This window comes from Mucilaginibacter sp. PPCGB 2223 (genome assembly GCF_001705515.1).
In the GTDB taxonomy this organism is placed as follows: Bacteria; Bacteroidota; Bacteroidia; order Sphingobacteriales; family Sphingobacteriaceae; genus Mucilaginibacter.
Genome location: NZ_MDJS01000005.1, coordinates 346029 through 403699 on the forward strand (window position 1 = coordinate 346029; position 57671 = coordinate 403699).

54 protein-coding genes (2 of these 54 cut by a window edge) are annotated in these 57671 nt (G+C 46.4%); 24 read left to right on the forward strand and 30 right to left on the reverse strand.

The features are described from left to right. Positions 1-221: the start of an NADPH-dependent FMN reductase gene (locus tag BEL04_RS22945; RefSeq protein WP_066007946.1), read on the reverse strand. The gene continues 316 nt to the left of window position 1, outside the view; 221 of the gene's 537 nt are visible here — the first part of the coding sequence; the start codon lies at positions 219-221; the stop codon falls past the left edge of the window. Positions 222-278: 57 nt separating this feature from the next. On the opposite strand from BEL04_RS22945, the gene BEL04_RS22950 reads away from it, so the two are divergent. The 3 genes from BEL04_RS22950 to BEL04_RS22960 all read left to right on the forward strand — a co-directional run bounded on the left by BEL04_RS22950 (position 279) and on the right by BEL04_RS22960 (position 2217). After that, the gene (locus tag BEL04_RS22950) at positions 279-923 is read left to right on the forward strand and encodes a hypothetical protein (RefSeq protein ID WP_066007948.1); all 645 of its coding nucleotides are present in this window, start codon (positions 279-281) and stop codon (positions 921-923) included. Between the two features lie 70 nt (positions 924-993). Further along, positions 994-1938: a Smr/MutS family protein gene (locus tag BEL04_RS22955; protein ID WP_066007950.1), complete on the forward strand. Its 945-nt coding sequence runs from the start codon at positions 994-996 to the stop codon at positions 1936-1938. Between the two features lie 84 nt (positions 1939-2022). Then, complete coding sequence (locus BEL04_RS22960) at positions 2023-2217, forward strand: cold-shock protein (protein ID WP_066008060.1); 195 nt, start codon at positions 2023-2025, stop codon at positions 2215-2217. Between the two features lie 57 nt (positions 2218-2274). Here BEL04_RS22960 and BEL04_RS22965 read toward each other — a convergent pair whose 3' ends face one another. Next, on the reverse strand, positions 2275-3687 hold the full coding sequence (locus tag BEL04_RS22965; RefSeq protein ID WP_066007955.1) for an ATP-binding protein: 1413 nt from the start codon (positions 3685-3687) through the stop codon (positions 2275-2277). Between the two features lie 227 nt (positions 3688-3914). Here BEL04_RS22965 and BEL04_RS22970 point away from each other — a divergent pair, with 227 nt between their 5' ends. Beyond that, positions 3915-5594 carry a glycosyltransferase family 39 protein gene (locus tag BEL04_RS22970; protein ID WP_066007956.1) on the forward strand — a complete coding sequence of 560 codons (1680 nt, stop codon included), beginning with the start codon at positions 3915-3917 and terminating at the stop codon, positions 5592-5594. Between the two features lie 6 nt (positions 5595-5600). Here BEL04_RS22970 and BEL04_RS22975 read toward each other — a convergent pair whose 3' ends face one another. Together BEL04_RS22975 and BEL04_RS22980 are read right to left on the reverse strand one after the other, a co-directional pair. After that, entirely contained in the window at positions 5601-7478 is a 1878-nt protein-coding gene (locus BEL04_RS22975; RefSeq protein ID WP_066007957.1) for an asparagine synthase-related protein, read from the reverse strand. A 33-nt stretch (positions 7479-7511) separates the two neighbouring features. After that, complete coding sequence (locus BEL04_RS22980; RefSeq protein WP_066007959.1) at positions 7512-8144, reverse strand: SET domain-containing protein-lysine N-methyltransferase; 633 nt, start codon at positions 8142-8144, stop codon at positions 7512-7514. Between the two features lie 134 nt (positions 8145-8278). Between BEL04_RS22980 and BEL04_RS22985 the strand changes: the two genes are divergently transcribed. Continuing rightward, positions 8279-8833 (forward strand): hypothetical protein, encoded by a 555-nt coding sequence (locus BEL04_RS22985; protein ID WP_066007961.1) that lies wholly within the window; start codon positions 8279-8281, stop codon positions 8831-8833. 51 nt (positions 8834-8884) lie between these two features. On the opposite strand, the gene BEL04_RS22990 is transcribed toward BEL04_RS22985, so the two are convergent. The 4 genes from BEL04_RS22990 to BEL04_RS23005 all read right to left on the reverse strand — a co-directional run bounded on the left by BEL04_RS22990 (position 8885) and on the right by BEL04_RS23005 (position 12800). After that, the gene (locus BEL04_RS22990; protein ID WP_066007963.1) at positions 8885-9532 is read right to left on the reverse strand and encodes a 2OG-Fe(II) oxygenase; all 648 of its coding nucleotides are present in this window, start codon (positions 9530-9532) and stop codon (positions 8885-8887) included. A gap of 60 nt (positions 9533-9592) precedes the next feature. After that, a complete protein-coding gene (purN, locus tag BEL04_RS22995; protein ID WP_066007965.1) occupies positions 9593-10171 on the reverse strand; it encodes a phosphoribosylglycinamide formyltransferase in 579 nt (192 codons plus the stop codon). Positions 10172-10250: 79 nt separating this feature from the next. Further along, positions 10251-10760, reverse strand: coding sequence for a DUF5004 domain-containing protein (locus BEL04_RS23000; RefSeq protein ID WP_066007966.1), 510 nt, complete (start codon positions 10758-10760; stop codon positions 10251-10253). 258 nt (positions 10761-11018) lie between these two features. Then, on the reverse strand, positions 11019-12800 hold the full coding sequence (locus tag BEL04_RS23005; protein ID WP_066007967.1) for a DUF885 family protein: 1782 nt from the start codon (positions 12798-12800) through the stop codon (positions 11019-11021). 96 nt (positions 12801-12896) lie between these two features. Here BEL04_RS23005 and yiaK point away from each other — a divergent pair, with 96 nt between their 5' ends. Both yiaK and BEL04_RS23015 read left to right on the forward strand, forming a co-directional pair. Further along, positions 12897-13886 (forward strand): 3-dehydro-L-gulonate 2-dehydrogenase, encoded by a 990-nt coding sequence (gene yiaK / locus BEL04_RS23010; protein ID WP_066007968.1) that lies wholly within the window; start codon positions 12897-12899, stop codon positions 13884-13886. A gap of 77 nt (positions 13887-13963) precedes the next feature. Further along, the gene (locus BEL04_RS23015) at positions 13964-15175 is read left to right on the forward strand and encodes a glycosyl hydrolase family 8 (protein WP_175404136.1); all 1212 of its coding nucleotides are present in this window, start codon (positions 13964-13966) and stop codon (positions 15173-15175) included. Between the two features lie 334 nt (positions 15176-15509). Here the strand turns inward: BEL04_RS23015 and BEL04_RS23020 are convergent, their stop codons facing one another. Further along, on the reverse strand, positions 15510-16193 hold the full coding sequence (locus BEL04_RS23020; protein WP_066008062.1) for an RluA family pseudouridine synthase: 684 nt from the start codon (positions 16191-16193) through the stop codon (positions 15510-15512). A gap of 111 nt (positions 16194-16304) precedes the next feature. Next, on the reverse strand, positions 16305-17120 hold the full coding sequence (gene panB / locus BEL04_RS23025) for a 3-methyl-2-oxobutanoate hydroxymethyltransferase (RefSeq protein ID WP_066007970.1): 816 nt from the start codon (positions 17118-17120) through the stop codon (positions 16305-16307). Positions 17121-17354: 234 nt separating this feature from the next. On the opposite strand from panB, the gene carA reads away from it, so the two are divergent. Beyond that, positions 17355-18452, forward strand: coding sequence for a glutamine-hydrolyzing carbamoyl-phosphate synthase small subunit (gene carA / locus BEL04_RS23030; protein ID WP_066007972.1), 1098 nt, complete (start codon positions 17355-17357; stop codon positions 18450-18452). 1 nt (position 18453) lies between these two features. On the opposite strand, the gene BEL04_RS23035 is transcribed toward carA, so the two are convergent. Together BEL04_RS23035 and BEL04_RS23040 are read right to left on the reverse strand one after the other, a co-directional pair. Beyond that, a complete protein-coding gene (locus BEL04_RS23035; RefSeq protein WP_066007973.1) occupies positions 18454-19326 on the reverse strand; it encodes a PAS domain S-box protein in 873 nt (290 codons plus the stop codon). Between the two features lie 196 nt (positions 19327-19522). Next, entirely contained in the window at positions 19523-20128 is a 606-nt protein-coding gene (locus tag BEL04_RS23040; protein ID WP_066007974.1) for a porin family protein, read from the reverse strand. 260 nt (positions 20129-20388) lie between these two features. On the opposite strand from BEL04_RS23040, the gene BEL04_RS23045 reads away from it, so the two are divergent. Both BEL04_RS23045 and BEL04_RS23050 read left to right on the forward strand, forming a co-directional pair. After that, positions 20389-22122, forward strand: coding sequence for a glycoside hydrolase family 3 protein (locus BEL04_RS23045; protein WP_066007975.1), 1734 nt, complete (start codon positions 20389-20391; stop codon positions 22120-22122). A 49-nt stretch (positions 22123-22171) separates the two neighbouring features. Further along, positions 22172-22648: a hypothetical protein gene (locus BEL04_RS23050; RefSeq protein WP_066007976.1), complete on the forward strand. Its 477-nt coding sequence runs from the start codon at positions 22172-22174 to the stop codon at positions 22646-22648. Between the two features lie 110 nt (positions 22649-22758). Here BEL04_RS23050 and BEL04_RS23055 read toward each other — a convergent pair whose 3' ends face one another. Next, on the reverse strand, positions 22759-24594 hold the full coding sequence (locus BEL04_RS23055; RefSeq protein ID WP_066007977.1) for an FAD-dependent oxidoreductase: 1836 nt from the start codon (positions 24592-24594) through the stop codon (positions 22759-22761). 57 nt (positions 24595-24651) lie between these two features. Here BEL04_RS23055 and BEL04_RS23060 point away from each other — a divergent pair, with 57 nt between their 5' ends. The 6 genes from BEL04_RS23060 (at position 24652) to BEL04_RS23085 (ending at position 31061) form a co-directional block, all read left to right on the forward strand. Further along, positions 24652-26328, forward strand: coding sequence for an amidase (locus BEL04_RS23060; protein WP_066007979.1), 1677 nt, complete (start codon positions 24652-24654; stop codon positions 26326-26328). Positions 26329-26342: 14 nt separating this feature from the next. After that, on the forward strand, positions 26343-26870 hold the full coding sequence (locus BEL04_RS23065) for a YfiT family bacillithiol transferase (RefSeq protein ID WP_066007981.1): 528 nt from the start codon (positions 26343-26345) through the stop codon (positions 26868-26870). 66 nt (positions 26871-26936) lie between these two features. Next, positions 26937-28826 (forward strand): YARHG domain-containing protein, encoded by a 1890-nt coding sequence (locus tag BEL04_RS23070; protein ID WP_066007983.1) that lies wholly within the window; start codon positions 26937-26939, stop codon positions 28824-28826. Further along, positions 28823-29449: a DUF2306 domain-containing protein gene (locus BEL04_RS23075; protein ID WP_066007985.1), complete on the forward strand. Its 627-nt coding sequence runs from the start codon at positions 28823-28825 to the stop codon at positions 29447-29449. The genes BEL04_RS23070 and BEL04_RS23075 overlap by 4 nt, the downstream gene beginning before the upstream one ends. After that, the gene (locus BEL04_RS23080) at positions 29427-30245 is read left to right on the forward strand and encodes a hypothetical protein (protein WP_066007987.1); all 819 of its coding nucleotides are present in this window, start codon (positions 29427-29429) and stop codon (positions 30243-30245) included. Before BEL04_RS23075 ends, BEL04_RS23080 begins: the two co-directional genes overlap by 23 nt. A 3-nt stretch (positions 30246-30248) precedes the next feature. Next, a complete protein-coding gene (locus tag BEL04_RS23085; RefSeq protein WP_066007988.1) occupies positions 30249-31061 on the forward strand; it encodes a hypothetical protein in 813 nt (270 codons plus the stop codon). Positions 31062-31121: 60 nt separating this feature from the next. On the opposite strand, the gene BEL04_RS23090 is transcribed toward BEL04_RS23085, so the two are convergent. Next, on the reverse strand, positions 31122-33614 hold the full coding sequence (locus BEL04_RS23090; RefSeq protein WP_066007989.1) for an alpha/beta fold hydrolase: 2493 nt from the start codon (positions 33612-33614) through the stop codon (positions 31122-31124). A 102-nt stretch (positions 33615-33716) separates the two neighbouring features. Between BEL04_RS23090 and BEL04_RS23095 the strand changes: the two genes are divergently transcribed. Then, on the forward strand, positions 33717-34229 hold the full coding sequence (locus tag BEL04_RS23095; protein ID WP_066007996.1) for a GNAT family N-acetyltransferase: 513 nt from the start codon (positions 33717-33719) through the stop codon (positions 34227-34229). Between the two features lie 649 nt (positions 34230-34878). After that, positions 34879-35187: a hypothetical protein gene (locus BEL04_RS23100; RefSeq protein WP_066007998.1), complete on the forward strand. Its 309-nt coding sequence runs from the start codon at positions 34879-34881 to the stop codon at positions 35185-35187. A gap of 201 nt (positions 35188-35388) precedes the next feature. On the opposite strand, the gene BEL04_RS23105 is transcribed toward BEL04_RS23100, so the two are convergent. From BEL04_RS23105 to BEL04_RS23120, 4 genes are read right to left on the reverse strand one after another with little or no spacing between them, the layout of a single operon-like run. Further along, the gene (locus tag BEL04_RS23105) at positions 35389-36054 is read right to left on the reverse strand and encodes a Type 1 glutamine amidotransferase-like domain-containing protein (protein ID WP_066008000.1); all 666 of its coding nucleotides are present in this window, start codon (positions 36052-36054) and stop codon (positions 35389-35391) included. 52 nt (positions 36055-36106) lie between these two features. Beyond that, a complete protein-coding gene (locus BEL04_RS23110) occupies positions 36107-36508 on the reverse strand; it encodes a DUF4348 domain-containing protein (RefSeq protein WP_139113154.1) in 402 nt (133 codons plus the stop codon). Positions 36509-36519: 11 nt separating this feature from the next. Continuing rightward, on the reverse strand, positions 36520-37278 hold the full coding sequence (locus tag BEL04_RS23115; RefSeq protein ID WP_066008002.1) for a glycosyltransferase family 2 protein: 759 nt from the start codon (positions 37276-37278) through the stop codon (positions 36520-36522). Continuing rightward, positions 37275-38540, reverse strand: a complete 1266-nt coding sequence (locus BEL04_RS23120; protein ID WP_066008003.1) for a glycosyltransferase — start codon at positions 38538-38540, stop codon at positions 37275-37277. Before BEL04_RS23120 ends, BEL04_RS23115 begins: the two co-directional genes overlap by 4 nt. Positions 38541-38790: 250 nt before the next feature. Between BEL04_RS23120 and BEL04_RS23125 the strand changes: the two genes are divergently transcribed. The 5 genes from BEL04_RS23125 to BEL04_RS23145 all read left to right on the forward strand — a co-directional run bounded on the left by BEL04_RS23125 (position 38791) and on the right by BEL04_RS23145 (position 44186). Beyond that, a complete protein-coding gene (locus BEL04_RS23125; protein WP_066008004.1) occupies positions 38791-39297 on the forward strand; it encodes a serine acetyltransferase in 507 nt (168 codons plus the stop codon). A gap of 138 nt (positions 39298-39435) precedes the next feature. Beyond that, positions 39436-40188, forward strand: coding sequence for a bifunctional 2-polyprenyl-6-hydroxyphenol methylase/3-demethylubiquinol 3-O-methyltransferase UbiG (locus tag BEL04_RS23130; RefSeq protein WP_066008005.1), 753 nt, complete (start codon positions 39436-39438; stop codon positions 40186-40188). Between the two features lie 74 nt (positions 40189-40262). After that, positions 40263-43442, forward strand: a complete 3180-nt coding sequence (locus tag BEL04_RS23135; protein WP_066008006.1) for a S41 family peptidase — start codon at positions 40263-40265, stop codon at positions 43440-43442. Positions 43443-43524: 82 nt separating this feature from the next. Next, positions 43525-43728: a hypothetical protein gene (locus BEL04_RS23140; RefSeq protein WP_217493666.1), complete on the forward strand. Its 204-nt coding sequence runs from the start codon at positions 43525-43527 to the stop codon at positions 43726-43728. A gap of 125 nt (positions 43729-43853) precedes the next feature. Continuing rightward, positions 43854-44186, forward strand: a complete 333-nt coding sequence (locus BEL04_RS23145) for a hypothetical protein (RefSeq protein ID WP_217493667.1) — start codon at positions 43854-43856, stop codon at positions 44184-44186. Here the strand turns inward: BEL04_RS23145 and BEL04_RS23150 are convergent, their stop codons facing one another. The 10 genes from BEL04_RS23150 to typA form a co-directional block, all read right to left on the reverse strand. Further along, positions 44187-45089, reverse strand: a complete 903-nt coding sequence (locus BEL04_RS23150; protein ID WP_066008009.1) for a glycosyltransferase — start codon at positions 45087-45089, stop codon at positions 44187-44189. A 116-nt stretch (positions 45090-45205) separates the two neighbouring features. Beyond that, a complete protein-coding gene (locus BEL04_RS23155) occupies positions 45206-45964 on the reverse strand; it encodes a class I SAM-dependent methyltransferase (protein ID WP_254659622.1) in 759 nt (252 codons plus the stop codon). 34 nt (positions 45965-45998) lie between these two features. Further along, positions 45999-47489: a polysaccharide biosynthesis C-terminal domain-containing protein gene (locus tag BEL04_RS23160; RefSeq protein WP_066008014.1), complete on the reverse strand. Its 1491-nt coding sequence runs from the start codon at positions 47487-47489 to the stop codon at positions 45999-46001. A 56-nt stretch (positions 47490-47545) separates the two neighbouring features. Then, entirely contained in the window at positions 47546-48310 is a 765-nt protein-coding gene (locus BEL04_RS23165) for a TylF/MycF/NovP-related O-methyltransferase (RefSeq protein ID WP_139113155.1), read from the reverse strand. 3 nt (positions 48311-48313) lie between these two features. Continuing rightward, complete coding sequence (locus BEL04_RS23170) at positions 48314-49438, reverse strand: glycosyltransferase (RefSeq protein ID WP_066008016.1); 1125 nt, start codon at positions 49436-49438, stop codon at positions 48314-48316. A gap of 9 nt (positions 49439-49447) precedes the next feature. Next, positions 49448-50131 (reverse strand): class I SAM-dependent methyltransferase, encoded by a 684-nt coding sequence (locus BEL04_RS23175; protein ID WP_066008018.1) that lies wholly within the window; start codon positions 50129-50131, stop codon positions 49448-49450. A gap of 12 nt (positions 50132-50143) precedes the next feature. After that, positions 50144-50764, reverse strand: coding sequence for a hypothetical protein (locus tag BEL04_RS23180; protein WP_217493668.1), 621 nt, complete (start codon positions 50762-50764; stop codon positions 50144-50146). A gap of 107 nt (positions 50765-50871) precedes the next feature. Next, on the reverse strand, positions 50872-51657 hold the full coding sequence (locus tag BEL04_RS23185) for a LamG domain-containing protein (RefSeq protein ID WP_139113156.1): 786 nt from the start codon (positions 51655-51657) through the stop codon (positions 50872-50874). A 215-nt stretch (positions 51658-51872) separates the two neighbouring features. Next, a complete protein-coding gene (locus BEL04_RS23195) occupies positions 51873-52700 on the reverse strand; it encodes a LamG domain-containing protein (protein WP_066008023.1) in 828 nt (275 codons plus the stop codon). Positions 52701-52789: 89 nt separating this feature from the next. Beyond that, the gene (typA, locus tag BEL04_RS23200; protein WP_066008025.1) at positions 52790-54601 is read right to left on the reverse strand and encodes a translational GTPase TypA; all 1812 of its coding nucleotides are present in this window, start codon (positions 54599-54601) and stop codon (positions 52790-52792) included. Between the two features lie 750 nt (positions 54602-55351). Between typA and BEL04_RS23205 the strand changes: the two genes are divergently transcribed. Next, on the forward strand, positions 55352-55579 hold the full coding sequence (locus BEL04_RS23205; protein WP_066008026.1) for a hypothetical protein: 228 nt from the start codon (positions 55352-55354) through the stop codon (positions 55577-55579). A gap of 99 nt (positions 55580-55678) precedes the next feature. Here BEL04_RS23205 and BEL04_RS23210 read toward each other — a convergent pair whose 3' ends face one another. Beyond that, positions 55679-56380 carry an Eco47II family restriction endonuclease gene (locus BEL04_RS23210; protein ID WP_066008028.1) on the reverse strand — a complete coding sequence of 234 codons (702 nt, stop codon included), beginning with the start codon at positions 56378-56380 and terminating at the stop codon, positions 55679-55681. Between the two features lie 96 nt (positions 56381-56476). Then, a protein-coding gene (vsr, locus tag BEL04_RS23215; protein WP_083228043.1) for a DNA mismatch endonuclease Vsr crosses the window boundary here: on the reverse strand, positions 56477-57671 show its 3' portion. 713 nt of this gene lie beyond the right edge of the window; only the last 1195 of its 1908 coding nucleotides appear in the window; the start codon falls outside the window, past its right edge — the gene reads right to left on this strand; it ends in the stop codon at positions 56477-56479.

The following is a 57671-nucleotide window of genomic DNA, read 5'->3' on the forward strand; positions in this document are numbered from 1 at the left end:
ACGCCATCCGCTTCACTGATCTGCTTCCGCAGATCGGCCACTGCGGCAAGCGGCTCTCCTGTATCCAACCCCGGGTCGAAATGTGGCAGGTTGGCCAAGCCCTCGTAAACTGTAACGGTTACACCTTCCGGAGCCATAGCGGCAAGGGCATTGATAATGGCACCGTTTGAGGAGTTTTTGCGCAGGCTGCCCGATATAGCTAAAATTACTGATATTTTCATTAATCAATACAATATGTGAAGACCAATATATTATCTTGCAACAGCAAATTTACAGCCATGCAAAAATTATACACTACTATTACCTTAACCTTATTTATCACCTTAATAACTGGCAGGGTATTGGCGCAAAATGGTGTCCCGGTTTCCTTACGGCCTGATTTTAACCGTATGATGGCTAACCAATCAATGCAAATGTCGATGAACCGGATGCTTAATCAGCGTTGGTACTTCGGTATGGATTACCTGGTTAACAACGAATACAAGTTTAAGGTAATAATGAAGGATAGTACTGTTAAAGAAATAAAATCGAAAATACATGTAGACACCGTAACGCATAAAAGTTATCTGGTGTTTAACGATAAATCGGTGCCAGAGTCAGACCCGAAACGGTATAAAAAAATATACTGTGATCAGACATTAACCATAACCCGCAGCGAAGGCATTGTAAATTTTACCGGGCTTGCTACCGATAGCTGTTGGTTATTCCGGGTTTTGCGCGGTAAAATAAGTGCTTACTCGCACCTGTCGGAAATTGAAAATATTAACAGTGACTACCTGCAAGCTTTTCAGGTAGGCAACGGGCCGATACAAAAGCTCGACTCTGCGGCTCTTGCACCAGTTTTAAAAGAAGATCCTAAAGCTTTTAAACTTTTTATGAAAAAAGACTTTTACAAAGCAATAACCAGGTACGACGGATTTTAGCATTGCAAACATTTTATATAAACAGCATAAAATAGGCTAATTTTGCCCTCTTATTACATGCAATATAATTATGCGATTTAAATTGGGCGATTTTGTACGTTTTGTAGATGAGCGGCGCGAAGGCTACATTACCCGTATTTTTGATGAGGAGATGATCGGCGTAACCGGCGACGATGATTTTGAGATACCGGTTTTAGCCAGCAAGGTAACCACGGTGCACGGGCATCAGTCATCGGGTATAGCAAGCGAAGCATTTGAAGAAAAGCGTACGCCGGTTGCCGAATTTGTAACCAAAGGCGTTTATCTGGCTGTTACCAGCGATCAGCGCATCGCATCGGTGGTGCATTTTCACCTCGTTAACGAAACATCTTTTCAATTACTGCTCTCGCTCACAACCGAAAGGCAAAACCAGTTTAAAGGCGAATACGCAGGCATCATCGCACCCAAAACAGCCGTAAAAATTTATTCGGCACCGCTGCCCGATATCCAGATCTGGCCCAAATTTCATTTCCAGGCGTTATACTACACTTCGCAAAACATTGCCATAACCGAGCCGTTGGTTTATAAGGAAAACTTTAAGGCGAAGGATTTTTCAGGGGGTAAAAAATCGGTCAACTTGCTTAAAGAACCAGCCTGGCTGATCCGTTTGGACGAGCCCGAAATGATGATAGACGCCCAAAAGCTCAAGGAAAGTTTTTTTAAACCGGCCGAGGAGAAACGCGAAATTGAAAAACCGGCCAGCGAGGTAGACCTGCATATTGAAAAACTCCACGATGATCACCGGTTTTTAGGCAGCGACGAGATCTTACGCATCCAGCTGGATACTTTTAAAAAAGCGCTCGATGCAGCCATCGTACATAAGTTGCCGGCCATTACTTTTATACACGGCGTAGGTAACGGTACCTTAAAAAACGAGCTGCACAAACTGGCGGGCAGGCATCCGCATGTACAAACATTTATGGATGCCCGCAAGGAGAAATTTGGCTATGGCGCCACTAAATTGTTGCTGAAATAGCATCACAGTGTATTTTTACACCGGCGGGTATTGCATATCAAATTATTAACATTACCTTGCGGCAAATTTTTTAAATACACAATAATGCAACAAGGAACAGTAAAATTTTTTAATGTAACCAAAGGCTTCGGATTCATCATCCCCGAAGAAGGCGGTGCCGAAGTTTTTGTACACTCAACAGGTTTAGTTGATCAGATCCGCGAAAACGACAAAGTACAATTTGAAGTTGTTAATGGCAAAAAAGGTCTTAACGCAACAAACGTAACAGTAGTTGGTTAATTCTTAATCATCATAAAAATCGTTGCAGCATCCGCCCTAAAAGCGGATGCTTTTTTATTATAACGGCAGGCTGAACCAAAACGTGGAGCCTTCGCCCGGATGGCTGATCACACCGATCTTCCCCTTGTGTATCTCGACGATCTGGTAACAGATAAAAAGCCCCAGCCCCAATCCTTGAAAAGCTTTCTGGGAGTTCCCTACCCGGTAAAATTTTTCAAAAATACTTTTCTGCTCATCTTCGGGTATGCCGATGCCATAATCCTGCACAGAAACGGTTACATAATCGCCATCAATTTTTGAGCTGATGTTTATTGTGTCGGCCGCGGGCGAGTATTTAACAGCATTCGCTATCAGGTTGTTGATGATCTGACCTATCCGGTCCCTGTCGCCGGGTATGGCATCCAAGGGGGCCAGGTTTACAACAATGCGGTGTTTGCGCATGCTTTGCTGCAGGGCCTGGCTTAACTCGTTTATCAGCTCGTTCAAATCAAACTTACTGATATTAAAATTTAACCCGCCCGCCTGCAACGAACTTACATCGAGCATATCGTTAATCATGCTCACAATACGGTTAACCTGGTAGTCTATCTTGGTGATGATCTCGTGCGATGAGGTATCGGTACTGTTTTTAAACCTGTTTTCGAGCACCTGGGTAAACGCTTTTAAACTGGTTAAAGGTGTTTTCAACTCATGCGATGCCACGCCGATAAAATCCTCACGTTGTTTTTCGAGGTATACACGATCGGTAACATCGGTAAAGTTCGAAATGATGGCGTTAACCATCGGTTCGTGCAGCAGGTTGGTTAGCCGGCTTTCGAGCCATATCCATTTATCGTTTTTGTGCCTTACCCGGTGCAATATGGTGATGGTTTTACCGGGGTGCGATGCCAGGCGGTAAAACTGCTCCTTGGCGTATAACAGCTCGCCCTCGTGGCTGTACGCCCAGGGGTCCTGTTTTAAAAGCTCTTCGGGTGTATAGCCGAGTATTTCCTCAACCGATGGGCTACAGTATATGCGCATCCCATCGGCGTTGTGCATGGTAATGCCTTCGGCACTTTTTTCGACAAGCGCCTTAAAAACCATATCGCGCTGATGCATTTTCTGAACGGTTTTTCGCAAGGCGGCACTTAGGCCCACAATAAAACTGCACTCTAAAACAAATATGCCGGTTTGAACAAGGTGCCCGGTATCAATGGAAAAACTGTCGTAAGGGTATAAAAAAAAGAAGTTGACTACCAGCGCCGCACAAAAAATAATAACCAGCGCCGATATCTCGCCAAAATACCTGGCCGTTATAATAATTACCGCAAAATAAAGTAAGAATGGCGTTGGCTGCCCAATATATTTAAACAGAATGAGCTTCAACAGGGTGACCCATATCAGTAAAAGCAGGGGTATACCATATTTGATGTAAAAAGGGCTGTTGATAAAATTGGTACTACCCGCCAGAAATTTTTTTAACCCCCACATATTTATAAAAATACGGATTATATCTTCCTCAAATAATCAAAATCACTGTAATATAATAGCTTTCATTGCCTGGCAACTAATATAATACCGCTCTTTTTATGAAATGTTTTTAGGTCGATGTTTAAGCCGTATTTTTGAATACCATACTAAGCTACTGATAAATTATTAGAAGCACTTAAGCCGGTAATACAAAATTCTGCATACCTTTAAGCGCCTGATACTTTTGTATGACGAAATTGATGCCCGCGACGAACATACGTTGGCTTTATACTTTGGTTTTTATCGCCGTTTTATTAAATCTTAGCGGGCTATTTGTTACCATTATGGCGCCCGACGGGGCCTTGTATGCAACCATTGCTAAAACAATGGTGCTGCATAACAACTATACCGACCTTTTTGCCGAGGGCCGCAACTGGCTCGATAAACCACATTTCCCGTTCTGGATCATCGCACTATCGTTTAAATGCTTTGGCTTTACTACCTGGGCCTATAAACTGCCTGCCATCTTATTTTTGCTGATGGGCGCACGGTATACCTACCTCTTCGCCAAAAAGCTTTATAACGAACAGGTGGCGCTATGGTCGGTATTGATATTGCTAACTGCCGAGCACATCATCATATCTAACCAGGATGTGCGTGCCGAACCCTACCTTACCGGGCTGATCATCGCCTCGGTGTACCATTTTTACCGGTCGTACACGGCTAAAAACTGGTGGCATTTACTTTTGGGCTGTGCGTTTGCCGCCTGCGCCATCATGACCAAGGGCATGTTTGCCGTTATCCCCATTGGCGGAGCCCTGGCCGGGGATATGATCATCAAAAAACAATGGCGCGGGTTATTTAACCTGCGATGGCTTGTGGCAATTATACTAACCGGCATATTTATCCTGCCCGAAATATATTGCCTTTACCACCAGTTTGATCTGCACCCCGAAAAAGTAGTGTTCGGGCACGATCATGTTTCGGGCGTCAGGTTCTTTTTCTGGGATAGCCAGTTCGGGCGGTTTTTTAATACCGGGCCGATTAAGGGCCACGGCGACCCAACATTTTTTATCCATACCACTTTGTGGGCCTTTTTACCCTGGTCGTTGCTGTTGTTTGCGGCGATATTTCAATTTTTTAAGCAGAAAGGCAAAAACGTTAAGCAGGCCGAGTGGTACTGCATCTGCGGTTCGCTCTTGACATTCCTGCTGTTTTCGGCGTCGAAATTTCAATTGCCTTTTTACCTCAATATCGTATACCCCTTCTTCGCCATCATTACGGCACAATACCTGGCCGGGGTTAAAGGTGTAAAAAGCATCCGGGCTATCCGCGTCACGCAAATTATGATTGCGGTTTTGATGTTATTGCTGATAGTCGCTCTTCAAATCTTCTTCAAACCCGAAAGCATGACTTTGCTTACTGGAATCATATTGTTGTTGTTGCTTTCAGCGATGATCTTCTTTCCCGGAAAGGCAACTACGATTAGCTGGCAAAAAACAGCGATCGTCACATTCCTGGCTGCCTGCATTGTTAATCTTTATCTCAACCTGGCTTTCTATCCATCCTTACTAAAATACCAGAGCGGCAGCGAGGCGGCAATATGGCTCAATCAAAACAACCCGCAAAAGCTGCCGGTAGTGCAATGCCTTCACCCCGGCGATTATGCCTACCCGCTGGAGTTTTACCTCGATAGCCATCTGTTTACCATAGATCAGGACGGTAAGGGCGAAATACCCCCAAAACCTTTTTTGATATACGGCTATCCCGAAAACATTGATGCCTTAAAAAGCAAAGGCTGGCACATTGGGCCGGCGATAAAAACATTTGACAGGTACTGGATAACCAAACTGAAGCCAAAGTTTTTAAACAGCAGTACACGCGCGCAAACGCTTGAACATGTAGAGGTTGTGATAGTAAATCCTTAACCGCGTTTATTTAAACGCATCGGGGTTTTGCTCGAGCCAGCGCAAAAGTGTTGCATCAAAGCCCACGTTTTTAGGCCTTTTACTGTTGAGCAAAGGGTTATTGCCGATGTTTTTAAGCAATTGCTCCAGTGCCTTTTGTTGCTCATCGCGCCGTTGTTTAATCACCGCTTCATCTTTTATGGGCTCGCGGTATGGCGCCATGCCGCCAAATTTATTATCGCGTTCCAGTACCTCCCGGGGTAAAAAATCCTTAAGCGCTTTGCGGTAAGCGGTACGGTTCAGATCGCCTTCGTACTTCAGGTCATTAGGTAACGACAGGTAATATTGCGTCAGCCGGATATCGGCCATGGGGAAACGGGGTTCAAAACCAAAATACAGGCCATAACGGGTTTCACTTTCCATACGGGCGGGCAAATGATTACGCAAAAAGCGATGCTTTTGATAATGGCGATAGCTTTTATACTGCTCTTCTTTGAGGGGGGTGAGCCAATTAGCGTCGCCGGTTTTACGCAGGTACTCGGCAGGGATATCATAAGTTTTAAGCGATTTTTTGACGTGCTTGTTATGCAGGCCCCACCTGGTTTTAAGCAGGTGCATGTTATAACGCACCGAATAGGGTATAAAAGGCTCTATCTTATAAAAACCCGGAAATTTTTTCTTAGCCAGGAAATATTTAAGGTATTGCTTTTTATCCAGGTAATCTAAAAAGTAGTATTTGCCGCGGTAGGTTACCATCTCATCGCCGGGGAAGCCCGAAAACAAAGTCCGGATGCCCTGCTGCTGTGCAACCCTGCGGATGGGAACCTGCCACATCTGGTGCCAGTTTTCGAGTCCGTCGTTCACCTCCAGTAAAAAATCGTTATCGGCAAAAGGCCTGGTATAATCGTCGGCAACGGTATAAATGGCATTTTCGATATGGTTAAAGTTTACCACAGCATCAATCCAGGTACGCTCGCTCTCGGCCAGTATCTTCTCATCAGTAACATCCCTGGGTACCGTATTGGATATGGTGATCAGGTTTTTACCCTCCCGTTGTAAAAAATGCGCTGCCACGCCGGTAATGCCCGACGAGTCCATGCCGCCGCTTAATTCAACACCGATAGGGTAGGCGCTTCGCAAACGGCATTTTACCGCGGCTTTAAAATGATCGAGCAGGCCATCGTAATAATCCTGCCGGTTGGCAAAATGGAGTTCTGTTTCGGCATCCATATCCCAGTATTGCAGCAACCTTAACTCATTTTTCGGCTGATGTACAGTTAAGGTATGGGCAGGCTCAAGGCGCTTTATCTTCTCATAAACAGTGCTATCCAAAGTTTGCTCAGCCGTGCGAATGAGATAATTATATACAAATTGCTTATTGATGCTTTTATCTATCCCCGGCAAGGCAAGCAAGCCCTTCTTCTCTGTCGCAAAGGCAAAAAAGCGTTCATCCTGGTAATAAAAAAAGGGTTTGATGCCCATGTGGTCGCGGGCGCAAAAAAGTCTTTGTTCGTTTTCATCCCAAATGGCAAAGGCAAAATCGCCGATCAGGTGTGTGGCGCAATCCTCGCCGTATTTTTGGTATGCTTTTAATATCAAGGCGCTGTCGGGTACCTCATCAGCATTAGCCTTGCTGGCATCTAATTTACTGAAAAGTTCATCACGGTTATCCAGCCGGGCATCGGCAGTAATGGTTAAATTGCTGCCGGCTTCGTGCAGCGGCATTTTTTCGTGCAGCGATTCGGGCGTATTGTATAACATCAAATGCCCTAAGCCGACAGAACCGCCGACCCACATACCTTTGGCGCCGACATCCCAATGTGCCAATGGCTGTTCCATCACGGCCAGGTCGGCCGTGGTAACCGGTTTTTGATCATAGTGGAGTATTCCGTAAATCGAGCTCATGCTTTAAAAAGGGGAAGGTCAGCAATGTGCTGATTATTTGATCTTGGGTTGAATATTGGCTTTGTGAAATTTAGCAATAGCGTCAGTTTTGCCAACCTGTTTCCAAAAGTCGCGGATGATCCAATACTTGGTGCCATAGGTTACGAATATTTCTTCATCCTTTTCAATGCGCTGCCGGGCGGTAATGGTCGCCACTTCGGTTTTGAAGTTCATTTCCTGACGGGTATTCGGCCCGTCGGAGTGGTTATAGAGCGAGATGTAACCAAACGGGAAATATTGAAATGCGCCATAAGTTTTACATTCCGGGCACTCGCATTGCTGATTGGCCCAAACGTAATCACCCAAAACCGGGTCGTGCGAGATTTTCGATCGGCTACCCAGCTTCAGCAGTTTGCTTTGCTCTATCATTTCGCCCTCTTCGATGGCTTCGCGGGCAAAAACACCGTAACCATGTACGGCCGATTTCCGGGGCTCTATTTTTGACGACAGGCCCCATAAAACTTCGGGGCTCTCTTCTCTGATCTTACAAAGCGGCAGCGCATCATCGTCAGTTTGCTCATCGCTCACCAGTTTAAAATTGTCCTCGTTAAATAATAACCTGCTGTTTTTAAGCTCGGGATGGGCCGCCAATAAGGCCAGGATATCTTTTTCAAGCTCACTTTTCATAATTCGGGTTCGATCAGAGCCTGCAATATACAACAAATAGAGAAACATATTGCCCCGAAAGCAATAGCCAAGTACGGGCTCCGGATTTAATTTTTATATTTATCCCACAAAAACCTTTTAATTCGGCATATAGAGTGAGCGATAACAGCTTTAAAGATAACGGATATAAGTTTGTAAAAGGCCTGGTTGACGACACATCGGCTTACTGGAAGATCATGAACCGCCTGGTAGAGTTGGGCAAGGGTAAACAAGACCCGCAGGTACCCGGTTCGCAGGGGTTTTATAAAGAACCTTTTTTCGAAAAACTGCTCGAGCATTTATTGCCCGACGTAGAGCAGCAATCGGGTTATAAGCTGTATAAAACGTATAGTTACGCCCGCCAGTATCATTTGGGCGAAGAGTTGAAAATACATCGCGACCGCCATGCCTGCGAAGTAACCGTAAGCTTATGTTTGGGTAACGAAGGCCAACCATGGCCCTTATGGCTTAAAGACAGGAGCGGGCAAAACCATGCTTTTGCACTGGAAGCGGGCGACGCTTTTATTTTTAAAGGCATCGAACTGGTACACTGGCGCGAACCCAATACCTTTGGCGCCTGCTCACAGGTTTTTTTACATTATGTAGATCGGGATGGGCCGTATGCCGCCGAAAAGGACGACCTGAACAGAAAAGGGCACCAGGGCTATTAAAAACATCGGATTTTTAATGCCGAATAACGGAGTTAAGCTCAACATCCGATATTATTGCGCTGCCGGCGGGCTTGAGTCTTCAGCCTGTTTTTCTTCTTCAACTTTTCGCCAAAGCCATCCATTTAACGTAAAGCGGCCATCGGCAAACTCCTGGCTGGGGCAGCTTACCGGGTGCACGGCATGCAACAATGACGAATCGAAAAAAACGATCGAGTTATTATCGGGAGGCACGATAAGCGGCTTGGGTTTGTTTCGCAAAAAAAGCAGTTGCCCGCCTTCAAATTTCCTGGGGATAGAATGAAAATAATAAACAAAGGTAATTACGCGGTTTTTTAATGTTCCTTTGCCGTTATCAATATGCGGTTTATAAAATTCGCCGTTATTATGACTGGTAAGGTGCATCTCTACAGCTCCCAATTCAAATGGTTCAATGCCCAGTTTCTCCACTATCTGCTCAAATTCGCTTCTTATTTTTTGGGCCAGTATCTTATAAAACTCTTTAAAATCCTTTGGTGGTAATGATAGCGAGTGGCGGTAGTTTTCGTTAAGAGCGCCCTCGCCATCAAGGCCAACCGTCATGGTATGGGTAAAATCGGCCTGTTTGGCGATGGCATGAGCAAACAGACGGGCATTGGTTTCCAGGTCGAAATAGTCGATATAAATCAGACAGGAGTTATTTTCGATTAAGGTATCCGCCATCAGGAGTATTTTTACAAGATAAATGTAAGGCTTTTACCTGTATTGAAAAACGGGTGCGGCTTACGATTTCATTTTTTTCAGCAAACCTTCGATCACTTTGGCAAAATGGGCATGTTCCAATTGCTGGCCCTTAAATTTCACCATTTCGAGGTCGTCGTCGGGCTCGATCTTAAAGCGCGACTGATGGATGATCTCACCTTCGTCAAAATGTTCGTTCACAAAATGGATGGTGATGCCCGATTCTTCTTCTTTGGCGGCCAGTATTGCATTGTGTACCCTATCGCCATACATGCCCTTACCGCCGTATTTGGGCAGCAGCGCAGGGTGGATGTTGATGATCTTGTTGGGGAAGGCCTGTAAGAGCGATTGCGGAACGAGCCATAAAAAACCGGCCAGTACGATCAGGTCGATCTGCAGGTTTTTCAGCAGGCGGATGATCTCGTCGGTTTCGTAAAACTCGTGCTTGTCAAAAATATGCGATGGGATCTCAAAGTTATCGGCCCGCTGTAAAACGTAAGCTTCGGGGTTATTGGTTAAAATAAGTGATACTTCAGCGATGGTGCTGCGTTTAAAGTGCTCCATTATTTTTTGGGCGTTTGAGCCCGAGCCTGAAGCAAAAATGGCAATGCGTTTTTTCAAGTATTCCGTTTTTTGGTTGAGCTTTCCTCAAATATAAAATATTGTACGTTGATTACTAAAAAATTAGAAAAAAGGTTGCTTAGCGCGAATGCACGAACCCATACCTGGTAATCGTACGTACCGTGGTTGCTTTGTAGTAAGCTTGTATATCGCCGGTTTTGAGTACCAGCGAGTATTGCCCGAGGTTATCGATCAGCGCCGCCTGAAAAGCTTTAACAGTTACTTTATTACCTTTCGAGGTATCCTGTGCCGACATATTGCAGCTTAGGGTAAGGTTATCCTGGTCGACGTTCCAGGTGCCCGATGAATTTTGTGTAATACAATGGTAATTACTATAACTGCAAGTGCCGTCGGCGTTAAAGATATACACCTGATCTGCTGCGCAGGTGGCGTTCAGTGTATCGGTTTTACCTTGCGTATCGCCAACATAGTGCAACACGGTTACTGATGCCAGCGTCCATTTGCCGTTGGTTAAAAAGTAGGCCAAAGTATCGCCGTTATCTTTTTTGCAGGAGTTGAAAAACAGTGTAACGGCAGCCAGGCACAACAGCGCAAAAAACGGAACTTTATATTTAGCAGTTATAAACACAGGTCAAAATAACGAAAAATGCAGGGATTTATGATTGGAAAAGTTTATGAAAGTATTTATATGCTAGTAGCGTAAAGGTTGGGTAATCCGGGGATAGGGTAATATATGGGTTTGTTTTTTTCCGGGCGTTTCCCTGCGGGCCGCGCTTTCCGCTCATACTGCACAAGGCATTAGCCACGGGCCGGTATCCGCTGCAATCGCTAACGTAATTTTTTTCATAGCGATGGGTTTCAAAAATCCATCGCTATGAGGGATATGTTACTGCTTAGCAGCCCAGGCATCCATTTTAGCTTCAAAAACGCTGAGCGGCATTGCACCGTCCTTCAGCACCTGGTTATGGAATTCGGCGATGTCGAATTTGCTGCCTTGTTTTTTCTCGTAACGGGTACGCAGTTCGCGGATTTTTAATGCGCCGGTTTTATAGCTTAAAGCTTGTGCCGGGTAGGCCATGTAGCGTTCTATCTCGGCGGTGGCGCCCTGCTCGTCGATCTGCTCGTTATCCATCATATATTTAATGGCCTGTTCGCGGGTCATGCCTTTGGTATGGATGGCCACATCGACAACCAAACGGATCGCGCGGTGTATCTCATCGCCCAGGGCGCCCATGTGCTGGTAAGGGTCGGTAAATAGTCCCAATTCCTTGCCCAGCGATTCGCAATACAATGCCCAGCCCTCTACATAAGCATTCTCATTGCCATCAAACCTCCTGAAATCGGGCAGCGAGGTGTTTTCCTGCGTTAGCGATATCTGGTAATGATGGCCCGGAATGGCTTCGTGCAAAAACAACGATTCCATACCCGAAGTGATGTTAAACTTGGTGGCATCCAAAATAGGCACATAAAATATGCCGGGTCGGCTGCCATCCGGTGTACCCTGGTAATACTCGGCACTGGCCGATGCGGCACGGAAAGCCTCGGTCTGCCTGATCTCGAACGGGCACTTGGGCACGTGTGTAAACTCTTTTTTCAGGTTTGGTTGCATGCGCTGGTGTATGTTCTCAAAAGCATCAAGCACTTGCTTCGGCGTTTTGAAAGGGAAAAACTTGGGGTCGTTTTTCATATAGGCGAAGAACGCCGGCAGGTCGCCCTTAAAACCTACCACGTTTTTAATACTGTCCATCGCTTTGCGTATACGCGCCACTTCGCTCAAACCGGTTTGATAGATCTGTTCAGGCGTTTTATCGGTCGTGGTCTGCAACTTAACATAGTAAGCGTACAAAGCATTACCATCCGGCAGCGACGACAGGCCCGATGTGCTGCGCCCCTTGGCCAGGTAAGTGCCTTTCAAATAATCGCCCAGCTTTTTGTAGGTGGGCACCACAACGGTGGTAATCGCTTTTTTATAATCGTCGGCCAGGCGTTTTTTATCAGCATCGCTAAACTCTTTCGGCAACCTGGTAATCGGGCCGTAAAACAAGCTTTTGGTCGGGTCGGTCACTACCATGGCATCCATTTGCGGTATCATTTTCACCACCAGGCTTTTGGGCAATACCATGCCAGTTTTAATGCCTTTGTTAAAATTAACTATAGCAGTATCGGCCCAAACTGCAAATGCGTTTAAGCGTTTTAGCCAGTTATCGTAATCTTTAACGTTTTTAAATGGCTGCGTGCCGCTGCCCGAGCCAAATTGCCCGATAGTAATCGGCAAGGCGTTAAACTGGTTAAAGGGCATGTATTCGGTATGGAACTTAAATCCATCCAGTGCCATTTGCGCCTCGTAGGTAAAAATATCGTAGGATAGCTGGTCGGCCTCGTTCAAATCTTCGCGTTTAAACTGTTTAACCTTATCCAGGTATTTGGTGTAGTATTCCTTATCTTCTTTCAGGTAGGCCTCCGAACCATAATTGGGCAGCAGATCGTTATAGCGGTTATCACCGTTAAAGGTGGCCGTTATCGGGTCGAGCTTGAGGCCGTCCTGGTAATAATCTTCAAAAACTTTGGCCAGGTCTTTATTACCCGCTGCTGCCGAGCCGGAGCTGTCGCCTTGTTTACAGGATGCGAGCGAACCCGCGATGAACATCATCAAAAATATTCTTTTCATAAAATGAGGTTAGTTGTTGGGTAAAGCTAAGAAATTGACCGCAGATATTTATCTAATCGTTTGAGCTATGAGGTCGGGATTAACTATTTTAGCACGATGAAAATACCTTTTGAAGAACTAAAAGCCGAATTTTTGCGCGTGCTCCTTAAGCAAAATTTTGAGCCGCAAAAAGCGGAGCAATGTGCTGCCATATTTGCCGAGAACAGCCGCGACGGCGTTTATACCCACGGTTTAAACCGCTTCCCTACTTTTGTCGACTATATCAAACAAGGGCTTATCGACAGTTATGCCCAGCCAACTTTAGAAAAAACTTTCGGACTGATCGAACAATGGAACGGCAACCTGGCGCCGGGTATGCTTAACGCCAGGTTTTGTACCGAGCGCGCAGTTGCACTGGCCAAAGAACATGGCATGGGCTGTGTGGCCATCCGCAATACCAACCACTGGATGCGCGGCGGCACCTACGGGTGGCAGGCGGCCGAGGCAGGCTGCATCGGCATACATTTTACCAATACGATAGCGCTGGTGCCACCCTGGGGCGGCATCGACCCGCGTTTGGGCAACAACCCGCTGGTGATAGCCGTACCGCGGGCCGAAGGGCATATTGTACTGGATATGGCCATGTCGCAATACTCGATGGGCAAGCTGATGCAATACCAGGGCAATAACGAAGAGCTGCCTTTGCCCGGAGGGTACGACGAAGCCGGTGAGTTGAGCACCGATCCCGGCGCCATCATCAGATCAAAACGCTTGTTGCCTGTCGGCTTCTGGAAGGGCTCGGGTTTAGCCTTAATGCTCGATTTGCTGGTGACGATTTTAAGTCAGGGTAAATCGACTGCGCGGATCACCGAAAGCACGGTAGAATCGGGCGTGGGGCAGGTGTTTATCTGCATTAAAGACCCTGATAAGGAAACGACCTCCCGGTTGACTGAACAGATACTGGAATTTACAAAAACAAGTCGCCCGGATACCGAAGGCGGTATCATAGCTTATCCCGGCGAGAACACCTTGAGAACGCGTATCCGGAATTTAAAGGAAGGTATCCCCGTAAGGGAAGACATCTGGAATAAAGTAAGGGCAATGTGATGGTGGAACCGGGAAAGTCACAGGGAGGCGGTGCAAGCGATCAGTATGATGGGATGCCAAAACAAGTTCGACATGATTTGTTGATTTTATTCGGGTTGATCTTCGCTGCGTTGACGTCCTTTGCCCAAAACACAGTAAGGCCATTTCCGCAGCATGTCAAATATGTTACGGGTGTGATCAAACCCAGCCATGTTTCGCAACAGCAAATGGATAAAACGGTAGGTGCTTTTTATACCCGGTGGAAGGAGCGCTATATCAACACAGGCTGCGATAAGGGCCAGGATTATATCTGGTTCGAAAAGCCCGGCAATAAACAATGCGTAAGCGAAGGGCAGGGATACGGGATGCTCATTGTGGCATTAATGGCCGGTTACGATAGATCGGCGAAAGCCGCATTTGACGGCTTGTACCGGTATTACAAAGCTCACCCCAGCAAACGCAGTAAATACCTGATGGCCTGGGCGCAAAGTAACAGTTGTACAGACCTGGATGGCAGCAGCGCTACCGATGGCGATATGGACATTGCCTTTTCGCTGCTGCTGGCAAACGCGCAATGGGGCAGCAAAGGGCAGATCAATTACCTGCAGGAGGCGCGCAGCATGATTGCGGCCATTATGCAGCAGGAAATTAACCCCCAAACGTATACCATCTTACTAAGCAATGCCGTGGAGCACGATAGCGGTGATTACTTCGACACCCGCGCTTCCGATTTTATGCCCGCACATTTTAAAGCTTTTAAAAAAGCTACCGCTGATGCGCGCTGGGATAAAGTAACAGATAACACCTACCGGCTGTTTGAGGATATGGCTGGCAGATACAGCCCGGAAGCTGGATTAGTGCCCGATTTCATCAGCCACCTCAACAAAAAACCAGTGCCTGCCAAACCACGTTTCTTAGAGTCGGTTTACGACGGCGCATACAATTACAATGCCTGCCGGGTGCCCTGGCGTGTGGGCACGGATGCTGTTTTATATGGCGATAAACGCGCGCTGGCAATGTCGGCAAAGATCAACGCCTGGATACGGCAAACCACAGGCGGCAACCCGGATAACATCTCAGCCGGCTATACCCTTGCCGGGAACGATATTAAAGGCCGGTATTTTGAAGCGATGAGCTTTATTGCCCCTTTTGCCGTTTCGGCTATGGCGGAGGATAAAAACCAGGTCTGGCTCAATAAACTGTGGGATTATATCAACAAGTTCGATCTGGATGATTTTGATTATTACGATAACAGTATTAAAATGATCGGTTTGCTGATCATCTCCGGCAATTACTGGCCGGCCAATTAATCTTTTCGCAAAATACACCGTCAAACCATATTAACAATCAACCTGCTGTTTTATAGGTCTTTGGTTAATTGTAAAATGTTTGTTATATTTGGTCTGCCTAATTATTTATTGATTAAACGTACAGCATGTTATGGTTGATGTTTCAGCTATTTCCCCCGGTGATACACCCGATCTCCCGAAAAGGAAAAAATTGTTTTGCCCTCATTGCCACGAGCGGTTAGAGTACCGCATATCGCGTGGAGTTTTAGTTAAATTATTTTTATTTTGGTGGCCATCTAAGCGTTTTCGGTGTTTTAATTGCATGCGCACCACTTATGTGTGGGACCGGCCTTCGTTATAAAAGCGCTTCAAATTTTTCCCAGAAACCGTCTTTAGGCAAAGGCGCATAGATGACGATCGGCTCCTTTTTAATGGGATGTATAAAACTAATCTTGCGCGAATGCAGGCAGATACTTTTTTTGAGGCTGCCGCGCGGGTAACCGTACTTATTATCGCCAACGATGGGGCAGTTCAAAGTCGAAAGCTGAACCCTGATCTGGTGCGGGCGGCCAGTTATCGGATCAACCTCTATTAAATAGTAACCATTCAGTTCGCCAATGAGCTTATAATTCAATTCGGACCGTAAACTGCCCGGAACTTCTTTATTGTGGGCGGTTGTTACATTTTTCTGCGGGTTTTTAACCAGCCAGTGTACCAGGTTACCTTCGGGCGGCTGGGGGCGGTTACGCACCACGGCCAGGTAAGTTTTATGCACCTCGCGCACTTTAAATAAAGCATTCATCCGCTCGAGCGCCTTGCTGGTTTTGGCAAACATGATGAGCCCGCTCACCGGCCGGTCAATCCGGTGTATCACGCCTAAAAAAGCCCCGTTAGGTTTATTGTATTTTTTTGCGAGATAGGTCTTTACCTTTTCATCGAGCGGCTCGTCGCCGGTATCATCAACCTGTACAATATCGCCCGCCCGCTTGTTGATGGCGATGAGGTGGTTATCCTCGTACAGCACATCGGCATCGGTGATGGCCCCCTCTAAATCTCCCCCTGTAGGGGAGACTTTAAATTTCTTATGGTTAAACTCGCTCACTATTTATTCTTTTTAAGTCCTCCCTTCCGGGGAGGATTTAGGAGGGGCCTAATACTGTTCCTTCTCGTTCGGGAAATCGTTCGATTTTACATCGCCGATATAGCTTTTAATCGCCTCGTTCATGATATCGTACAGGTTTGCGTACTGGCGTAAAAACCTCGGGCGGAAGCCTTTGTTCAGGCCGAGCATATCGTGTATCACCAATACCTGCCCATCGCAATGCCTGCCGGCGCCAATGCCGATGGTGGGTATGCTCAGGCTTTGGCTCACTTCCTGGGCCAGTTTAGCGGGTATCTTTTCGAGTACGATACCGAAGCAGCCTAATTCCTGCAACGTAATGGCGTCTTCGCGCAGTTTTTGAGCTTCGGCTTCTTCCTTGGCCCTGACGGTGTAGGTACCAAATTTATAGATGGATTGCGGCGTTAAGCCCAAATGCCCCATTACCGGGATACCGGCAGCCAAAATACGGCTGATAGATTCGGCAATTTCTTTACCGCCTTCCATTTTAACTGCGTGAGCCCCCGACTCTTTCATGATGCGGATAGCCGAGTTTAAGGCTTCCTTCGAGTTGCCCTGGTACGAGCCAAAAGGCAGGTCGACCACCACCAGCGAACGCTTGATGGCCCGAACCACCGATGAGGCATGGTAGATCATCTGGTCGAGCGTGATAGGCAGTGTGGTTTCGTGGCCGGCCATCACGTTTGAGGCCGAATCGCCGACCAGGATCACATCGATGCCCGCGTCATCAACAATGGTAGCCATCGAGTAATCATATGAGGTAAGCATGGCGATCTTTTCGCCGCGCTGCTTCATCTCCTGCAGGGTGTTGGTCGTTATCCGTTTAACTTCTTTGTGTACCGACATGGTGTTGGTGTTTGAGACGGCAAAGTTGAGAATTATTTCGGATTTCGGATGTGGGATTTCGGATTTGATGGGATTTTGACATTCTAAATCAACAAATTCATTCCGAAATCCGAAATAAAACCCTACATTTGCGGCCGTGAATCCAGAAGTTTCAAACTTCCTATCTCCAGATAAGTTCGCAGTACCGGATACCTGCCTGACCCACTTTTTTTCAAACTTTAATTTTCTTTCGCGATGAGCATTGCTAAACTACCTGCCATATTGTTACTTGCCGACGGGACCGTATTTTACGGTAAAGCGGCCGGAAAGATTGGCACCACTACCGGCGAGATCTGTTTTAATACCGGCATGACGGGTTACCAGGAAATTTTTACCGATCCGTCATACTTCGGCCAGATTATGGTGACCACTAATGCCCATATCGGCAATTATGGCATCAATAGCGAAGAGGTTGAATCGAACAAGATACAGATAGCCGGTTTGGTTTGTAAAAACTATAACGTGGCTTATAGCCGTAAGCAGGCTACCGAATCGATACAGGATTATTTTACCGAGCAGAATATCGTATCAATATCCGATATCGATACCCGCCAGCTGGTGCGCCACATCCGCGATAAGGGTGCGATGAACGCGATCATCTCGTCGGAAACTTTAGATATCGAAGAACTGAAAAAGAAACTGGCCGAAGTACCGTCGATGGATGGCCTGGAGCTATCGTCGCAGGTATCAACCACCGAGGTTTACAACTTTGGCGACGAGAACGCGGCACACCGTTTGGCTGTTTTGGACCTGGGTGTTAAAAAGAATATATTACGCAACTTTGACGACAGGGATGTTTATGCGCAGGTTTTCCCGGCAAAAACCACCTTTAAAGAAATGGAAGCGTTCAACCCCGATGGCTACTTCATATCCAACGGCCCCGGCGATCCATCAGCAATGCCTTACGCTGTAGAAACCGTTAAAGAGATATTAGCTTCCGATAAACCAATGTTCGGCATTTGTTTGGGCCACCAGCTTTTGGCTCTGGCTAACGATATCCCGACTAAAAAAATGTTTAACGGCCACCGCGGTTTGAACCACCCGGTTAAAAACGTGATCAAAAACCACTGTGAGGTTACCTCGCAAAATCATGGCTTTGGCGTGGTTCCAGAGGCGGTAAGAGCGTCTGACAAAGTAGAGATCACCCACGTTAACCTGAACGATCAGTCGATAGAAGGTATCCGGGTAAAAGGCAAAAAGGCATTTTCGGTACAGTACCACCCCGAATCATCGCCCGGCCCGCACGATTCGCGCTACCTGTTCGATGATTTTATCGAAATGATGAAGAAGTAAATCAATACAAAAGCCCTGCACTTACCGGGTTTTTTGGTTTCAAGTCGGGCGTTTCGTGGTAAACGCCCTGGTTGATCTGTTCGTTGATCTCGTACACCATGATATCCAGCTCTGATGCCGATATTTCGATATAGTTGATACAGAGCTCTCTTTCGCTTGCATCGTCGCTTATCCGTATCACGTTCAATAATCCTAAAATCGACGCCAGCGGCCTGCGCACATTGTGTGATTGCGCCCAGGATATTTCGCGCAGCAGGTTGTTCTGGCGCAACAGCTCGGTATTGGCTTGCTGTAACCGTTCTTCGGTAAGCAAACGCTGGGTTACATCTTCGGCGGCGATCATGACATGCTGCTCGTTATTGGTATGCGTAAGGTGCGAGGTGATATGTGCAAAAATGTCGGATCCGTCTTTACGCCTGTGCCGCCATACCCCGAAATTTTTGTAATCGGGTTTTTCAAGGCGATCCGATACGGCTTCCATCACTTTGCCGGCATCTTCAGGCGGGCGGATATCAAGGATGCTCATATTGTAAAATTCTTCCTTGCTGTACCCGTATTTTAACACGGCGGCATCGTTTACGGCAATAAACAGCAATGTTTCGCGGTCGTATATCCACATGGGTATTGGATTATCGTCAAAATAGGTGCGATACTGTTTTTCGCTTAAGCGCAAACGTTTATAGTACCGTTGTATCAGCCGGTAAAGTATAAAGCAGGTGATCAGCACAAACAGCAGGGCGCTGACAGTACCCATACACAGCAAGGGTACATCTTTAGAGGAATGGATCTGATAAAACAAAGCATCGCTTATCGCTATCCACGATACACCGGCAAGGCCGTACATCAGCACAATCCGGAATGCGACGGGCCTCATTTAAGCTTTGGTAGATAATTAAACACGGGGTGTTAAGATAGAATTAATTCGCAATAAAACCAGGTTGTTTTTGCAATTATAATAAATTATAGTTTTAAGAAAATCACCAGGCTTTTTGAACAAGTACAGGAACCGGTAAAAACAAAGGGCCCCTGCCCAACCGGCAGAAGCCCTTCAAACTATCAATCAAAAAAACTTAGGGTATTTTAAAGCCCAAACCTATTTGCCATACCTGGTTACGGTATCGCGGGGTTTGTGTGGTGCCGTCAACATTATCCTGCTGCAGGTCTAACGTATAACGGGCACGCAGATCGACATTGCTGCTCAGGTCGATGCTTAAGCCAAGAACGCCATCGATAATGCTTTTGCGGAAACGGTTAGCATCGTCTTCGTAATGTTGTTGTACGATGGTTGAAAAGCCGTTACTGTAAGTATTGGTTGTCGACATGAGGAACGATACCTGCGGGCCGATAATGATGCCGAAGCCCGGAGCGAGTTTCAGTTTGGCGAGCAAAGGCGCATCGATAAAATTAGTGCGCTGGGTAAACTCGCCCGAGGTAGTCTGCGCTTTATAACCTTTGGTATCATACAAAATCTCAGGATCGAAGGACAAGGGGCCGATCAGGTGGATATCCATGGTAACGCCCGCATTAAAGCCCGTTTTATAACTGGTGGTAAAATTCGGATCGTCGGTTTTAATGATGTTAGAGAAATTTGCACCGCCCGCGACACCAAATTTGATCTGTGCGTTAACTGCACCTGCGAATAACAGGCCCGCAGCAAAAAATATCAGTTTTTTCATTTTTGTTTTTCGTTGTTATTGTGACGGTATTGAAATAAATATGCCAATTACCGGCACCCATAATCATTTAGATACGTTATGGGCTGATTTTGCGGGATTTGCACCATAAAGACATGAGTAAAACGCATCAAATACCCGGTTACAAAGCACACCCTTGTGTATAGTTTTCTGTACAATTTTGGCCTGCGCCCGACTTATTGCCTGTTAAATCGATAACCTTTTGGTAGCTGAATTACCGGCTTATTTGATAGTTTTGTTTTATGATCATCTGCAAAAAAACATTTAAACCAGCTCTTATCATTTTGCTCTGCATCAGCTACCAGATAGCAACTGCCCAAAAACAAAGCTTTGTACATTCGCTCGATCAGCAGAACCATTGGGTCGACTCGGTTTTTAAAAGGCTTAGTAAAAAACAAAAAATAGCGCAGTTGTTTATGGTGCGGGTTTACAGCAGCCAAACCCAGGCTTTCGACGATTCGATAGCCCATCTGATCAAAAAGGAAAAGATAGGCGGTATTGTTTTTTTCCAGGGCGGGCCGGTGCGGCAGGCGCAGTTTACCAATCGTTACCAAAAAATAAGCAAAGTGCCTTTGTTGATTTCGATCGACGGCGAATGGGGCCTGGGAATGAGGCTGGATAGCACCATATCCTACCCCTACCAAATGACGTTGGGCGCTGTACAGGATAATACCTTGTTGTTTAAGATGGGGCAATTTGTAGCGCGCGATTTTAAACGACTGGGCCTGCAAATGAACTTCGGGCCGGATATGGACGTGAACAACAATCCCAACAACCCGGTTATCGGTTTCCGCTCGTTCGGCGATAACAAATACAATGTTGCTGCAAAAGGCATAGCTTATATGCAGGGCATGCAGGATGGCGGCATACTGACTACAGCAAAACACTTCCCGGGCCATGGCGATACCGATGTGGACTCGCATTACGACCTGCCGCAACTGCCTTTTACCCGTCAAAGGCTCGACTCGCTGGAAGAATATCCTTTCCGGGAAGCGATCAAAGCCGGATTGAGCGGCGTTATGGTGGCGCACATGAACATACCTGCATTGGATAGCACCCAACACCTGCCGTCGACCCTTTCGAAACCGATCATTACCGGGATATTGAAAGATTCGCTTGGGTTTAAAGGCCTGGTGGTTTCGGATGCGATGGGTATGAAAGGCGTGGTAAAATACTTCCCTAACGGCGAGGCTGATGTACGCGCGCTTATGGCGGGCATGGATATACTCGAACTATCAGAGAATTCGAAACGGGCCATAAAAATGGTGAAGAGGGCTGTGCGTAAAAAACAGATCGATAAAGAAGAATTATTCGCCCGGGTAAAAAAGGTGCTCGCAGCCAAATACTGGGCCGGTTTAAACCATGTTGAACCTATCGAAACAAACAATTTGATAGCCGACCTGAACAAGCCCGACGCAAAAGCCCTTGTACAGCAGCTAACGGATTCGGCATTAACACAACTGACGAATAACCCGGGGCGACCGGCCATCGATTTTGGCAAAAAGACCGCATTGGTGAGCATCGGCCCGACCGATACCACGGTCTATCAGCGTGAGCTGCAAAAACAGTTTACCGATAGCAAGTTATTCTTCGTGGCTAAAAACACGAGCAATACTCCACCCTTAGATAGCTTATTGAGCCAGTTAAAAGGCTACGACCAGGTGATCATTGGTGTGCACGATACCCGCCTGCGCCCCGCTGCCAAGCTCGATTTTAGCAGCAACGTTAAACTGCTGGTTGCTGAACTGGCCGCACAGCCCAACAGCACCATCAGCGTATTTGCCAACCCGTATACCATTGCCGGTTTGCCGGGCATCGAAAAATGCGGCATGCTGCTGATGGGCTACCAAAAAAGCGATGAGATGCAGCGCTCGGCAGTGAAAGCTATTTGCGGGCAGTTAAAACCTGCGGGTAAATTGCCGGTGAATGTAAGTGTGTTTTTTCCAAGCGGAACGGCACATGTTTATGATCAGTAACAAGTCTCCTTTTGATCAATGAGCAAAGAACAGGGATCAAAGATTTTGTATGGGACAGGATTATCAGGAAATGGTTTTTGAAACACAGATAGATCCATTCGTAAAACGGATGTGGCAGGTTTATCTGGCAAATTTTATCATTACGCCAATTTTCTGTATAGTATCTTCTTGCTTTTTCAAGGAATTTAATGCAATTGTGTTACTATGGCTGGCAACGGTAACCTGTATATTTTTATCAACCGTTTACAGCAGCTACAAATGGTCGCGGAATAAGGTACGCTCGATATCTTTAGTGGATGGCATTTTCAAGGCGATTGTTACCCGGAAAAACTCAGACAGCACATACCTTATACCACAGGAAAGCATCAGCACGAAATTGAAATGGGAAGGCGGCAGGCCAAGAGTTTTAACGTTAATGATATTCTCAAAAAACAATCCGATCGTTAAGGTTTACTCGGGCAGGCAGAAGAATGAATACGATTTGGAAGATATAGCCTATCAGATAAAAAAGAGATTAAATAAGTAGGCCCGGCTCGCAGGGAAACGCCCATATCAAGATCAGGAAGCTCCTCCGGAGCTAAACCCTTTTTAGCTTTCTTCTACAAACAGGCAACTCCTCCGGAGTTTAAAACTGCTTTAATTAATCAACCTCCCCGTTATATCCACATTCCGTGCAAAGGGATTAATATACAAATTGGCCAGTATGGCAAACTCGCGACGGGTGATGGGTTTGCCCAGATCGTAAGCTGATGTGAACTTAAAGCGGCTTTGCCAGTATTTTTTGACGTTTTTTTGCAGGGTCTCGGGGTCGCTCAGGGTCATTTCGCTGATAAACGATAAAAGGTTGCCTACTGTAAAATCATCGCCCGGTTTTACCTTGTTGAACCACAGGAACGAGCGGGCGTAGATCTCCATCAATACCGGTTTAACTTCGGTGGTTTTGACGATGGAGTCGGGTAAAAAGTAGGTAGCTGTGGCTTTGCCTTTAGTTAACTGCACGCCTTTGATGAGGCCGGTAGCGCCAATCTGTTGTATCGACCGGAAGTACGGGTCATTCAGTTTAACATCTACAAAAGGCATTAAATAAGCGTTGAACCTGATGAGTTCTTTCTGCACTTCGCGCACGTTGATCTTTTTGGTTGTGGTTTTGTAAAAAGCGCAAAAAGCGGCTACGGTGCCTGCGCCCTGTCCAACCGTCATCTGTACAGACGGATAGAACGTACTGGCGTTGACCAGGTGGGTGGTCGACATGGCTTTTTCGGTAACCAGCAGATTCTCCATATCGCGTACGATAACCGATCCTAAAGGGATAGAGTAACCCGGCATGGGCGGATAGTTGATTTTAGGCGCGTTGCTCACGGCCGAATAATGCTGGCCTGGCGACGCATCGCCTACGGCGATAGCAGTACGGTAGAGCTTCGAAGCCCTATCGTACGGCGTAAAAATATCACCGGTCACCATACGGATCTGCCCCTGCACGCGGCGGGCTTCGCGGATGTACGGGATCATGGGCAAACGGTCCTTGGTCGGGAACTCCTGGAAATCGGGCGCCAGGTTTTTAAAGCCCAGCTCGGTTTGGAGGTAATAGATCAGGCCTAAGGTTTTCAGCCTGCACTCTTTATAGAAATCGTCGCGCTGATCCGGCTCCAACTGGTCCATCGTAACAGGGAAACTGTTGGCGCATTCGCCCCATTTGATCATGTATTTATCGTTGGGCAGTCTACCGTCGGCCAGCATTTTTTTAATGTCTTTACCTTTAAGGCAGCTGTATAACGATGGATCATACCCTTCGGGTTTATCGATGGTGCGGTCGGCGGCGCGGCCATAATCTTTTAAAACGGCTATCCAGGTCACTTCCTCAATCAGTGGCAAGGCTTCATCTACCCCAATAGGTTCGCCTGTTGTTTTTTTGCTGTCGAAACCGATGTCAAAATTAGCGCCTGCTTTAGCGGCGACATCCGCAGTTTCGGTAGCATCAATCACCACGCGGGCGGATATCGTACTTTTAACGCCTTTTTCGCTGATGACAACATCCCACAAATCGCCGTTCTTTTTAATACCGGCGAACTGGGTGTTGAATTTTACATTCAGGCGTTTAACGGTATCGGTTATTTTTTTGAGGATGGCTGCGCCGGTGTACGGCTCAAAGCGTAAGGTTGCATTTGCTGTGGTATCGTAGCCCGGCGTATTTTTATAGAATTTGATCACGTGTCTGCGAAATTCGCCCCAGATGCCCGATGGTAAATTGCGGTTGGCATCCACGATACAATTTGCACCCGAGGTCATGCTACCGCCCAGCCAGGGCCCTGGCTCCACTATAATGGTCTGTACACCGCTGCGGGCGGCCTGTATACCGGCCGATACCCCGCTGGCACTGCCTCCTATCACTAATACATCTGTTTTTATATTTTCCTGGGCGTGTGCGCCGAAATATGCTGATAATAAAACAAGTACAAATAACTTTTTAACCATTATAGATTTTTATAACAACTGTAAAACGCTAAATTAGGGCAAAGCTTTTAATTGCCTATGAAAAATTATACGAAAAGATCGCGCTTTTTTATCATATCCTGCTGCTGCCTGAGCTTTGTTTTGGGCGCATTTGTGTGGCATGCTGCCGAAAATACCATCACCGTAGATGTGGTTAAACAGGCGCAGAAGGTTATCGGCCTTGAATTTAGCGATGCCCAGGCCGACTCGATGCTGAATAACCTGAACGGCCAGGTAAATACTTATAATACATTGCGTAAACTTAACCTGCCCAACAGCGTGGTACCGGCACTCAACTTTAACCCGGTGCCGGTCGGCTTTACTAATCCCGACAAGGTAAGCGGTTTTGCTATGGCTAAGATGGCTGCGGTGAAACTGCCTGCGGACAAAAACGAACTGGCTTTTTACTCCATTCGCCAACTGGCCGAGCTGATCCGCACCAAACAGATTACTTCTGTTGAGCTGACAAAGTTTTTTATAGACCGTTTAAAGAAATATAATGGCAAGTTGCTGTTCGTGGTAAACTATACCGAAGAGCATGCATTAAAGCAAGCGGCATTGGCCGATGCCGAAATTAAAGCCGGTAAGTATAAAGGTGTTTTGCATGGGATACCGTTCGGAGTGAAAGACCTCCTGTCGTCTGCCGACTCTAAAACGACCTACGGGGCCGCGCCTTACCGCGACCAGGAGTTGAAAATAGATGCTACCGTTGTTAAACGATTAGAAGAAGCTGGAGCTGTATTGATAGCCAAATTAACCCTGGGCGAACTGGCACAGGGTGATACCTGGTTCGGCGGGCAAACGCGTAACCCATGGGATATTACCCGTGGCTCGAGCGGCTCATCGGCCGGGCCGGCTTCGGCGGTGGCCGCGGGTTGTTTGCCTTTTGCCATCGGGTCTGAAACGTTGGGTTCTATTGTATCGCCATCAACCGAGTGCGGCGATACCGGTTTGCGGCCTTCGTTTGGCCGGGTAAGCAAATATGGTGCAATGGCCTTAAGTTGGAGTATGGATAAGCTTGGCCCGATTGCCCGCAACGTGGAAGACGACGCCATTGTGTTTAACGCGATACAAGGACCGGACCCGAACGACCTGAGCACCATTGCTTCGCCATTTAAGTACGATGGCAACATAAAAGACCTGAAGGGTTGGAAGATTGGTTATTTAAAAGCAGCATTTGATAATCTGCGCACACAAAACCATGCCAACGATTCGGTAACGCTTGCCAAACTAAAAGAGCTTGGCGCCGAACTTGTACCGATAGAACAACCTAAAATGCCTTTTGGCTCAATGACTTTTGTTTTAAGCGCTGAAGCGGGAGCGGCCTTTCAGGAGTTAGTTTTAAACCATAAAGACGATATGCTTGCTCAGCAGCGCAAAAGCTCATGGCCAAATACCTTCCGCTCGGCGCAGTTTATACCCGCGGTTGAATACATTAATGCACAACGGGCTCGTACCGTTTTAATACAGCAATGGTACGAGCGTTTAAAGGGGCTCGATCTATATGTAGCACCATCGTTCAGCGCCAATTTATCGCTTACTAATCTCACAGGAAACCCGTGTTTGGTGCTGCCCAATGGTTTAAACCGCCGCGGGTTGCCGGCCAGCATTACCTTTATGGGGCAATTATTCGGCGAGGGCAAGATGCTCGAGGCCGCAAAAATTTACCAGGACGCGACAGACTTTAACAAAAAACATCCTACCTTAAATTTTTAACCCTTTAATAACCTATGAGTACCGAACCATTAGACCGCGCCAAATACCCGATCGGGAAATTTAAGGCACCGGCATCGTACACCCAGCAGGATATGCTGCATTGGATAGCCGAGATCAAAGCTTTACCGGCCAAAATGCGCCAGGCTGTAATGACGCTTAACGAAAAGCAGCTGGATACGCCTTACCGCACCGGCGGCTGGACCATCCGCCAGGTTGTTCATCATACCGCCGATAGTCACCTGAATGCTTTTGCCCGTTTCAAATTTGCCTTAACTGAAGATAACCCCACCATTAAACCTTACGAAGAGGCCGACTGGGCACTGTTTGCCGATTCGAAACTGCCCGTTGAGCCAGCATTGCGCATGCTCGAAGGCCTGCACCAGCGCTGGACCGCCCTGATGGAGGGCATGACCGAAGAGCAATGGAGCCGCACCTATTTCCACCCGGCCAATAACGAAACGGCGCCTTTGCGCAAGGCATTAGGCTTATACGCCTGGCATGGCAACCATCACGTAGCACATATCGAAAATGCGGATGTTTGAAGAAGAAAACAGGTATTGTTTGCAGGATAATTTCTTTTATTTTTATTCTGCAAACAAACTGTCACAATGAAACGAAAACCTGTCATAATCATCGCCGCCGTTGCGGTATTGGGTATCTGTGCGTTTTTATTTATTCGTAGTAAATATCTGGCCAAACCTAAGGATACAGAAGTTATTGCTTTTTTGGAGAAGTTTAACACAACAGTATTAGGCGGCGATCCGGAACAACTGCTTACCTATTTTAATATCCCGCAAAAAAGCAAACCGCTTATGAAATTGTTGAGCGTGCTTTGCAATAAAACCGGGGCATCCGGCTCGGGCCAGCCGCTTTTTGAAGTAAGCCTTACCACCGCTTACAGCGACCTCAAGATCATCAACAACGAGCTTTTGGAAGTGCGGATACCGGCCACTTTCAGCGAGAAGAACAGTAACAACCCGCCTCGGCAAACTTTCCTTTTCATGAAGTTGCGTAAGATCGGCCAGGGTGAGTTTAAGATATTGCAGATAGATGGCCGGGAGTTTTTTAAAGATTATGTGGCGTTTGAAAATGTCATCCGCACGCGTGAGCAACCTGAAAAACAAAATTACGATCCTATAACGTTAGCGGCTTTTGCTGAGGCTCAGAAGCTAAAAGCAAGCTACGATACCATACCTGCTTTTGAGCATTATAACGGTAAAACTTATTACTATGTGGTTAAAGGCTCGGGGAAGGAGTTCTCGTTTGAGCAAGTTGGCGAAGACAGTACCCTGAACTGGAAAATCGGTTTGGTCGGTCCTGATCTTAAAGAGCTCATCCCGGTAAAATATACCTTAATCCATAACATTAGCGGAATAATTGACGGCCTGATAGAAGTAGAAGATAAAGGCAGGCGCGGTTTTTACGATCTTAACGGAAAAGAGGTGGTGCCGATAACCTATGATCAGATTTTGCCTTTAAAAGGCGAAACCAATCTTGCGTTGTTACATAAAGGGCAGGACTATTTTTACCTGAAAAGCGACTTGACCGTTTCCGAAAAAATAGCCGGTTTAAAAATAGCCGATATGCTGCCGCAGATTAAAGAGTATGGCGCTAAATCAACCTTAACCGGGGCCGAATCAAAAGGGCTTATCGAGTTTAACTCGCGCGAGTACCATGCCAGCATCGTATTCCCGCCATCGTACCTTGTTGATTGGGAGGTGCGTCCGCGCGTACAAATGTTTAAAAATCCACTGCGGCCGGATTTCTTATCCGACGAAGAAATGTCGGAAAAATACCTTATCGCATTTGAAAACAGCCCGGCTGCTTCAAACTGGCTTACAAGTGCTTTGTATTCGATAGAAGATAGTTATTTAGGTGGCCGCGGCGGCCTTTACAGCGCCAAGGCATTGGTTGTGGTCGATAAAAAGAGCAATACGGTTGTCGGCCATCAAATGAATGTTGATTACTCTACCGAAGAAAATCCAGGGTCGGAGTCAGAGTGCATCGAAAGCCAGATCAGACAGGTAAACGACACCTTATTTGAGTTTAAAATGAGCTCGATTTACAACCAAACCCTGCACAACGATAAGTTGCTGGCTAACGGACCAACCTTTCATTATCTCTATGTGAAAAATGGCAGGCTGACTGAATTGCACAATAAAAGGCTATTTGGCTTTACCAAGTATGTTAAAATGGACGATAGTTATTTAAAAGGTTGTTATATATATGATGATAAACAGCTCGACCATCCGAACCTGGAAATGTTGCAGTATATGAAGAACGAAATATATGCTGAGTACCTTTACGAGTTTAAAGACCCCAAATGGGCCGAAGTGTTCCAGGGCCGCTTTAACAATTATAACATGGAGGAGCAAAAATATAAACGCAATACCAGCGTCGACGATTCTCTGACGGTTATCGATAAATACAACATCAATTTCCTCGATCAGAAAATAAAAGCACAAAAAGCCTCACCAAAAGTATTGGCCGCTAAATGACGCTAACGGGCAAAATGCTGCGCTACCTGGCATTGCCATGGATATTGTATCTGTCGTTAATGAACCTGTACCTATACAGGCGGATGGAAAGCGACACGGCTTTTCTGCAACTGAAACAAAATGCGGTTAAAACCGGCTGGTATTTGCCCGGTTTTTACGCGCATGTATATGTGAGCTGCACTATCCTTATTATCGGTTTTTTTCAGTTCTCAAAATGGGTTTACCGTAATAAGCCGCTGCATCGTACATTGGGCAAAGTCTATGTTTTCGGGGTATTGTTCTTTTCGGCGCCCGGGGCCTATGTGATGACCATGTTCATCAACCGCGGCATGGGGCCATTCATCTCTTTCATGCTGCAGAATACCTTATGGATAATCTTTACTGCCGCTGCATGGTACTATGCTAAAAACGTGCAAATACCCCAGCACGTAAAAATGATGCGCCGCAGCTACGCACTTGCTTTTGCTGCAGTAACTTTACGTTTTTACATTTACTTGTTCACGGTTTTGGGCAACGGCGTGGGCTTTGCGCACAACTACCTCATCATCGCTTTTTTGAGCTGGGTACCTAATTTGATACTGGTTGAGCTGATCAATTATTATGACAGAGGAAATTATTTATAAAACACTGTATGCTATCTTAGTAATTGGCGGCCTGGTTATTTACGGGTGGGCGCAATTACGAAAGAATAACATCTTTATGAAAAACCCGTCGCGCAAGCCATCAGATATGGTGAGCGTTGGCCCGCTGGGCTATGGTACAGACGGACGCTCGGGTAGGAAGGGTTCACCTTTTTATTATGTTTACTGTTTGGGTGCTGCAGTACTGATCGCACAGATAACAGTTTACGAAGTACTTGCATCCCCTTCCCATCTGCCTGATAATAATGCCGCGCCGAATTATTTTTGGTTTGCCTTATCATTATTCTTATTCCTGGTTGGTTTACTCAACTCGTACTTGCTTAAAACCGATACCAGCTTTAGCGATTATCCTTATTTAAGATACATTGTTAAAGGTTGGCTTACTACGGTTTTAGCAACGCCGGTTATATTCACTATCATTTTTATTTTAAATGGGACGACAGCAAGCCCGGACATTATTGCCGATATATATTTGTTTTGGGTAATCGGCGGCAGCGGCTTTGGGATGCTTGGTTTCGCGTTATTGGGTTTTACCGTGCACTATACCAGTAAACAAAGCTGGGCCGGCGCCAGGAAAAAAGTGGTTATTTTGGCTGTCGCCGAGTTTTTAACTTTTATCACAGTATTTATTTATGCCCCTAAAGTAATCCCCCAGCTCTCATGGTTTGTCATAGCGTTGCTGTATGGTGTAGTTATGGGTACCGGTGTAATGTGCTATAAGTTAGAAGAGCCGGCGTCGGCTGTAACTGAGCCGCCTGACACAACTAACGGAGAGTAAGCAATGCCGCCTGCTGTTTTAACTTTATACCTGTACGTTAGCAACCGCGAAACCCAGCATCCCGGGTTGACCTTTTTGGTAATGCTGGGTTATATTGCCGTCATTTACACCATCATCAAATTAGTCAACAGCCGCATCTTTGCCAAAAAGCCATCCAACGAGTGGGGCCACCAGGTGCTGCGCGGTAAACGATCGTTGTTTTATTATGTTTACTGGCTGGGGGTTACTGTTGTGATGGCCCAGATCGGCATTTACTATATTATTACCTACAAGCCCATTTACCTGGATGGCGTAAAAATTGACGACGGGTTTAAGTATATCTGGTTTTACGTCGCCTTCGTTCTTTTGTTTGTCGGCCTGCTCAATTCGTACCTGGTAAAAACCGATACCAGCTTCAGCGATTATCCGTACCTGCGCTACATTATAAAAGTTTGGGTAACCAATATTTTGGCCGCCCCGGTTTTACTTACCATAATACTGGCACAGAAAGGAATCACAGAAGATTGGCTTCCGGCGTACTGGCTCCTGGTAATAACGAGCAACGGTTTCGGGATGCTTGGTTTTGCAGCTTTTGCATTCAATGTCCATTACATCAGCCAAAACAACTGGCCGGAACGCCGCAAAAAAATGCGCATATTTATCTCGGCCGAGTTACTAACGTTGGTTACTGTGATCGTGTTCGCACTAAAAAGCACAATGGGTATCAGCTGGTTTTGGTTGTGGCTCCCTTATGCACCGGTGATGGGCTTCAGTATATTTTATTACAAATTAGATAAGCCCATCCCTGTTGAAGACGCCATTGTTGTTGAAGATTAGAAAACCGCAACGCAAGACCGGTTCTCCTCATTTGCACATTCAGGCATTTGCACATTTTCTCTATTTCTTCAGCGTTTCGTTAAACAGCTTATAGATGCGGCTATACTCGTCCGTCCAGCTGCTGGGTTGTACAAAGCCATGATCCTCGACCGGGAAAACAGCCAGTTCCCAGTTTTGTTTATGCAGCTCGATCAGCTTCTGGCTCAGGCGAACGATATCCTGGAAGTTCACATTCTGGTCCACCATGCCGTGGCACATCAGCAGCCGGCCTTTCAGGCCATCGGCAAAATAAATGGGCGAGCTTTGCTTATAGGCCTTTTCATCGTTATAAGGCTCGTTTAAAATATTGGCGGTATAGCCGTGGTTGTAATGCGCCCAATCGGTAACAGAACGCAAGCCTGCGCCTGCGGCAAAAACATCGGGTTCGGTAAACAGCGCCATCAGGGTCATAAAGCCACCGTATGAGCCGCCGTAGATGCCCACGTTCTTCGGGTTAATGCCGTATTTTTCGACCAGGAGTTTCACGGCGTCCACATGGTCGCTCAGATCCTTGCCGCCCATGTGGCGGTAAATGCCCGTTCGGATATCGCGGCCGTAGCCTGCGCTGCCGGTATAATCGATCTCCAGCACCGTGTAGCCGTTATCGGCCAGCAGGTTGTTGAACATAAACTCGTGGAAATAGCTGCTGCTCCATTTGTACATCACATCCTGCAGGTAACCGGCGCCGTGTACAAATACCACTGCCGGGTGCGATGGGGCTGGGTTGGCCGGTGCATAAACGCGGGCGTAGATATCAGTTCCATAACGGTTTTTAAAGGTAAAAATCTCGGGCGCGCGCCATGCGTACGATTTAAATTCTTCGCTTACCGAGCTGGTTACCTGTACCGGCTTAGCACCTGGCTTGTTCGGCTGAATGTACAATTCGTATGGCTTATTGGTATACGAATACCGGATGGCCAGCCATTTTTCATCGGGCGAAAGCTCGACTTCGTTGCCGCCTTTCATGCTGGTGAGCTTTACCGGGGTGCCGCCCGTAACCGCCATGCGATAAAAATCGGCTACGCCGGGGTGATCCATGTTGGCGGTAAAGTAAAAATCCTTTTTATCGTTCGATAATCTTAAGCTTTGTACTTCCCACCTACCGTTGGTGAGTTGTTTTTTATCGCCGGTGGCCACATTCACTACGTAAATATGCGAGTAACCACTGGCTTCGCTCTGGAAATAATAGTGCTGGTTATCTATCCAACCTGTGCTGCCGCCAAAACTGCTGATGCCGGGGCCGCCTATCCAGGCTTCGTCGCGCTGCCGGTCGAGCAGGCTGAGCTTGCCGGTTTCGGCATCGAGCTTCATGATCCAGCGGTCCTTATAATCCTGTGCGTTCACAATCACTACGGCGTATTTGCCGTCGGCGCTCCAGGAGGCTGTGCCTATGCTCACTTTACGGTCTTCGTTGCGCGCCTGGCGCTCTTCCAGCTCTTTCGGGTAATCTTTCACATAGTCGGGCAGGTCTTTAATGCCCGGGATATCTTTGGTCTGGATGGCATACACAGTATCGCGCTGTTCATCGTACACAAAACTTTCGGAGGTGGACTGCGGCGCGCCAACCTTGGTGCGGTTAGGGATATCTTCAGTATAACCGGTCGCGGTTACATAATTAGGCACAATAGTGTTTTTAGTGCCGTCGGCAGCTTTAATCAAAGTATAAGTCACATACCGGCCATCCGGCGACAATTGTAAACTGCGGATCTGCTTATCATCCACGCCGATCTCGCGCATGGGTTTAACCGCAAGCTCTTTCCGTTCGGCTGCATTCAGCTTATCGTTCTTTTCCTTCTCCTTCATCACATCAAACAACTCGGTTTGCTGAGCCTTCAGCCAGGCATCCTGTTTACTGCCAGCGTTTTGATCGGTTGCCGCGGCACGGCCCGCCCCGCCGCCAAAGCCACCACCGGTGCCACGGCCGCCACCGCCGCCTGTACCGTTGCCGCCACCGCGCCTGCCACCGGCACCACCGCCGAATGCAGGTACAGCCGCTACAGCAGTCGCCGCGTTATGGGTAAAATTGGTGAGCTGTGTTAATTCGCCGCCATTCAAAGCAATAGTATACAGGTTTTCGCTTTTGGTGAAAACGATCTTGCTGTCATCGCCGCTAAAGGCCGGGTTGCTCTCGCGGTCGGCCGTTTTGGTGAGCTGGGTTGATGCGCCGGTTTTGGCATCCATCAAAAACAGGTCGCCGTTTTTTTCGTAAACCTTCATGGTTCGCTTCGTGTTCCACGAGCCGCCTGCCGGGCGCATGTCCTTACGTTCGTCCAGGCTTACTTTTTCGGGCTTCGGGTTGGTTGGTGTGATAGCGTAAAGCGATTCGCGTTCGGCCTTATCGGGGTTCCAGTTGAAATAGACTTTTTTACCATCATCGCTCCAGTAAACATTCGAGGGCGAAACGCCCATCCATTTCGGGTCGCGCATAATTTTTTCGACGGTGAGCGGGCCGAGGGTTTGGGCAAATGTTGAAGTACAGCAAGCTAACAGAAAGAGGGTAAACGTTCTTTTCATGCGATGGTTAATTGTGAGGCCATGTTTTTACGAACTGCAATTTAATATTTAATGCGATAATAAACTAAATAGCTATTTTAGTTTTCATAATTGTTACAAGTAATGAAACTACAGGGCCCTACATTTTGCCTGCGCGAGTGGCGGCTAACCGACGAAGCAGCGCTAATAAAATATGCCAATAACGCTAATGTATCGCGCTACCTGGCCGATCAGTTTCCTCATCCCTATACCCAAACCGATGCGCAGAACTGGCTTAACTTTATTACCGGCGTAAGCCCGGTTACAAACTTTGCTATCGATGTAAATGGCGAATGTGTGGGCGGCATAGGTGTAGAATTCCGGAACGGCGAACGGCGCAAAACGGCGCACATTGGCTATTGGCTTGCCGAACCTTTTTGGGGAAAGCAAATGATGCCGGCGGCCACACGCCTCATGGTAAATTACATTTTTGATAATTTCGATATCGTGCGCTTAGAAACCGGGGTTTATCATCCTAATACGGCATCGATGCGGGTGCTCGAAAAGGCCGGTTTTGTTAAGGAAGGCATCGGCAAAAAAGCCATATTTAAAAACGGCGAGTTTTACGATGAGCATGTGTTTGCGCTGGTGAGATAGTATCAAGTCGCAAGTATCAGGTATCAAGTATTTTCTTTTTTGTCTTGTTACCTGATATTGAATACTTGCTACTAATTACACGAGTATTTCAATAAAAGAAGTCATGCCGAACTTGTTTCGGTATCTCTCAGGACAAATAAATACGCGATTTTCTTCCAGCCGATGATTAATGGGTATTTTAAATAAACTTTGCCTTGATTATTCTCCATGTGTTTATTTTTCACGATGTGAACGAGCTCGCTAAAGCTCGGTTCTTGCATCTTGATCCTATTTCGGGCGTTGCCTGCGGCCCGCGCTATCCGTTACAAGTCCTCATTCGCTGATAGAAGCTCATTCCGGGCTTTCCACTACTATCGCTAACGCAGATTCTCGTTAGTACATAGGTATTCTTCGGTATTTCAAATAAAATCTCCGCTATCAATACCAGTAAACCAATGAACTGATTAACCAATGAAAGCCAGGGGGGAAATTGTAAGAAATTTTTCAGCAATTCCGGGCATCATAACATACAAATGAACTAATGCCCGATGAACTAATGACTAAGCTAAGCATCGCGCTTAACCTTTAAATATACCAAATATTGGCGGCATTGGCAAGTTATAGTTGATAAGTAAATCGCTATTCATACCTTGCAAATATTATTCAGCAAATGGACGACCGGGACTATAAACCTTACTATATAGGGAGTTACGAACTAACGGGCGAACACTTAATACTTAAGGTTGAGCCGATGTATTTAGATCACCCTGTTAGTGAAATTCACATCAAATCAAAAGATATTCAGCGTTTTGCAACATATTGGCACGCTTTACCAAGACTGATAGCTGAGTCGGTGCCTATTTTTATTTGCGAAGAAACATGGGGCGAGAAAACGACTCTGGCCGTTTATGAAGGTCAATTTCTGCAAGAATCAGAGGTGAGCTATTGGCTTAGTTTTTATTATTTTGAGAACAAATAGACCAATAAATGATTACTTGCGCTCGTTTATAAACGAGCGTTTAACTGGCTTAGCGATTGTATCGCGTTTTAATCCCAGGTTTAAACTTATCTTTCCCACGGGTGTCATGGTAAGCTTGTCGAACCATAGCGGGCGGACCTATTCAAGTCGCAGTATTTTGTTTTTGTCTTGATTCTTGCATCTTGGCTCTTGATTCTATTTTCAAGGCTCAACTAACTTCCAATTCCCTTCCGATATAACCTCGATCTCCCCATCAACAACCTTAATTGCAGTCTGATCATCTATTAAATAAGAAGGCACCGGCAATGTGGCGGCTAATTTTTCGAGTTCGGTCATGGCGTTATCCGGAAAGGCCGGGTAGTCCAGGTGCGGGTGAATGGCGATATCGAACCACCCCAACGATTTTTCCGTATCCGGCGGCAAAGTATGGTTGCCGAAGGTAGTGCCGTAACGTGTCATGATCATGCTGCCGGCGCTCAGGCCAACATACACCGTTTTTTGCAGCAGTTCGGGCAGCATATCCGCCAGGCCAGATCGTCGCATCCAGTAACTTAAAAACTGGCAGTCGCCGCCGCCGACCAGTAGGGCATCAGCATCGCGCGTAACCTTTTGCCATACCTGGGGCTTGATGCTCGGTAAAGCAGTAAGTTCGAGCAGGCCCAGCGATTTCCATCCCAGTTCGCAAAAAGGATCGCCTAACCTGCCGGTTATTACCCGCCTTACTATTTCGCCGCCGGTGGGCAGGCCGTATATGGCCGTAGGTACAAACAGGGCGTTGGCTTCCTCTACCGGTTTGCCCAATAGCTCCACCAGTGCATTATGGATGCTGTTGTTGCTGATGCCTGCTGAGGTGAGGAGGAGTTTCATGGGATAATTCTATTCTGCATTCGGTACATAGAAGCGCATGTAAACAATATATTTAATCAGAATTATCTGTTACAGAACTCAGGTACCATTTTGAGTTTATTTTTATAAAAGTAAATTCTTCCTCAAATCCGGTATCCTGTATTTGAAATCTGATGTTTGTTTTATTACCGCTTAACATTTTTTTAATCACAATTCCTTTTTCAGATTTATCAATAAACAATCCGATGAACTTCATTCGGGTTTCAGTAACGGTCTTAGTATCGCTTTCACCTTCGTCGCCGGCAGTGAAAACTTTAAGCGGAAATATTATCCGAGATTTTTGAAAGACGGAATCGGTTTTAAAGAGTTGAAAAAAAGCGTCAAAGCTTTTATCCGCTGATAAAACTGTTTTATCATGTCGACCATTACAGGCCATCATCATCAGAAGAAATATGAAACAAATGAACCTCTTCATCTTGTTAAGATTTAATCATTCGTCCTTCTATGCCTTAAATAATACCAGCTTAAGTTAAAAGTGATCACACCATGATTAAATAAGGTCGGCAATAAACCATAATGCCTTTTCATGATATCAAAACGCTCCTTCAAGCTCTGCCGGTGCTTCTTTTTCGACATGCCGCCTACCAGGTATTTAGCCACATAGCGGTTTACGTTCACGATCTTTTTAGCCTTTTTGGCCGCGCGGATGATCCAGTCGATATCGGCGCTCAGGTGGTATTGCCTGTCGTACGGTTCGGCCAGGCTGCGTTTTACATAAATGGCCTGGTGGCTGATGCTCATGCCGTATCTGAAGCCTTTCCAGGTAAACGTTTTCGGAGCCTTGTGGCGGCGGCGGCCCAGGCTTTCGCCTTTGCTGCCGATCATTTCGGTTTCGCCGTAGTAAATATCGGCGCCGGGTTCTGATGAAAAAACCTGCGCTACGGTATCGTTGTCATAAAACTCATCGCCGCTGTTCATAAAAATGATGTAATCGCCGGTAGCGGCGGCAATGCCCTTGTTCATGGCATCGTAAATGCCTTCGTCCTTTTCGCTGATCAGTTTGGTGATGCGCGGCCTGTATTTTTCGATAACATCCAAAGTACCGTCGGTCGAGAGGCCATCTATGATGATATACTCAATATGCGGGTAGGTTTGCCCCAGCACCGAAAGCATGGTGCGCTCGATATCTTTTACGTTATTGTAAACGATGGTGACTACGGATAATATGGGGGTAAAGCCCGTCATGATTTTAAAACGGATTGATAAACGTTAATGTACTGAGCCGCTACTTTTTCGTTACTGAATTTGCTGGTCACCTTATCGCGTGCAGCTGTCGACATTTTGCCGGCATCGGCCGAAAACAGAATGTGGCGGATGCCGCGTGCCAGGTCCTCGCCCGATCGGTACAACGCCATATAGCCGTTTTGCAGGTGATCGATCAGATCGGGTATACCGCCGGTATCGAATGCCGCGACCGGCGTACCGCAGGCCATCGATTCCATAATGATGTTAGGCAGGTTATCTTCTACAGATGGCGACACCGTAATATCGGCCATGCTGTAGATCTCCACCAGGTCGGCCTGAGAGGAGATCAACCCCAACTGATGTACCGGGAACGGCAGTTGGTTTACATCAAAATGTTTGTTTTTGCCAAAGATGGCGATCTCAACCTGATCGGACGGGTGTTTGCTCTTTAAGATATTCAGGGCTTCAACCAGGTAGGGAAGGCCCTTGCGCCTGTCCATAATATTGGCTGCGCCAAACAGGATGAGTTTAACACCGGTACCGATGCCCCGCTTTTTCCGGGCGGCAGCCTTATCCTTTGGTGCGTAAACTGTTGTATCGATAGGATTAGGGATAGCTTCAATCCTGAAACCGTTTAACAGGGCGCTTTTTTTGGCTTCACCGGCGAGCCAGTTGCTGCAGGTTACAAAAGTAATGTTAGGCCTATCCGCGAAAAGCGCCAGTTTTTCTTTCCAGACCGAGTGGGAAAGGTCGTTTGGATGCGGGTTGCGCAGAAAATAACAATCGCCGCATTGTTTTTTAAAATGATCGCAGGTGCCGGCGTAATGACAGCCGCCGGTGAAGGACCACATATCGTGCAGCGTCCAAACGATGGGTTTGCCCGAGCGGGCCAGCTCTTTGAGGTTATCGATAGAAAGGAAACCAAAATTAGTCCAGTGCAGGTGCAGGATATCCGCACCGGCCACCAGCTGCTCATCCATGATCGAACTACCCGTATCACCTGTTGAAAAAGCAAAACGTACCGACTTGTCCCTTTCATAAAAAAAGATAAACGGCAGGCGTTCGCGCAGTAAATTGACTTGTGCCTTTTGTTTGCCGAACCAGCTATGGATGGCGCTGGTAATATGTTGTTCATTGGTTTTTTTATGCTGAACGAGCATGGCTACATCGATCTTATCCGACTTGAGCGCTTTAAGCAAGCGCACGCAGGCCACCGGCGCGCCGCCGCCGCTGTCGGACGTATTGATCAGTGTTACTTTCACAAGGCAAGTATAGCGATAAGTATAGATTCCGTAATAACGATGGGTTTCAAACCCATCGTTATTACGGGTTCGCGGTTTTTAGTCGACCATATCAGATGTATCCATAAAACAGAGTAGCTGTGCGGCATCAACCAAATTTAGAAATTGTTTTGAGTTTCTATATGAATGGAGTCTGTTAATAGCGATGGCTTTCAAACCCATCGCTATGATATTAATTTCTAAAACGTACCTTTAACCTTTTAATACAACCATGAACTTGTTTGCCTACTTATTTCAGGACCGTAAAGCCAACCGCAGGAATTTTAAGGGGCAGTTGGTGTTGTTCCTGTTCAGGCTGGCGCAGGCTATCAACCGCAGCATGATTACGAAGGTGATTTTTTACCCGTACCTGCTGTGGTACCGCTACGTTGTGGAATGGGTTTGGGGCATCGAGCTGCCTCGTAAATTAACCGCAGGCAAGGGTTTGATCATTTACCACGGCCAGGCTTTGATTTTGAACCAGGGTGTGGTTCTGGGTGAGAACGTTGTATTGCGCAACTCGGTCACCATCGGCCACAAAAAACTGGCCGACGGTACCTTTACTGCCTGCCCAAGGATCGGTAACAATGTAGATATCGGCGCTAATGTGTGTATTATCGGCGATATTACCATCGGCGATAATGTCATCATCGGCGCAGGATCGGTCGTAGTGAAAAGTGTGCCCGGTAACTGTACCGTGGTGGGTAACCCGGCAAGGGTATTGGAGAAGAAAGAGTAAAAAGATAAAAGCGCTGGCATTGCGCGATTCCTTCCTCGGGGAAGGAGGAGGAAGGGGTAGTCGCAGGCAGAAACCCCTTCCTAACTCCCGATATTCGGAACAGGCTCTCCCAAGGGAGGGAATTAATACAATAAATTAATGGAACAGCATTTAACCGACAGGGCCTTTTGGAAAGCCTTCTGGGAATCGAAAAAAGACCTGATATTTTATATAAAACCCGATTACCACTTCACCGCCATCATTAAAAAACTGGTTGAGGACAATCATATCAAAACCGCTGTCGAGCTGGGCGGCTTCCCGGGATATTATACCGTTTACTACAAAAAGTACCTAAACCTGGATGCTGCGCTGTTCGATTACTTTATCCACGAAGGGCTCATCAAACAACTACTCGAAAAGAACGGCCTGAAATATGAAGACATCTCTGTGATCGAGGCCGACCTGTTTACTTACCAGCCGGTTAAAAAGTACGACCTGGTATCCTCATTCGGCCTGATAGAGCATTTTAACGACCTGAAGGATATCATAGCCCGCCACGTAGCCCTGCTTAACCCCAAAGGCACTTTATTTATCACCCTGCCCAATTTTACCGGCATTAACGGCTGGATACAGCGCCGGTACGACCCGGAGAATTATGCTAAACATAACATCGGCTCCATGAACCCGCAACTGCTGGCCTCGGTTTGTAAAGAGCTTGGGCTGGTGGAGGTGGAATCGTACTACCACGGCCGCTTTTCGGTATGGCTGGAGAACAATGCGCAGCAAACGGGTTTGGTAAAATCGATCGTAAGATCCATTTGGCTGGCGGGGAAACTGTTCACCAAACTTGTACCTGTCGAAACAAAGGCGCTCTCGCCTTATATTGTTTTAAAAGCGCGCAAGGCCGATTAAATTAAATATTTATTATATTTACCCAACTGGCTTAACTGGCTTTTAGATTACAAAACGACCTCATCCCAATTAACATGAAACAAGTTTACGCACTTGCTATAGGCTCGCTGTTTACAATTTTTGCCGCCAAGGCTCAAGGCAACGACACTTATTTTGCCGACTACCCCACCTTAACCCCCGACGCACAAACCGCCATCTTCAGCTACGAAGGCGACCTTTGGAAAGTTGCCGTGAACGGGCAGTCGCCGGCCGTACGTTTAACAGCCATGCAGGGGCAGGAAACTAACCCGCGGGTTTCGCCGGATGGTAAATGGCTCGCGTTCAGCGCTAACCAATATGGCAATAACGATGTGTTTGTAATGCCGCTTGCCGGTGGCGAGATCAAACAACTCACCTATAATGATGCCAATGATGAAGTGGATTCGTGGAGCTGGGATTCGAAAAGCATTTATTTTACCTCGGGCCGGTATAACAACTTCAGCGCGTATAAGGTAAATATCGATGGCGGCACGGCGGTGCGGTTGTTCGGTAATTATTTTAACACTATCCATGGCGCGGCCGAGCATCCCAAAACCGGCGAACTGTATTTTGGCGATACCTGGGAAAGCTACCGTTTTGCTCAGCGCAAGCACTACAGGGGCGATTATAACCCCGATATACAATCGTACAATCCCAAAACAAAAGCTTACAAACGTTATACCGACTGGGCCGGTAAAGATTTTTGGACCACGATTGACGCGCAAGGCAATGTCTACTTCGTATCCGACGAGGGTAACGACGAGTATAACCTGTACACTTTCGTCAACGGCAAAAAAACAGCCTTAACCAACTATCCAACGTCGGTAAAACGGCCGTCGGTAAGCGCGAACGGGCAAAAGATCATTTTTGAAAAGGACTACCAGCTTTTTACCTACGATATAGCAGGCAGGAAGACCGAGAAGCTGAACATCAACATTTATCGCAACAACGTTCTGCCGAAACAGCAGGAGTTCGACATACAGGGCAATATCGAAAACTTTGATGCTTCGCCCGATGGTAAGAAACTGGCCTTTGTTTCGCGCGGCGAGTTATTTGTATCGGATGCAGACGGGAAATTCATCCAAAAACTTGAACGTAATTCTGCCGAGCGCGTGCTCGAAGTAGAATGGCTTGCCGACAGCAAAACCCTGCTGTACAACCAAACTTTGGAGGGCTATCAAAACCTGTACACCATAGCTGCCAACGGTACCGGCAGCCCGAAACAACTAACCAACGACAAGCGCAATAACCGCGACCTGACCCTGAATAAAAAACGTACCATGGCCGCTTACCTGAGCGGGCGCGATGAGCTGCGTACGATAGACCTGAGCACTTTTGTGAGCAAAACTGTCGTGAAAGACGAGTTCTGGGGTTTCCAGAACGGGCAGCCGTACTTTTCGCCAAACGGCGAGTACCTGATGTATACCGCTAAGCGTAATTTCGAGGAAGATATTTTTGTGCATAATCTTAAAACCGGGCAAACCCTTAACCTCACCAACAGCGGCGTAAGCGAGGTAAACCCGTATTGGTCGCCGGATGGTAAGTACATTTATTTCAGCACATCCCGCACACAGCCATCCTACCCCTTTGGCACGAGGGACGCACATATTTACCGGATGCCGCTCGAGAAATTCGACGAGGCTTTCCGCCTGAGCAAGTTTAACGACCTGTTTAAAGAGGAGCCAAAACCGGATACCACTAAAAAATCGCCGTTGAAGGATACCAAGCCGGCGCCGCTGGCTGCACAGCCTGCGCCAAAGGCACCTTCGGACATTGCGATCAATACCGACGAGATCATGCACCGTTTGGAGCGCATCAGCAGCGGCTTTGGCCAGCAGGACGGGCCGGTTGTGATCCAGAAAGGCGAGAAAACACTGATCTATTATACCTCGAACCAAAACGGAGGCAGTAACTCGGTGTACCGCACCACGCTCGAAACTTTTGAGCGGCCCAAGACCGATAAGGTTGAGGGTGCGGATGCCGGCGGTTTCAGCATGACAGCGGTCGGCGAAAAATATTATATCAGTTTTGGCGGCAACGTTTACCGCATCAATATCGAAAGCAATAAGCTGGATAAGATCGATGTGACGTATAAGTTCGACCGTAACCTTTCGGGAGAGTTTGCGCAGATATTCGACGAGACCTGGGCCAACCTGGAAGAAAACTATTATGATGGTACATTCCATCATATCGACTGGCAGAAAATGCACGATCGTTATAAGGCCTATGTGCCTTATATTAATAACCGTGCCGACCTGCGCCTGATGCTGAACGATATGCTGGGCGAGCTCAACTCATCGCATATGGGCTTTACCTCCAACGGGCAGGAAGAGCGCCTGAACCTGCGTTACCGTACCATGGAAACCGGCATCGTATTCGGCAATACTTCGCCCTACGTGGTCGATCATATCCTGGAGAACAGCGCGGCCGATCATAAAGGTATCGATGTACAGGCCGGAGATAAGCTGATCAAAGTAAACAACGTACCGGTTAACGAAAAGATGGATCGCGATTATTATTTCACCAAACCATCTATCGACAGGGAGATACTGCTCACCTTTGAGCGCGGCGGTAAAAACATCGACGTAAAGCTGCATACCGAAGCCACTAACGATATCCGCGGCCAGTTATACGATGAGTGGATCAAACACAACAAAGCGATGGTGGAGCAGGAAGGCAACAAACGCATTGCCTACGTGTACATGAAAGACATGGGCGACGGCTCGCTGCAAAACTTTTTGGAAGATATGGTTGACGAGGGTTACAAAAAAGACGCCCTGATACTCGACCTGCGCTACAATACCGGCGGCAACGTGCACGATGCCGTACTCAACTTTTTATCGCGCAAGCCTTATATGCAATGGCAGTACCGGGGCGGCGAGAAAACCCCGCAGCCAAATTTCAGTCCGGCGGCTAAGCCTATTATTTTACTGGTGAACGAGCAGACCCTGAGCGATGGTGAGGTAACTTCGGCCGGTTTTAAACAGTTAGGCTTAGGTAAGATCATCGGCACCGAAACTTACCGCTGGATCATTTTTACCAGCGGCAAAGGTTTGGTGGATGGATCCTTTTACCGCCTGCCATCCTGGGGGTGCTTTACGCTGAGCGGCGATGATATTGAACATACCGGCGTTAAACCCGATATCTACATTAAAACTACTTTTACCGACAGGCTGGCCGATAAGGACCCGCAGATTGATGCCGCGGTAAAAGAGATTATGAAGGAGTTGAAGTAGCTTGCGGGAGTTGTTGGTGACAACACCAGCAACGGCGTCGGGACACCCAAACGGCTTCAGAGAAATTTTACTAATTTTGAATATGAGCGAATTTAAACTGGATAGAACTGCATTTAAAGCACAAACAGCAGCCGAAGCAGCCGATCATAGGGAATACTATCAAAACCTTACTGTGAAAGAGCGTTTGCGGATAGCTCATTATTTAAATAGCATAGCGTTTAACTTTCCGATAGATAGCCCGCCAAGGATGGATAAAACAAAGTTTAGTGTCAGATCAAGAAGTTGATGGGGAATATATTCAATGAAGACTTCCGGGATTTTATCGACGCGTTAAACAAGCAAAATGTCCGGTATATTTTAGTCGGTGGTTTTTAGGTAATACTACATGGCTACTCCAGGACTACCGGCGATATGGATATATGGGTTGAACGTACCCATGAGAACTATACAAAAATCAAACAGGCATTTCAACAATTTGGAATGCCTGTTTTTGATATGAATGAAGAAAATTTTCTTCATCATCCTAACTGGGAAGTCTTCACGTTTGGTATTCCACCTACGGCTATAGATATGATGATTAGTGTAAAGGGGCTTGATTTTGATTCGTGTTTCAAAGAATCGGCTTATTTCGAAGAAGGCGGTCTGGTGATAAGAACGATCCATTTAAACGATCTTATAAAGGCAAAACAGATATCCGGTAGACCGAAAGATATTGACGACTTGGAAAATCTATCCAAAAAATGATTACTTCCCCATCCGCTGCTTTACAAACCGCACCAACCTTTGCAGCAACGTACCCTTGCGGTTTTTGAGGAAATGTTTGATCACGAGGTGCGCCTGCGGGCTTTCTGCTATCACATCCGGGAAATCGGTTATGGCTTCCTTATAAATAGGAACCTGGTAAATATCTTCCTTGTTGGAGTGAATGCCGCTGCCATCGTTACCGATGTTGTGGATGAGCGATTTTGACGGATTAAGCGTTAAGCCGCCGCGTAAAAAGATCGAGGCATACCAGCGGATGGCCCAGGAGTTGTTTTTACCGGCTTTGAACTCCTGTACCTGTTTCCAGAAATTCATATTGCCTTCGATGGAGAACTGCAGGATCTTTTTCTGATCGAACTGGGCAATGAGCTTATCTACATCCGGCTCAAAATGTTTCCAGGCACGTGCCCAGGTGGCCCAGCCCCAGCTTGTTGCCGCACGGTAAAAAAAAGTCTGCGGCAGGAAGTTGCCGGTCAAGGGGTACATATACGCACCGATGTGCATTATCTTATCGGTATGCGCATATTTATCTAAAGCTTCGTTAAAATAAGTGAGCGTATAGGGCGATGAGAGCAAATCATCTTCAAATACGATTACTTTTTCATATTCGTTCACCAGTTGTGTCACCCCGGCGATAATGGAATTTGCGAGGCCGAGGTTCTCTTTCCGCTCCACCACCTTTACCGATTTAAAGCCTTCCACATCTTTAATCAACTCCCTTACCTCGCCGACCTTGGCTGTATCTGCATCGGTTTTTGCCGCATCCGAAAAAATGTACAGGCGCGATTCATCGGCCAGTAAATTATTTTTCAGGTGGTTGAGGGTGCGGCGGGTATGCTCGGGCCTGTTGTAAACAAATAAAGCAATGGGTGCCGGGTTCTGCATTTTCGGGGGTACTGATGAAATGTATTAACAACTAAGCCGTGTCGGTGTTTCGGTAAAACAGCCCGGCAAATTTAAAATAATCCGGTTATTAATTTACAGTCCAGGGCTATACACTCTTAAAACAGCTTTGGCGCTTCGGCCTGTTTACCACAAAGTACGGTATAGGAATTGGCAAAGCGCTCGGTGGTTTTTTTACCGCCAATGGCGCAAAGCAACTGCTTGATAGCATACTCGGCAGATATCTTCAAACCGGCAAACAGGCTTTTCTTCTTGTAAAAACGACTGACATCGGGCGTGATCATCGACGGCAGATCCTTTGCGATGGTGAACCCTTCGGTGAGCAACAGGTAACGCAGCGAGGTTGGGGTATACATGTTGATGTGCCCGTACGCAAGGAAGTGTTTGATGCGCTTATCTACCCCGTAGCGATAATCTTTAGGCACCTCGATGAGGCACATTTTAGCAACGCGCCTTAACTCGCGCAGCAAAATACGCTCGTGCTCCACATGCTCCAGTACGTGTGACAGGATGACCAGGTCGAACTCGTCATCGCCGAAAGGCAAATGATAGCCATCGAAAACCTGTATGCTTTTGAGATTGCTGATCTGCAGCGCTTTGATACGGCCGACGCCGCTTTCGGATATTTCGACGGCGGAATATTCCCTGGCGAAATTGCTTTCGGATAAGAGTTTTAAAATGCTGCCATCGCCGGCACCAACTTCCAATACATTGTTAAAGGTATGCCCCTTGCTTACTTCGATAATGCGTTGCGCCTTGTATTTTGCGCCGAGCAGCCGCCAGCCTTTATCATCTTTTTCGTAAAACGAACTGTAGGCGGTTTTTACGTTTTCGCTGATGATGTTTTTATCGGGCATAGGGCAAATTTAAATTTTTGATACGAGGTATCAATTATGATCGTAGTTTTAGTTTAACCAGGGTTTTATCTACTTTTTCGTTCACGTCGGGAGCGATATTGAACAGGTAGATCAGCACACCATAAAAACCAGTTATTACACCGCTCCGCACAATAATATCAGCATAAACGTTAGGTAACTGCCATAAATATTTGCCCAAAAAGTAACTGGCAATCGTAATGGCTATCACAATGAGGTGCTTACTTGTAAAAGGCTGCATATGGAACCTCGTTTTAATATAGTACCAGGTACAAAAATTAAGCGCCGCCATGGTAGCCAGGTAAGCTATTGCCGCGCCCATGCCGCCATAACGCGGGATGAGAAAATAATTGAGCCCGATACACAACAAACTCGAGCAGATTACCCAAACCGTTACCAGGCGGTATTTGTGCGAAGTGGTAACGATATAAGTATTGAGGCCGCCGGTGATATCGACCAGGAAGCCGAGGCCGATAACGATAAAAATATCAAACTCTTTTATTTTTTCTGGATCGTGAACGATGTGAAGCAGGTTGCCCTGGTTGCTGATGATGCCCACAAACAGCAGGCACCCTACCAGCATCTGTACAATCGAGGTTTTGTTGTAGACATCGGCAATGTTTTTCATGTCTTTAGCCTTCCAGGCATCGGATACGATCTGGTAAGTAGTACGGCTTAATGCCGAAGCCGGTACACTGATGACCATTGCGATATTGAAGTACCAGCTGTACACGCCTTGTTTGGCATCGCCAACGATAGAGCTGAGCATAATGATATCGACTTTTTGCAGCAATACGTATACCGATACCGATACGACGGTAATCAGGCCATAATTAATGAGCTCCTTTTTTTGTATGGCGGCAAATTTAAGATCGTTCACCCGGTAAGAAAACTCGCCCGAGAGCGCGAGATTGATCAGTAAAATAACACAAATGAGGCCCCAGCTTGCAATATACAGCGCGATAAACTGTTTAAAATCTATCCAGCCCAGGGCAATCATGCCTAGTAACGCGGTTGTGATCAGCCGAACCAGAACATCACGCAGAAAGCTCGAAAAAATCGTGCGGTAAATGATGCGGCCGGTCATCTCTAAAAAATTGAAGAAAACGGTAAACAGGGCCAGGGGCACCAGGTAATAGTAATAATCGATCAGTAACGAAGATTTACCACCTGTATAGGCATGAATAATAGCCGGTTTTAGCACAATAAAGAGGATTGTTGTGGCCACGAATCCAAGCAGGGAAAAAAGCGCCGTCCAGTGCATAAAGCCGTTGTGCAGCCGGTCGGGCGTACGGTAAAAAGGAAAATACCTGGAGATGATCTGCGGGATACCGAATGAGGCGATCAGCGAGTATAAAACTGAAATGCCGATGAGTAAATTGTACAGGCCATACTCTTCGTTTTTGGTAAAGAACGGGAACAACAGGATAGTATTAACGTAGGCCACTACCATACCAAAGTAGGATACGATCGTGTTTTTATAGGCCTGTTTTTTTACTATTCCCATGTATAAAAGTTAAAAGTCAAAATTAAAAAGTCGCCAAAATGCTTCTTAATTATACTTTAGTATTTGATACCGATGCGGCCGGTATAGTCGATGCGGTTGAGTAATAACGGTAATTTTTCGGCTGCGATATATTCATCGACGGCTTTACGCGCCCCTTCCCAATGCCCGTAATCGTCGATAATGATCACGCCGCCGGATACCAATAAAGGATACAGGTGTTTCAGCTCGTGGGCGGTCGACTCGTACCAGTCGGTATCCAAACGCAATAACGCTATTTTACCGGGCAGGGTATGCGGGATGGTATCCTCCACCTTTCCCTTTACATAATGCACTTTGGCGGGAGGGTATTTCAGGCTGCCGACGTTTTGCTGAACCTCTTCGAGCGCCGAATAGCACCAAACGGAGGTTGTGTCTTCGCGGCTGCTGGTATCCATCATTTCCTTCGCAGCGGTACCCATTGCCAGTTTATCGGCTTCTGTAGGTTCGGACATGCCTTCGAAGGTATCGTACAGGTATATTTCACGGCTGGTATCACCGGCTTTGATCAAGGTGTCGATAGCGGCCATGGTACTGCCGCCGCGCCAAACGCCGCATTCAACAAAGTCGCCCGCGATGTTATTTTGCACCAGGTAATTCACCGCGTTACAAAGCGAGGCTATGCGCTCGGCCGAGGTCATGGTATAGGGCTTTACTTTGCGGTAGGTTTCGACAGTCGGTTTGTCAAAATCAACAGGTAAGCCATCAACAACTATCCTTTTATCGGGCTTTATAAGGGCGAAACCCATTTTATCAAGCATCGCGTGGAACATTTTCTTCATCATATCCTAATCTCTTTGTATTGCTTTGTAAATTATTTCGGTCAGTGTGTTTATTCTGTCTTTAATATCATAGTTCCGGCGAACATGCGCCGCGCCGGCATTGCCAAGCGCTATGGCCAATGGCAGGTCCTGCGCTATTTTGATCATATGAGCGGCCATTCCTTCAATATCGTGTTCGGGCACCAAATATCCGGTTTTTTCGTGTATTACGGCTTGTTTAATACCGGTATGGAATGTGCTGACTATTGGCAGGCCGGAAGAGCCGGCTTCGAGTATGGTAACGGGTGTACCCTCCTTATCGCCATTAGCTGCTGTTACCGAATGTTGTACAAAGCACCGTGTCTGGCCGAATAATTTTTTAATACCATCGCTGGGCAGTGGCCCTGTGAGATTGATCTTTTCGCCAAGCCCCAGTTGCGATACCTGGGCTTTTGTTTCTTCAAACAGCGGGCCTTCGCCCACCATCCATAATTTGGCATCGGGGAGCTGATCAGCAACGATTTTAAACGCCTTCACCACAGATGCAGGTGATTTTTTTTCGACGAAGCGTCCCACGGATAAAAAATTCCTGGCGGTACCCGATATGTCCAATTGCGGGAACGCTTCGGTGTCGACACCGCAGGAAGCCAGGTGTATCTTTTCGGCGGGTGCGCCAAGTTCTATCAGCGCGCCGATCATATCAACCGATACCGAAATAAAGGCGCTCGCATATTTAAATGCTTCCTGGTATAAATCAAAATATGTTTCGACCGTTTTGCGATGGTGGACATCTGCGCCATGAAAATGGATGATCAGCGGCACCCCGGCTAAACGGCAAGCTTCGGTAACCATGGCGCCGACCATACCGTATTCAACAAAAACCGCATCGATTTCTTCTTTTTTGAGATAGGCCACCAAGGCGTTCGTCCGAACCGCTATCGCTTGTTTTTTGAAGATCTTTTTTTGGATGAGGTAGCTTAACAACCCCCATTTTGATTTGATCAGGAATTTATCTTCGTGATCATAAACCGGGAAAACACCGCCGTACAAAACTTTTTTATTGCCGGGCAAACGATTGATATGCTCCTGCACAAACGTTTCGGAAAAGGTTTGTTTGTTGGGTTTGATGATACACAGGTTAATCGGCTTCATGGCACTTTATTAAAGCGGCTTTTGTGCCAGCACAACATATAACGAAGCATCGCGGTTACGCTGCTCCTGGTTGTTTATTTTATTGAAAAGAGCGATAAGGCCCTGCATAACCAACGCAAAAGGCGGTATTAAAAATTTGGGCAGTTTGCTGATGATGGCATCCTGGAAAAGTTGCAATCCGCTTGCCGCCAATCCCATGATACCAAAAAAAGAAGTGATCCTGAAACCTTCATCTTCGATGGTTTTTCGCAGGCCGGCACTCGTCCACCGCCAGTAATCATTAGGCGTGGGATGGTAGAACCAATAACCGTGGGTAGTGCAGATGATAGAGCCGCCTGGTTTAAGTATGCGCAGAGCTTCCTGCAAATAGCCCGATGGTGAATCGACATGCTCCAATACCTGGTTCGACAGGATAATATCGCAATAATTATCGGGCAGGGTAGTTTTGCTGTCGAAACCGATATGATGATCGGCCCTGGGGTTCATGTCCAGGTCGACGCCTTCGTATTTACCGACCATCGGTTTGATTACCTCGCGATACGGCATGTTACCGCAGCCAAAATCCACCAATAACAGGTTTTTATCATTTGCGGTTAGTTGCTGTACCGTCTTTAGTGTCGCATCCCGCAAATGCGTTAAGTGTACATACCGGGTATTAAATATCGATGGGTTTAACCTTTCATCATTGTTCATTTCGGAAGCGGCTTAGGGTTTTACAGCATCAGCGATCAACGAGGTATAGTTCAATTCGCCACCGGCGTTGCGTTTGTCGTGATATTTTGAGCGGTGTATAAAACCGTCTTCTGTTTTCCATGGCGTTTCATGAAATCGGCCGTTCTCGTCGAAGTACTCCAATAGTTTTACTTCGAAACCAACGCGCTGCAACATGGCGGTGAGTGTTTTATAAGTATACAATACTTTATGATCGTAAGCTCCCGGTCCGGTTCCTCCAACACGTACGTGTTCGATGTACTCGGGTTTTGGATGATTACCGTCGGGTATGGCGATTCGCAGGTGGCCGCCATGTTTTAAATATTTAAAGCAATGTTTTGCCGCCAGTTCGCCCTGTTCGGGTGTCAAATGTTCCCAAACATGTTCAGCCAAAATAGTCGATATCATATCGGGTTTGAAATAATTCTTCCAGTCGCCCTCTTTAAGCAGGTTGAGGAACTCCATATCGGTAGGCACCCAACCCTTGTCGAAGATATCCGAAGCTCCTACCACGATCTTTACATCGGGTTTACGCACGGCGCGCAACAGCCTGAAAATATCCCGGCGGCGCTTAAGCGGTAATACTATTGGTTTAAATATCCTGAAAAATCCCATGAAAATCTTTTATCGCCAAAGCACAGCCAGCAGCTGTTTCGATTTTGGCAACGCGAAAATACTGGTTTTATTCAGCTTATGAAAATGCTTTATTTCGGGCTATGCTGTTAATAAGTTAGGATATACAGCTTCTGAATCTGAGCCTGGGTTAAAGCCCTGCCATAGATACGCATGTCATCCAAAGATCCCTTGAAATAATATCCCGAAGAAGTCACTGCCGGATTATCCGAACCAATAAACATATCAACTGTTGTGGCTGCGTTTGGCGAAGGAATGTTACTTACCACATTATCGAGGACGCCATTGATATAATAAGTGATCTGGTGTTTTGATACGCTGTAAACGGTTGTAAGCATATACCAGGTGCCTGTATTGAGCGTTTTTACACCCGTTGCGGTGATATCGAGCCCGCCGGATATCTGCATGGTTGTTTGGCCAAGTACTGCATTATTGCTGGCAACGTAACCGTGTATACCGTAGTTCCATCCGTTGGTACTGCCGTTGCCTCTTTTGCTCAGGATGATGCTGCCATAGGTTGGGCCATAGCTGTCTATTTTTTCCCAGGTGTTGATGGTATAATCGGTATTGCTTAAGCGCAGGGCCTGATTGTCCGGAACACGGATGTTGCTGGTCGAACCATCAAAATAATAAGCCGCATTGGCTTTGCCATTCCTGTCGCTGGTTGAGGTAATGTTGTTTACAAAGCCATGATTGCCATTGCCCGATTCATCAACCCCGCTGTTATTAAACGGATAATACGCTATTAAACCAACTTTAAGGCTGTCGACCTCTTCAACCGGGCCGGTGTTGCTGCCTTTTTTGCAGGAAGCCATCATACCCAAAACAGCAAATACCGATAGTAACGCGATATTTCTTGCAGTAAAAAATTTCATAAAACGTAAGTTAATATATACCAAAGATATTACTTATTATGCCAACAAAAGCAGGGGTAACAATATTATTATGTTTACCCCCAAAGAGGCAAGCCTAAGCTTGCCTCTTTGGGGGTAAATGCTTCAATTCGAAAATAAGCTGTTACAAACTTTTCAGCAATTCGAAAATACTCGTTTTATCCAGCTTTTAAAATGCTCTGAACTTATTAGATCTCTTAATTGGTAGCGGCAAAAAGTTTTTTAATCTGCGCAACAGATAAAGCACGTCCGTAAATACGGAGGTCATCCAGGAAGGCACTCAAAGTATTGAAGGGATCGAAAGGTCTTGCAGGATTAACTACCCGGGGGTCTTCTCGTCCAATGTATATAGGTGCATCGGCAGATGCTGATGGCATCGGTACACCAGTGATAACGTTATCCAAGGCGCCATTTACATAAAAACGCAGCGTATTATTTTTGTAGGTGTAGGTGGTCGTCAACATATACCATGTATTTGAATTGATGGGCCTCGATCCGATTGCAACAGAGCCTCCACCACCCAATGCCTCAAATGAAGTTAGCCCATAACTTTGCGATTGCGAGGAAACATTCTTGAAACTATAATTCCAACCAATGCCGCTGTTAGATCCACGTTTTACGATGACAACCTCGTTGGTGTAGTCTGTTGCGTCAAATCCTAACACAACTATCCACACATTTATCGTAAAGTCGGTATTGCTTAAGCGTAGTGGAGCACTATCGGGGATACTGAAATAACTGGCACCTCCTCTAAAACTGTAAGCCGAATTTGCCTTACCATTTCTATCCGGAACCGAAGTGACGTTAGATTTAAAGCCATTATGGCCGTTCCCCGTCGTGTCATTGGGGCTGTTATTAAAAGGATAGTAAGCTATCATACCCATGCCGGTACTATCGGGAACCGAAGCTGTGTTATCGCCACCTCCGTCGGAAGATGCCGTTTTGCCGCATGATATCATGAAACTTAAGCATGTTACCAAGGCAACAAGTTTTAAAAACAGATATAAATACCTTTTGGCAGCCATTGGTTTAGGTTATAGGTCAAAGATAATATTTACGAAATTAAAAAGGCAGGTCTAAACCTGCCTCTTTTATATATGATGTTTCAATGCAATTACGCCGTTACAAACTTTTTGGCGTTTACCTTACGCTCGTTTTCGGTTAAGTATATTTTGCGTAAACGCATGCTTACCGGGGTAACCTCGATGTACTCGTCGGCCTGGATGTACTCCATCGCTTCCTCCAGCGAGAATTTGATGGCTGGGGCTATACGCACGTTATCATCGCTGCCCGAAGCGCGCATGTTGGTTAACTGCTTGCCTTTGGTTACGTTGATCACCAGGTCGTTATCGCGGATGTGCTCGCCCAGTATCTGGCCTTCGTAAATATCCACACCCGGGTCGACAAAGAAACGGCCCCTGTCCTGCAGCTTGTCGATCGCGTAAGCTGTGGTAGCGCCTTTGTCCATCGAGATCAGTACACCGTTCGAACGGCCGGGGATAGTACCCTTCCATGGCTCGTACGCCTTGAAGCGGTGCGCCATAATGGCCTCGCCGCCGGTAGCGGTCAGTACGTTGTTACGTAAGCCGATGATACCGCGTGCAGGGATGTCAAATTCTAAGTGTTGTAAATCGCCTTTAGGCTCCATTACCAATAGGTCGCCTTTACGTTGAGTAACCAGCTCGATCACCTTACCGGCAACCTCGCCCGGTACATCTACGATCAGCGTCTCAACCGGCTCGCATTTTACGCCATCGATTTGTTTGATGATCACCTGCGGCTGGCCTACCTGTATTTCGTAACCTTCGCGGCGCATGGTTTCGATCAGTACCGACAGGTGCAGGATACCACGGCCGTACACCAGGTACGAATCAGGCGACTCGGTTTCCACAACCTTGAGCGCCAGGTTTTTCTCCATCTCTTTGTGCAGGCGGTCGCGCAGGTGGCGCGAGGTTACAAACTTGCCCTCTTTACCAAAGAAAGGCGAGTTGTTGATGGTGAACAGCATGTTCATGGTCGGCTCGTCGATCTTGATAACGGCCAGTTGCTCGGGGTTCTCAAAATCGGCAATGGTATCGCCAATATCAAAACCTTCGATGCCTACAACCGCGCAAATATCGCCGCTGCTCACTTCGGTAGCTTTCACCTTGCCTAAACCTTCGAAAGTATAGAGTTCTTTGATCCTCGATTTTTGGATGGTGCCATCGCGCTTTACCAGCGAAACTGGCATGTTTTCTTTAATGGTGCCGCGGGCCACACGGCCGATAGCGATACGGCCAACGAACGACGAATAATCCAGCGAGGTGATCTGCATTTGCAGCGTTCCCTCAACCTGTGGCGCAGGTGGTATATTCTCCAAAATAGCATCCATCAGCGGGAAGATATCGGTCGTCGGTTTTTTCCAGTCGGCGCTCATCCAGCCCTGTTTCGACGAACCGTAGATCACCGGGAAATCCAGCTGCTCTTCGGTAGCCTCGAGGTTGAAGAACAACTCGAATATCTGCTCGTACACCTCTTCGGGGCGGCAGTTTTCCTTGTCGACCTTGTTGACCACCACGATCGGCTTCAACCCAAGCGACAATGCTTTTTGCGTTACGAAACGTGTTTGCGGCATCGCGCCTTCAAAGGCGTCGCACAGCAGCAGCACACCGTCGGCCATTTTCAATACGCGCTCCACCTCGCCGCCAAAGTCGGCGTGGCCCGGGGTATCGATAATGTTGATCTTGACATCTTTATAGCGCACCGAAACGTTTTTCGATACGATGGTGATCCCGCGCTCGCGCTCCAGGTCGTTGTTATCCAGTATCAGTTCGCCGGTTTGCTCGTTATCGCGAAATATTGAGCAACTGTGCAGAATTTTATCAACCAGGGTGGTTTTACCGTGGTCGACGTGAGCGATGATCGCTATGTTTCTTATTTTTTGCATGGAAATGCGCGTCTTAAATTTGCCGCAAAGGTACGCTTAATTTATCATTAAATTACTATCGCCCATGGTAATTGTATTATTAAATTATTGATTCAGTGTAAATTTCCCGTGGATTCAGTAGCAAGCCGCAAGTAGCAGGTATCAAGTATTTTCCTTTTGTTGTGCTGCTTGATACTAAATATTTGCTGCTATTTCTCAAAGCGTCATTGCGAGGTACTAAGACAACCGAGCGGTAGCAAGCTCATGGATACCGTCAAAAAACAAATTATTAAATCCATAATCCCCGACTTACAGAGGGGCCATGCAGGTTCTCTACGCGTCATTGCGGGGGACAAAGCAATCTCTATGCGGTACAGAGCGGCGATGCAGGTTTTTTAGCTTTCGGCTTTATGCTTCCGGCTTTTAGCTTAAATAAGGGCGTTTCCCTCCGGGCCGCGTCATCCGCTCATACTGCGCAGGCCTTAGCCGCGTGGCCGGTATCCGCTACTACCGCTAACGCAAACTGAGGGGTCGAACTGACATATCTACGTACCACAAGCCGGGGGACGCTTGCGGTAGCGGGCGTTGCCTGCGGCCCGGGCTATCCGTTCATACGCCTGCAGGCATTAGGCGCGGCCGGCCCCGAACCCACGCGCGGCCGATATCCCTGCCTGTCCGGCAGGCGGGCACTGCTATCCCTAACGCAAATGCCTGTTACGCACCCGCTTTGATTTGCGATAATTACTTTTATCTTTACCAAGAACATTCCGAATGCAAATTTCCCCTACGCTGTCACCCGGTAAAAAACACTGGGCAGCTCCCCAAATCGTCCTCATTTCGCAGGTAAGTATCGAAGCTAAAACCAGGAATTTTGGCCACGAAAATACTTTCGTCCGGTCGAGCGCCGGCAACCCGAGCCATCATTTTCTAACCTTTCAGGGGCCCGGGCATACTACTTATGTGCCGTTAACGGTTACTGTGCAGGATTTTATTAGTTAAGGCGTTGCGGGGTTGGGGTGTTGTACCAATGAGATACATGCGGAGCGCTGCACCATCTTGTCCTAATTTACTACAAGCGGGACGCTTGCGGTAGCGGGGCTACTCATAAGCTATATTAAATAGTTTTATTAATTTCTCACGATCAAGTGAATCTATTGAAGAGACTTCTTCGATAACAGCAGGAAGAATTTTATATAAATCTTGTAACGCATACTTATCGCCTGTTACTAATTCATAAAAACTTGCTCCATCTATCTCTCGAACCAATACATTGGCCGGACATCTTTGTCCTTTTTCCTTATCAGATGGAGTAAAAAGTCTATTAAATCTTTTTGAGGTTTTCGGTATTATCGCAACATAATAAGCCGTGTAGCTCTTATATATGCTTGTCTTATTCATTACGGCAGATTCCAGCGACCAGTACAAATCAGCCAATTTCCCACCGGAGATTGTATTGTGTTTATTCTTAATTTCGGCAACAACCTTATATTTTTCGCTAGTTAGATCAACTATATTGCCTCGCTTTTTGTCTTCCCAGCCATCACAAGACCCAAGAATGGTTTGATGAAATTCTCCAATGAAGTTTTGAAGAGTCTTTTGTGCCTGTCGCGCCTCTTCTGTTACTAGCCAGCCATCAAAAGTTAGATTAAAGCCAGCCATTTCAAAAATTGCTGAAAATGGATCGACAACATTTTTTGCAAAATTTTTAGTTGCGTCCGATTTGGCTTTTTTTGCCGTAATCAATATACTTTCAACTGCGCGAATTATATCCTCGTCAGTAATCCATTTAAGCTTTCCCATCAATTATTTTTTACAATAATAGATGTTTAATTCCACAAACAATATGACAAGAGTTACTTCCCTCTTAACAACCACCTCAGAAATATGATTTAAACGTTATATGTTAAGAAAACCCGTTTTAAGTAATGAGGTCGCCAAGTTTTTTATAACAGAAGTAGAAACCGCATTGCCAAATTGCTTCTTTGCTAAGTTTTCGTCTTTATGAAATGCAAACCAATTAGGAAATCCTTGAAGTTTTCCGGCCTCTTTTGGTGAAATGGTTTTATAAAATTTCCTTTTTACGATATTATTTATAAAATTCTCTTTATATTCTTTAACATTATTACCCTCAACGTCTTCTAACGCAATCATGTCTTTTGTACCGGTGGCCGTTAATGTTGAGAATATTTTGGAGTGAGGTAAGTAAATCCTATATATGCCATTGATTCCTGCTGAATTTTTGCTGTTTACGAATTCATATCCCAAGTCAGCAACATATCTTAAGATTTTTTTGTTTACAAGCTTGCTTAATTCGGATTCCTTTAAGTTATGAATCAATTTACCCAATGATTCAAAACTTAACGGGTTGCCGTCCAGTGGACCGTAAATTTTCTTTCTTCTGTTTTTTAATATAGTTAAGCATACTTCTTTCTCTCGTTCTGTTGTTTTAATGATATCCCAAGAATGGATTGTGGTGTGTCCATTTCTTGTGTCGCAAAACACAAAAAAGTCGTTTAAGTGATTGTTGTTTTGGAATCGATTTCTCCCAACCGGTATCTTCTCTCCGAAAAGCTCGGACGGGTCAAATTGTTTTTTGGTTTTAGTTTTATATTTCTGAACCCCGTCTATAATATCATTAAGCAAAAGCTTTTCTTTTGTCGGTTCAGGGAAGTCAAATTTCACAAAATTGTCTTTAAAATCATTTCGAAATCCAACTATAAATATTCTGTCTCTATTCTGCGGGAGTCCAAAATCATAAGAATTCAATAGCTTGAATTTAACTTTATATCCCTCACGTTCCAAACTATCAATAATTAAATTAAGACTACTCTTATTTCTAGGATCGATCAAACCCTTAACGTTTTCAAAAATAAAAGCCTTGGGTTTGTTTAATGAAACCACTCTGATAGTATCTAGCCACAACTTCCCTCTCGGATCATCAAAACCGCGCATTTTTCCAGCAACCGACCAAGCTTGGCAAGGAACCCCTCCAACAAGCAAATCTAAATTGTCAAATGGGAGTTTACCTAATTTTGTAATATCCCCAAGTTCTAGTTCTTCATCATTATTAAATCCAAAAAAGTTAGATTTA

What these genes read in the sequence shown, in the direction of transcription:
- BEL04_RS22950 (WP_066007948.1), top strand. Translation starts at nt 279, where the DNA reads ATGCAAAAATTATACACTACTATTACCTTAACCTTATTTATCACCTTA.
- BEL04_RS22955 (WP_066007950.1), top strand. Translation starts at nt 994, where the DNA reads ATGCGATTTAAATTGGGCGATTTTGTACGTTTTGTAGATGAGCGGCGC.
- BEL04_RS22960 (WP_066008060.1), top strand. Translation starts at nt 2,023, where the DNA reads ATGCAACAAGGAACAGTAAAATTTTTTAATGTAACCAAAGGCTTCGGA.
- BEL04_RS22965 (WP_066007955.1), bottom strand. Translation starts at nt 3,687, where the DNA reads ATGTGGGGGTTAAAAAAATTTCTGGCGGGTAGTACCAATTTTATCAAC.
- BEL04_RS22970 (WP_066007956.1), top strand. Translation starts at nt 3,915, where the DNA reads ATGACGAAATTGATGCCCGCGACGAACATACGTTGGCTTTATACTTTG.
- BEL04_RS22975 (WP_066007957.1), bottom strand. Translation starts at nt 7,478, where the DNA reads ATGAGCTCGATTTACGGAATACTCCACTATGATCAAAAACCGGTTACC.
- BEL04_RS22980 (WP_066007959.1), bottom strand. Translation starts at nt 8,144, where the DNA reads ATGAAAAGTGAGCTTGAAAAAGATATCCTGGCCTTATTGGCGGCCCAT.
- BEL04_RS22990 (WP_066007963.1), bottom strand. Translation starts at nt 9,532, where the DNA reads ATGGCGGATACCTTAATCGAAAATAACTCCTGTCTGATTTATATCGAC.
- BEL04_RS23005 (WP_066007967.1), bottom strand. Translation starts at nt 12,800, where the DNA reads ATGAAAAGAATATTTTTGATGATGTTCATCGCGGGTTCGCTCGCATCC.
- yiaK (WP_066007968.1), top strand. Translation starts at nt 12,897, where the DNA reads ATGAAAATACCTTTTGAAGAACTAAAAGCCGAATTTTTGCGCGTGCTC.
- panB (WP_066007970.1), bottom strand. Translation starts at nt 17,120, where the DNA reads ATGTCGGTACACAAAGAAGTTAAACGGATAACGACCAACACCCTGCAG.
- carA (WP_066007972.1), top strand. Translation starts at nt 17,355, where the DNA reads ATGAGCATTGCTAAACTACCTGCCATATTGTTACTTGCCGACGGGACC.
- BEL04_RS23035 (WP_066007973.1), bottom strand. Translation starts at nt 19,326, where the DNA reads ATGAGGCCCGTCGCATTCCGGATTGTGCTGATGTACGGCCTTGCCGGT.
- BEL04_RS23040 (WP_066007974.1), bottom strand. Translation starts at nt 20,128, where the DNA reads ATGAAAAAACTGATATTTTTTGCTGCGGGCCTGTTATTCGCAGGTGCA.
- BEL04_RS23045 (WP_066007975.1), top strand. Translation starts at nt 20,389, where the DNA reads ATGATCATCTGCAAAAAAACATTTAAACCAGCTCTTATCATTTTGCTC.
- BEL04_RS23050 (WP_066007976.1), top strand. Translation starts at nt 22,172, where the DNA reads ATGGGACAGGATTATCAGGAAATGGTTTTTGAAACACAGATAGATCCA.
- BEL04_RS23055 (WP_066007977.1), bottom strand. Translation starts at nt 24,594, where the DNA reads ATGGTTAAAAAGTTATTTGTACTTGTTTTATTATCAGCATATTTCGGC.
- BEL04_RS23060 (WP_066007979.1), top strand. Translation starts at nt 24,652, where the DNA reads ATGAAAAATTATACGAAAAGATCGCGCTTTTTTATCATATCCTGCTGC.
- BEL04_RS23065 (WP_066007981.1), top strand. Translation starts at nt 26,343, where the DNA reads ATGAGTACCGAACCATTAGACCGCGCCAAATACCCGATCGGGAAATTT.
- BEL04_RS23070 (WP_066007983.1), top strand. Translation starts at nt 26,937, where the DNA reads ATGAAACGAAAACCTGTCATAATCATCGCCGCCGTTGCGGTATTGGGT.
- BEL04_RS23075 (WP_066007985.1), top strand. Translation starts at nt 28,823, where the DNA reads ATGACGCTAACGGGCAAAATGCTGCGCTACCTGGCATTGCCATGGATA.
- BEL04_RS23080 (WP_066007987.1), top strand. Translation starts at nt 29,427, where the DNA reads ATGACAGAGGAAATTATTTATAAAACACTGTATGCTATCTTAGTAATT.
- BEL04_RS23085 (WP_066007988.1), top strand. Translation starts at nt 30,249, where the DNA reads ATGCCGCCTGCTGTTTTAACTTTATACCTGTACGTTAGCAACCGCGAA.
- BEL04_RS23090 (WP_066007989.1), bottom strand. Translation starts at nt 33,614, where the DNA reads ATGAAAAGAACGTTTACCCTCTTTCTGTTAGCTTGCTGTACTTCAACA.
- BEL04_RS23095 (WP_066007996.1), top strand. Translation starts at nt 33,717, where the DNA reads ATGAAACTACAGGGCCCTACATTTTGCCTGCGCGAGTGGCGGCTAACC.
- BEL04_RS23100 (WP_066007998.1), top strand. Translation starts at nt 34,879, where the DNA reads ATGGACGACCGGGACTATAAACCTTACTATATAGGGAGTTACGAACTA.
- BEL04_RS23105 (WP_066008000.1), bottom strand. Translation starts at nt 36,054, where the DNA reads ATGAAACTCCTCCTCACCTCAGCAGGCATCAGCAACAACAGCATCCAT.
- BEL04_RS23110 (WP_139113154.1), bottom strand. Translation starts at nt 36,508, where the DNA reads ATGAAGAGGTTCATTTGTTTCATATTTCTTCTGATGATGATGGCCTGT.
- BEL04_RS23115 (WP_066008002.1), bottom strand. Translation starts at nt 37,278, where the DNA reads ATGACGGGCTTTACCCCCATATTATCCGTAGTCACCATCGTTTACAAT.
- BEL04_RS23125 (WP_066008004.1), top strand. Translation starts at nt 38,791, where the DNA reads ATGAACTTGTTTGCCTACTTATTTCAGGACCGTAAAGCCAACCGCAGG.
- BEL04_RS23130 (WP_066008005.1), top strand. Translation starts at nt 39,436, where the DNA reads ATGGAACAGCATTTAACCGACAGGGCCTTTTGGAAAGCCTTCTGGGAA.
- BEL04_RS23135 (WP_066008006.1), top strand. Translation starts at nt 40,263, where the DNA reads ATGAAACAAGTTTACGCACTTGCTATAGGCTCGCTGTTTACAATTTTT.
- BEL04_RS23140 (WP_217493666.1), top strand. Translation starts at nt 43,525, where the DNA reads ATGAGCGAATTTAAACTGGATAGAACTGCATTTAAAGCACAAACAGCA.
- BEL04_RS23145 (WP_217493667.1), top strand. Translation starts at nt 43,854, where the DNA reads ATGGATATATGGGTTGAACGTACCCATGAGAACTATACAAAAATCAAA.
- BEL04_RS23150 (WP_066008009.1), bottom strand. Translation starts at nt 45,089, where the DNA reads ATGCAGAACCCGGCACCCATTGCTTTATTTGTTTACAACAGGCCCGAG.
- BEL04_RS23155 (WP_254659622.1), bottom strand. Translation starts at nt 45,964, where the DNA reads ATGCCCGATAAAAACATCATCAGCGAAAACGTAAAAACCGCCTACAGT.
- BEL04_RS23160 (WP_066008014.1), bottom strand. Translation starts at nt 47,489, where the DNA reads ATGGGAATAGTAAAAAAACAGGCCTATAAAAACACGATCGTATCCTAC.
- BEL04_RS23165 (WP_139113155.1), bottom strand. Translation starts at nt 48,310, where the DNA reads ATGATGAAGAAAATGTTCCACGCGATGCTTGATAAAATGGGTTTCGCC.
- BEL04_RS23170 (WP_066008016.1), bottom strand. Translation starts at nt 49,438, where the DNA reads ATGAAGCCGATTAACCTGTGTATCATCAAACCCAACAAACAAACCTTT.
- BEL04_RS23175 (WP_066008018.1), bottom strand. Translation starts at nt 50,131, where the DNA reads ATGAACAATGATGAAAGGTTAAACCCATCGATATTTAATACCCGGTAT.
- BEL04_RS23180 (WP_217493668.1), bottom strand. Translation starts at nt 50,764, where the DNA reads ATGGGATTTTTCAGGATATTTAAACCAATAGTATTACCGCTTAAGCGC.
- BEL04_RS23185 (WP_139113156.1), bottom strand. Translation starts at nt 51,657, where the DNA reads ATGAAATTTTTTACTGCAAGAAATATCGCGTTACTATCGGTATTTGCT.
- BEL04_RS23195 (WP_066008023.1), bottom strand. Translation starts at nt 52,700, where the DNA reads ATGGCTGCCAAAAGGTATTTATATCTGTTTTTAAAACTTGTTGCCTTG.
- typA (WP_066008025.1), bottom strand. Translation starts at nt 54,601, where the DNA reads ATGCAAAAAATAAGAAACATAGCGATCATCGCTCACGTCGACCACGGT.
- BEL04_RS23205 (WP_066008026.1), top strand. Translation starts at nt 55,352, where the DNA reads ATGCAAATTTCCCCTACGCTGTCACCCGGTAAAAAACACTGGGCAGCT.
- BEL04_RS23210 (WP_066008028.1), bottom strand. Translation starts at nt 56,380, where the DNA reads ATGGGAAAGCTTAAATGGATTACTGACGAGGATATAATTCGCGCAGTT.